This is a genomic window from Ruegeria sp. BB5, assembly GCF_056539405.1.
In genome coordinates, this window is sequence record NZ_JBQFUX010000002.1 from 170,526 (window position 1) to 224,715 (window position 54,190).

General features: G+C 58.6%; 57 protein-coding genes, 3 tRNA genes and 1 riboswitch (2 of these 61 only partly in view). Of the genes, 25 read left to right on the forward strand and 35 right to left on the reverse strand.

The features are described 5' to 3' along the window. Both ACR0DL_RS08815 and ACR0DL_RS08820 read left to right on the forward strand, forming a co-directional pair. A protein-coding gene (locus ACR0DL_RS08815; protein ID WP_170349618.1) for a carbonic anhydrase crosses the window boundary here: on the forward strand, positions 1 to 295 show its end. 356 nt of this gene lie to the left of the window's left edge; only the last 295 of its 651 coding nucleotides appear in the window; the start codon falls outside the window, past its left edge; its stop codon occupies positions 293 to 295. 105 nt (positions 296 to 400) lie between these two features. Then, positions 401 to 937 carry an SRPBCC family protein gene (locus ACR0DL_RS08820; RefSeq protein WP_425081263.1) on the forward strand — a complete coding sequence of 179 codons (537 nt, stop codon included), beginning with the start codon at positions 401 to 403 and terminating at the stop codon, positions 935 to 937. A gap of 60 nt (positions 938 to 997) precedes the next feature. On the opposite strand, the gene ACR0DL_RS08825 is transcribed toward ACR0DL_RS08820, so the two are convergent. The 4 genes from ACR0DL_RS08825 to ACR0DL_RS08840 form a co-directional block, all read right to left on the reverse strand. Beyond that, positions 998 to 1,915 (reverse strand): endonuclease/exonuclease/phosphatase family protein, encoded by a 918-nt coding sequence (locus ACR0DL_RS08825; protein WP_480688647.1) that lies wholly within the window; start codon positions 1,913 to 1,915, stop codon positions 998 to 1,000. A gap of 161 nt (positions 1,916 to 2,076) precedes the next feature. Then, a complete protein-coding gene (locus ACR0DL_RS08830; RefSeq protein WP_170349621.1) occupies positions 2,077 to 3,099 on the reverse strand; it encodes an aspartate-semialdehyde dehydrogenase in 1,023 nt (340 codons plus the stop codon). Between the two features lie 110 nt (positions 3,100 to 3,209). After that, positions 3,210 to 4,247 (reverse strand): glycosyltransferase family 4 protein, encoded by a 1,038-nt coding sequence (locus ACR0DL_RS08835; RefSeq protein WP_170360965.1) that lies wholly within the window; start codon positions 4,245 to 4,247, stop codon positions 3,210 to 3,212. Positions 4,248 to 4,280: 33 nt separating this feature from the next. Next, positions 4,281 to 5,453, reverse strand: coding sequence for an MFS transporter (locus ACR0DL_RS08840; RefSeq protein ID WP_480688649.1), 1,173 nt, complete (start codon positions 5,451 to 5,453; stop codon positions 4,281 to 4,283). Between the two features lie 142 nt (positions 5,454 to 5,595). Here ACR0DL_RS08840 and ACR0DL_RS08845 point away from each other — a divergent pair, with 142 nt between their 5' ends. Continuing rightward, a complete protein-coding gene (locus ACR0DL_RS08845) occupies positions 5,596 to 6,738 on the forward strand; it encodes a DUF3095 domain-containing protein (protein WP_480688651.1) in 1,143 nt (380 codons plus the stop codon). 4 nt (positions 6,739 to 6,742) lie between these two features. On the opposite strand, the gene ACR0DL_RS08850 is transcribed toward ACR0DL_RS08845, so the two are convergent. Both ACR0DL_RS08850 and ACR0DL_RS08855 read right to left on the reverse strand, forming a co-directional pair. Next, positions 6,743 to 7,513 carry an HpcH/HpaI aldolase family protein gene (locus tag ACR0DL_RS08850; RefSeq protein WP_480688653.1) on the reverse strand — a complete coding sequence of 257 codons (771 nt, stop codon included), beginning with the start codon at positions 7,511 to 7,513 and terminating at the stop codon, positions 6,743 to 6,745. Positions 7,514 to 7,523: 10 nt separating this feature from the next. Further along, positions 7,524 to 8,936, reverse strand: a complete 1,413-nt coding sequence (locus ACR0DL_RS08855; RefSeq protein ID WP_480688655.1) for a pyridoxal phosphate-dependent decarboxylase family protein — start codon at positions 8,934 to 8,936, stop codon at positions 7,524 to 7,526. 236 nt (positions 8,937 to 9,172) lie between these two features. Here ACR0DL_RS08855 and hpaR point away from each other — a divergent pair, with 236 nt between their 5' ends. Together hpaR and ACR0DL_RS08865 are read left to right on the forward strand one after the other, a co-directional pair. After that, positions 9,173 to 9,607: a homoprotocatechuate degradation operon regulator HpaR gene (gene hpaR, locus ACR0DL_RS08860; protein WP_170349627.1), complete on the forward strand. Its 435-nt coding sequence runs from the start codon at positions 9,173 to 9,175 to the stop codon at positions 9,605 to 9,607. A gap of 542 nt (positions 9,608 to 10,149) precedes the next feature. Beyond that, positions 10,150 to 10,848: a fumarylacetoacetate hydrolase family protein gene (locus ACR0DL_RS08865; protein ID WP_480688657.1), complete on the forward strand. Its 699-nt coding sequence runs from the start codon at positions 10,150 to 10,152 to the stop codon at positions 10,846 to 10,848. Between the two features lie 3 nt (positions 10,849 to 10,851). Here the strand turns inward: ACR0DL_RS08865 and ACR0DL_RS08870 are convergent, their stop codons facing one another. Then, positions 10,852 to 12,060, reverse strand: a complete 1,209-nt coding sequence (locus ACR0DL_RS08870; protein WP_480688659.1) for a winged helix-turn-helix domain-containing protein — start codon at positions 12,058 to 12,060, stop codon at positions 10,852 to 10,854. Between the two features lie 4 nt (positions 12,061 to 12,064). Next, a complete protein-coding gene (locus tag ACR0DL_RS08875; RefSeq protein ID WP_170360951.1) occupies positions 12,065 to 13,090 on the reverse strand; it encodes a LacI family DNA-binding transcriptional regulator in 1,026 nt (341 codons plus the stop codon). 115 nt (positions 13,091 to 13,205) lie between these two features. Between ACR0DL_RS08875 and ACR0DL_RS08880 the strand changes: the two genes are divergently transcribed. Next, positions 13,206 to 13,282: transfer RNA gene (locus ACR0DL_RS08880), tRNA-Arg, on the forward strand. A gap of 56 nt (positions 13,283 to 13,338) precedes the next feature. Here ACR0DL_RS08880 and arsJ read toward each other — a convergent pair. Genes arsJ through ACR0DL_RS08895 form a run of 3 tightly spaced genes read right to left on the reverse strand, consistent with a single transcriptional unit; the run spans position 13,339 to position 16,429 of the window. Beyond that, positions 13,339 to 14,604, reverse strand: coding sequence for an organoarsenical effux MFS transporter ArsJ (arsJ, locus tag ACR0DL_RS08885; protein ID WP_480688661.1), 1,266 nt, complete (start codon positions 14,602 to 14,604; stop codon positions 13,339 to 13,341). Then, on the reverse strand, positions 14,601 to 15,599 hold the full coding sequence (locus ACR0DL_RS08890) for an ArsJ-associated glyceraldehyde-3-phosphate dehydrogenase (RefSeq protein WP_480688663.1): 999 nt from the start codon (positions 15,597 to 15,599) through the stop codon (positions 14,601 to 14,603). Before ACR0DL_RS08890 ends, arsJ begins: the two co-directional genes overlap by 4 nt. Before the next feature lie 2 nt (positions 15,600 to 15,601). Next, the gene (locus ACR0DL_RS08895) at positions 15,602 to 16,429 is read right to left on the reverse strand and encodes an arsenate reductase/protein-tyrosine-phosphatase family protein (RefSeq protein ID WP_480688665.1); all 828 of its coding nucleotides are present in this window, start codon (positions 16,427 to 16,429) and stop codon (positions 15,602 to 15,604) included. Between the two features lie 206 nt (positions 16,430 to 16,635). Here ACR0DL_RS08895 and ACR0DL_RS08900 point away from each other — a divergent pair. After that, a tRNA-Thr gene (locus ACR0DL_RS08900) sits at positions 16,636 to 16,711 on the forward strand. A gap of 32 nt (positions 16,712 to 16,743) precedes the next feature. On the opposite strand, the gene dxs is transcribed toward ACR0DL_RS08900, so the two are convergent. The 6 genes from dxs to ACR0DL_RS08930 form a co-directional block, all read right to left on the reverse strand. Next, a complete protein-coding gene (dxs, locus tag ACR0DL_RS08905; protein WP_480688667.1) occupies positions 16,744 to 18,672 on the reverse strand; it encodes a 1-deoxy-D-xylulose-5-phosphate synthase in 1,929 nt (642 codons plus the stop codon). Between the two features lie 14 nt (positions 18,673 to 18,686). Next, positions 18,687 to 19,553, reverse strand: a complete 867-nt coding sequence (locus ACR0DL_RS08910; protein ID WP_480688669.1) for a polyprenyl synthetase family protein — start codon at positions 19,551 to 19,553, stop codon at positions 18,687 to 18,689. Then, a complete protein-coding gene (locus ACR0DL_RS08915) occupies positions 19,554 to 19,796 on the reverse strand; it encodes an exodeoxyribonuclease VII small subunit (protein WP_058282745.1) in 243 nt (80 codons plus the stop codon). Then, positions 19,793 to 20,719 carry a histone deacetylase family protein gene (locus ACR0DL_RS08920; RefSeq protein ID WP_480688671.1) on the reverse strand — a complete coding sequence of 309 codons (927 nt, stop codon included), beginning with the start codon at positions 20,717 to 20,719 and terminating at the stop codon, positions 19,793 to 19,795. Before ACR0DL_RS08920 ends, ACR0DL_RS08915 begins: the two co-directional genes overlap by 4 nt. Positions 20,720 to 20,788: 69 nt before the next feature. Further along, the gene (locus tag ACR0DL_RS08925) at positions 20,789 to 21,490 is read right to left on the reverse strand and encodes a response regulator (RefSeq protein WP_170349647.1); all 702 of its coding nucleotides are present in this window, start codon (positions 21,488 to 21,490) and stop codon (positions 20,789 to 20,791) included. Then, the gene (locus ACR0DL_RS08930; protein WP_170349648.1) at positions 21,487 to 21,999 is read right to left on the reverse strand and encodes a MarR family winged helix-turn-helix transcriptional regulator; all 513 of its coding nucleotides are present in this window, start codon (positions 21,997 to 21,999) and stop codon (positions 21,487 to 21,489) included. Before ACR0DL_RS08930 ends, ACR0DL_RS08925 begins: the two co-directional genes overlap by 4 nt. 160 nt (positions 22,000 to 22,159) lie before the next feature. Here ACR0DL_RS08930 and ACR0DL_RS08935 point away from each other — a divergent pair, with 160 nt between their 5' ends. The 4 genes from ACR0DL_RS08935 (at position 22,160) to ACR0DL_RS08950 (ending at position 25,039) form a co-directional block, all read left to right on the forward strand. Beyond that, entirely contained in the window at positions 22,160 to 23,026 is an 867-nt protein-coding gene (locus tag ACR0DL_RS08935; RefSeq protein ID WP_480688673.1) for a branched-chain amino acid aminotransferase, read from the forward strand. Between the two features lie 127 nt (positions 23,027 to 23,153). Continuing rightward, positions 23,154 to 24,104: an AraC family transcriptional regulator gene (locus tag ACR0DL_RS08940; protein WP_480688675.1), complete on the forward strand. Its 951-nt coding sequence runs from the start codon at positions 23,154 to 23,156 to the stop codon at positions 24,102 to 24,104. A 109-nt stretch (positions 24,105 to 24,213) separates the two neighbouring features. Next, entirely contained in the window at positions 24,214 to 24,579 is a 366-nt protein-coding gene (locus ACR0DL_RS08945) for an SPW repeat domain-containing protein (protein ID WP_170349651.1), read from the forward strand. Between the two features lie 262 nt (positions 24,580 to 24,841). Further along, positions 24,842 to 25,039 carry a hypothetical protein gene (locus ACR0DL_RS08950; protein WP_170349652.1) on the forward strand — a complete coding sequence of 66 codons (198 nt, stop codon included), beginning with the start codon at positions 24,842 to 24,844 and terminating at the stop codon, positions 25,037 to 25,039. Positions 25,040 to 25,072: 33 nt separating this feature from the next. Here the strand turns inward: ACR0DL_RS08950 and cobO are convergent, their stop codons facing one another. From cobO to ACR0DL_RS08975, 5 genes are all read right to left on the reverse strand, one after another. Beyond that, positions 25,073 to 25,672 carry a cob(I)yrinic acid a,c-diamide adenosyltransferase gene (gene cobO, locus ACR0DL_RS08955; protein ID WP_480638385.1) on the reverse strand — a complete coding sequence of 200 codons (600 nt, stop codon included), beginning with the start codon at positions 25,670 to 25,672 and terminating at the stop codon, positions 25,073 to 25,075. A 58-nt stretch (positions 25,673 to 25,730) separates the two neighbouring features. Continuing rightward, positions 25,731 to 26,666: a DMT family transporter gene (locus ACR0DL_RS08960; RefSeq protein ID WP_480688678.1), complete on the reverse strand. Its 936-nt coding sequence runs from the start codon at positions 26,664 to 26,666 to the stop codon at positions 25,731 to 25,733. Between the two features lie 45 nt (positions 26,667 to 26,711). Beyond that, positions 26,712 to 27,374, reverse strand: a complete 663-nt coding sequence (locus tag ACR0DL_RS08965; protein ID WP_480688680.1) for an HD domain-containing protein — start codon at positions 27,372 to 27,374, stop codon at positions 26,712 to 26,714. Then, positions 27,358 to 28,458 carry a chorismate synthase gene (gene aroC, locus ACR0DL_RS08970; RefSeq protein ID WP_480688682.1) on the reverse strand — a complete coding sequence of 367 codons (1,101 nt, stop codon included), beginning with the start codon at positions 28,456 to 28,458 and terminating at the stop codon, positions 27,358 to 27,360. Before aroC ends, ACR0DL_RS08965 begins: the two co-directional genes overlap by 17 nt. A 95-nt stretch (positions 28,459 to 28,553) precedes the next feature. Next, positions 28,554 to 28,994, reverse strand: a complete 441-nt coding sequence (locus ACR0DL_RS08975) for a 6,7-dimethyl-8-ribityllumazine synthase (RefSeq protein WP_170376366.1) — start codon at positions 28,992 to 28,994, stop codon at positions 28,554 to 28,556. A 74-nt stretch (positions 28,995 to 29,068) separates the two neighbouring features. Further along, a riboswitch (FMN riboswitch) is annotated at positions 29,069 to 29,216 on the reverse strand. 109 nt (positions 29,217 to 29,325) lie between these two features. Between ACR0DL_RS08975 and ACR0DL_RS08980 the strand changes: the two genes are divergently transcribed. Beyond that, positions 29,326 to 29,934: a glutathione S-transferase gene (locus ACR0DL_RS08980; protein WP_480688684.1), complete on the forward strand. Its 609-nt coding sequence runs from the start codon at positions 29,326 to 29,328 to the stop codon at positions 29,932 to 29,934. 41 nt (positions 29,935 to 29,975) lie between these two features. On the opposite strand, the gene ACR0DL_RS08985 is transcribed toward ACR0DL_RS08980, so the two are convergent. After that, the gene (locus ACR0DL_RS08985; protein ID WP_170349659.1) at positions 29,976 to 30,434 is read right to left on the reverse strand and encodes a c-type cytochrome; all 459 of its coding nucleotides are present in this window, start codon (positions 30,432 to 30,434) and stop codon (positions 29,976 to 29,978) included. Between the two features lie 485 nt (positions 30,435 to 30,919). On the opposite strand from ACR0DL_RS08985, the gene petA reads away from it, so the two are divergent. The 4 genes from petA to ACR0DL_RS09005 all read left to right on the forward strand — a co-directional run bounded on the left by petA (position 30,920) and on the right by ACR0DL_RS09005 (position 34,210). Beyond that, positions 30,920 to 31,504: a ubiquinol-cytochrome c reductase iron-sulfur subunit gene (gene petA / locus ACR0DL_RS08990; RefSeq protein ID WP_170349660.1), complete on the forward strand. Its 585-nt coding sequence runs from the start codon at positions 30,920 to 30,922 to the stop codon at positions 31,502 to 31,504. Between the two features lie 11 nt (positions 31,505 to 31,515). After that, positions 31,516 to 32,847: a cytochrome b gene (gene petB, locus ACR0DL_RS08995; protein ID WP_170349661.1), complete on the forward strand. Its 1,332-nt coding sequence runs from the start codon at positions 31,516 to 31,518 to the stop codon at positions 32,845 to 32,847. A gap of 17 nt (positions 32,848 to 32,864) precedes the next feature. Further along, entirely contained in the window at positions 32,865 to 33,650 is a 786-nt protein-coding gene (locus tag ACR0DL_RS09000; protein ID WP_226689057.1) for a cytochrome c1, read from the forward strand. Positions 33,651 to 33,796: 146 nt separating this feature from the next. Next, positions 33,797 to 34,210, forward strand: coding sequence for a nuclear transport factor 2 family protein (locus tag ACR0DL_RS09005; protein ID WP_480688686.1), 414 nt, complete (start codon positions 33,797 to 33,799; stop codon positions 34,208 to 34,210). 11 nt (positions 34,211 to 34,221) lie between these two features. On the opposite strand, the gene mtaB is transcribed toward ACR0DL_RS09005, so the two are convergent. Next, the gene (mtaB, locus tag ACR0DL_RS09010) at positions 34,222 to 35,478 is read right to left on the reverse strand and encodes a tRNA (N(6)-L-threonylcarbamoyladenosine(37)-C(2))-methylthiotransferase MtaB (protein ID WP_170349664.1); all 1,257 of its coding nucleotides are present in this window, start codon (positions 35,476 to 35,478) and stop codon (positions 34,222 to 34,224) included. Next, positions 35,475 to 36,308: a diaminopimelate epimerase gene (gene dapF / locus ACR0DL_RS09015; RefSeq protein ID WP_480688688.1), complete on the reverse strand. Its 834-nt coding sequence runs from the start codon at positions 36,306 to 36,308 to the stop codon at positions 35,475 to 35,477. Before dapF ends, mtaB begins: the two co-directional genes overlap by 4 nt. A 220-nt stretch (positions 36,309 to 36,528) precedes the next feature. On the opposite strand from dapF, the gene ACR0DL_RS09020 reads away from it, so the two are divergent. From ACR0DL_RS09020 to ACR0DL_RS09050, 7 genes are all read left to right on the forward strand, one after another. Continuing rightward, positions 36,529 to 36,604, forward strand: a tRNA-Lys gene (locus tag ACR0DL_RS09020). 397 nt (positions 36,605 to 37,001) lie between these two features. Further along, a complete protein-coding gene (locus ACR0DL_RS09025; protein WP_480688690.1) occupies positions 37,002 to 37,430 on the forward strand; it encodes a hypothetical protein in 429 nt (142 codons plus the stop codon). Further along, positions 37,427 to 38,092 carry a MotA/TolQ/ExbB proton channel family protein gene (locus ACR0DL_RS09030; protein ID WP_170410957.1) on the forward strand — a complete coding sequence of 222 codons (666 nt, stop codon included), beginning with the start codon at positions 37,427 to 37,429 and terminating at the stop codon, positions 38,090 to 38,092. The genes ACR0DL_RS09025 and ACR0DL_RS09030 overlap by 4 nt, the downstream gene beginning before the upstream one ends. A 31-nt stretch (positions 38,093 to 38,123) precedes the next feature. After that, on the forward strand, positions 38,124 to 38,450 hold the full coding sequence (locus ACR0DL_RS09035) for a biopolymer transporter ExbD (protein WP_170349680.1): 327 nt from the start codon (positions 38,124 to 38,126) through the stop codon (positions 38,448 to 38,450). Next, positions 38,447 to 38,824 carry an ExbD/TolR family protein gene (locus ACR0DL_RS09040; protein ID WP_170349681.1) on the forward strand — a complete coding sequence of 126 codons (378 nt, stop codon included), beginning with the start codon at positions 38,447 to 38,449 and terminating at the stop codon, positions 38,822 to 38,824. The genes ACR0DL_RS09035 and ACR0DL_RS09040 overlap by 4 nt, the downstream gene beginning before the upstream one ends. Further along, entirely contained in the window at positions 38,821 to 39,966 is a 1,146-nt protein-coding gene (locus ACR0DL_RS09045) for a TonB family protein (RefSeq protein WP_480688692.1), read from the forward strand. The genes ACR0DL_RS09040 and ACR0DL_RS09045 overlap by 4 nt, the downstream gene beginning before the upstream one ends. 373 nt (positions 39,967 to 40,339) lie before the next feature. Further along, the gene (locus ACR0DL_RS09050) at positions 40,340 to 41,362 is read left to right on the forward strand and encodes a porin (protein WP_480688694.1); all 1,023 of its coding nucleotides are present in this window, start codon (positions 40,340 to 40,342) and stop codon (positions 41,360 to 41,362) included. Between the two features lie 58 nt (positions 41,363 to 41,420). Here ACR0DL_RS09050 and ACR0DL_RS09055 read toward each other — a convergent pair whose 3' ends face one another. From ACR0DL_RS09055 to ACR0DL_RS09075, 5 genes are read right to left on the reverse strand one after another with little or no spacing between them, the layout of a single operon-like run. Then, positions 41,421 to 41,963: a DUF3833 domain-containing protein gene (locus ACR0DL_RS09055; protein ID WP_480688696.1), complete on the reverse strand. Its 543-nt coding sequence runs from the start codon at positions 41,961 to 41,963 to the stop codon at positions 41,421 to 41,423. Further along, on the reverse strand, positions 41,960 to 42,577 hold the full coding sequence (locus tag ACR0DL_RS09060) for a DUF3833 domain-containing protein (RefSeq protein ID WP_170360907.1): 618 nt from the start codon (positions 42,575 to 42,577) through the stop codon (positions 41,960 to 41,962). Before ACR0DL_RS09060 ends, ACR0DL_RS09055 begins: the two co-directional genes overlap by 4 nt. Next, positions 42,574 to 43,797 carry an MFS transporter gene (locus ACR0DL_RS09065; protein ID WP_425081400.1) on the reverse strand — a complete coding sequence of 408 codons (1,224 nt, stop codon included), beginning with the start codon at positions 43,795 to 43,797 and terminating at the stop codon, positions 42,574 to 42,576. Before ACR0DL_RS09065 ends, ACR0DL_RS09060 begins: the two co-directional genes overlap by 4 nt. After that, entirely contained in the window at positions 43,797 to 44,342 is a 546-nt protein-coding gene (locus ACR0DL_RS09070; protein WP_480688698.1) for a hypothetical protein, read from the reverse strand. The genes ACR0DL_RS09065 and ACR0DL_RS09070 overlap by 1 nt, the downstream gene beginning before the upstream one ends. After that, on the reverse strand, positions 44,293 to 45,627 hold the full coding sequence (locus tag ACR0DL_RS09075; protein ID WP_480688700.1) for an NAD(P)/FAD-dependent oxidoreductase: 1,335 nt from the start codon (positions 45,625 to 45,627) through the stop codon (positions 44,293 to 44,295). The genes ACR0DL_RS09070 and ACR0DL_RS09075 overlap by 50 nt, the downstream gene beginning before the upstream one ends. A 167-nt stretch (positions 45,628 to 45,794) precedes the next feature. On the opposite strand from ACR0DL_RS09075, the gene ACR0DL_RS09080 reads away from it, so the two are divergent. Further along, positions 45,795 to 46,520: an SDR family NAD(P)-dependent oxidoreductase gene (locus ACR0DL_RS09080; RefSeq protein WP_480688702.1), complete on the forward strand. Its 726-nt coding sequence runs from the start codon at positions 45,795 to 45,797 to the stop codon at positions 46,518 to 46,520. Positions 46,521 to 46,523: 3 nt separating this feature from the next. Here the strand turns inward: ACR0DL_RS09080 and ACR0DL_RS09085 are convergent, their stop codons facing one another. Together ACR0DL_RS09085 and ACR0DL_RS09090 are read right to left on the reverse strand one after the other, a co-directional pair. Continuing rightward, a complete protein-coding gene (locus tag ACR0DL_RS09085) occupies positions 46,524 to 48,176 on the reverse strand; it encodes a DUF6504 family protein (RefSeq protein WP_480688704.1) in 1,653 nt (550 codons plus the stop codon). A gap of 61 nt (positions 48,177 to 48,237) precedes the next feature. Beyond that, positions 48,238 to 48,528: an I78 family peptidase inhibitor gene (locus ACR0DL_RS09090; RefSeq protein WP_170376339.1), complete on the reverse strand. Its 291-nt coding sequence runs from the start codon at positions 48,526 to 48,528 to the stop codon at positions 48,238 to 48,240. A gap of 129 nt (positions 48,529 to 48,657) precedes the next feature. Between ACR0DL_RS09090 and ACR0DL_RS09095 the strand changes: the two genes are divergently transcribed. Next, complete coding sequence (locus ACR0DL_RS09095) at positions 48,658 to 49,770, forward strand: S-(hydroxymethyl)glutathione dehydrogenase/class III alcohol dehydrogenase (protein ID WP_170360895.1); 1,113 nt, start codon at positions 48,658 to 48,660, stop codon at positions 49,768 to 49,770. Positions 49,771 to 49,821: 51 nt separating this feature from the next. Here ACR0DL_RS09095 and ACR0DL_RS09100 read toward each other — a convergent pair whose 3' ends face one another. The 3 genes from ACR0DL_RS09100 to ACR0DL_RS09110 all read right to left on the reverse strand — a co-directional run. Then, entirely contained in the window at positions 49,822 to 50,757 is a 936-nt protein-coding gene (locus ACR0DL_RS09100) for a DMT family transporter (protein ID WP_480688707.1), read from the reverse strand. Between the two features lie 142 nt (positions 50,758 to 50,899). After that, a complete protein-coding gene (locus ACR0DL_RS09105) occupies positions 50,900 to 51,313 on the reverse strand; it encodes a group III truncated hemoglobin (protein WP_480688709.1) in 414 nt (137 codons plus the stop codon). Between the two features lie 51 nt (positions 51,314 to 51,364). Continuing rightward, positions 51,365 to 54,190, reverse strand: the 3' portion of a protein-coding gene (locus ACR0DL_RS09110; protein WP_170376336.1) for an error-prone DNA polymerase. The gene runs 93 nt beyond the window's last position; 2,826 of the gene's 2,919 nt are visible here — the last part of the coding sequence; the start codon falls outside the window, past its right edge — the gene reads right to left on this strand; it ends in the stop codon at positions 51,365 to 51,367.

Below are 54,190 nucleotides of genomic sequence, written 5' to 3' on the forward strand. Positions count from 1 at the left end.
CATGTGCAAGGGGCAGGCCCCGCAACTGGAAGCCAAAGAAAGCTTTGTGGGCCGCTGGATGGATATCCTCAAACCGAAATACGACTTGGTCGCCGATGTCGAGGACAGCGTTGAACAGGCGCGTCAGTTTGAACGGCAGGCGGTTGTGGCCTCGCTTGAGAATTTGATGACCTTTCCCTTCGTGTCCTCTGCGGTGCAGGATGGTTCGCTCAGCCTGCATGGGTTGTGGACCGATATCGGCGAAGGCGGGCTGCAAAGCTATGATCCGCAGGAAAAGAAATTCGTCGTCGTCTAAGCGGCGCTGAAATGTTGCGCAAATAGTGGGCGGAGGATCAGGTCTCTGATTCTGCGCCCTTTTTTGGTATAGTGGCCTGATCCAGGTTTGGGTCAGAGGCGCGATATGCGAGTCATCAAACGTATTTTCCTTTTTCTAATCTGTCTTGTTTTGCTATTGATCGGTGTCTCATACCTGCTGCCCGGCAAGGCGATCGTGTCGCGCAGCATCACCATCGATGCCCCGGCCAGCGCCATCTATCCTTATGTGAATTCCATGCAAGAGACCGAGAAATGGTCTCCCTGGCTGGCGCGGGACCCGGAAACGCAACTGTCCTATAGCGGACCCGAAGCTGGGGTGGGCAATACCCTGAGCTGGAGTTCCGAGCATCCACAGGTCGGCAGCGGCACGCAGGAAATCATCGAAAGTGTTCCGGATCAGACCGTCAGAACCGCGCTGGATTTTGGTCCGATGGGCACGGCATCGGCGTCGTTTGAGCTGGCGCCCGAAGGCGATCAGACGCAGGTAACTTGGGGATTTGAGTCCGATCTTGGGATGAACCCGATGGCACGCTGGATGGGTTTGATGATGGATAAGTGGGTCGGCGGCGATTACGAACAGGGGCTGAGCAATCTAAAGGCGCTGGTCGAAGGGCAGACCTAAGCCGATAGGTTTTGCGCCGCAGTTTTTGATCTATGCAGCTCGGCGCAACGGCCGGGCAGATTATTCAAATCGAATTCTGGCGAGCTTTCCAAGGTGGTCGGAGCCCATGAAGGGGCGCAGCTCAACCGTTCCCGTTGTTCCTTTCGGGAACAACAGGATGTCGATTGGCAAGGGTATCTGCCAGCTGCCAAGGTTATGAGTGTTCAAGATAGTTCCAAAGCTTTGATTGTCTGCTGCCGCTGCGATCCGCTGAACGCTTTGGCCCCAGGGCACCATATTGAAATCTCCGGCAATCAGAACCGGCCCGTCGAGTTCCTTAATGCGGTCAGCAATCACTTGGCTTTGTTTGGATTGGCCGTAAGGAAACGGCCAGTTCAGGTGTACGGATACAACCCAAACCAGACCGCCGCCGGGGGTTTTAACCTGCACCCCGACAAGCCCATAACCTTCCAGGCAAAACTCGGAACCTTCGACAATTGGCAATGTGGTCAGGATGGCGACGTTTTGTTCGGGGCGAAATTCACAGATCGATTTTGCCGGGTAATGTTCGAACATGTTTTTCATGAACTTGCGATTGTGACTGGACACTTCCTGCAAGGTCACGATCTCGGCGTTGGATTCTATTATGTCATCGGCCAAGGGATAGCGTGGCCAGGCCTGGCTCATGAGGTTCTTTTGATACAACGTCAGGCAAGCGCCATTGCAATCACCTGAGGGCGCGGCATAACTGGTTGCGATTGACCCAATCGCGAGGACAGCGACGGCTATCGCGCTCAATGCCACGTAGCGCGCGCGCATGCACAGCAAAATCACGGCGCATGGTAAAAGCAGAACGCCGGCCAGCGGGCGAAGCAGGGCGAACGAATCCCCAGCTGCAATGACGGGGCCTGTAAAGCCAATAATGACCAGACCCATCAGCATACTTGCGCAGCCTATGATCAGGTTTCGTACAATCCTGTGCTTGGTCAAAACTCGCATGCTCTGCCTCTGTCGCTTTGTGCGGGGCAATGCATGTGGTTTGCTGTGTCACATGTCCCGCTGTCAAAGCGCGTCATTTTGGTGACAAGCCAGCCTGTCTTTGTCAACAGGCAGAGGTGGAATGTGCCACGTCATCCAACATGGCACATTCGATATGTTTATCAGCCCTTTTTCAGGACTTCGCGACCCAGCAGTTCGGCAATCTGCACAGCGTTGAGCGCCGCGCCCTTGCGCAGGTTGTCGGACACGCACCACAGGTTCAGGCCGTTTTCGATCGTCGAATCCTGGCGGATGCGGCTGATGAAGGTGGCAAAATCGCCTGCGCATTCGATCGGCGAGACGTAGCCGCCGGGTTCGCGCTTGTCGATCACCATGATGCCCGGTGCCTCGCGCAGGATGTCGCGGGCTTCGTCTTCGTCCAGGAATTCTTCGAATTCGATGTTCACCGCCTCGGAATGGCCGACGAACACCGGAACACGAACGCAGGTAGCAGTAACCTTGATCGACGGATCGACGATCTTTTTGGTTTCGACAACCATCTTCCACTCTTCCTTGGTCGAGCCGTCTTCCATGAAGACATCGATCTGAGGAATGACGTTGAAGGCGATCTGTTTCTGGAACTTCTTCGGTTCAACCTCGGTGGTGGGGTTGTAGATGGCCTTGGTCTGATCCCACAGCTCATCCATCCCTTCTTTACCGGCACCCGAAACCGACTGATAAGTCGACACGACAACGCGCTTGATCTTGGCGCGATCATGCAGCGGTTTCAGCGCGACAACCATCTGCGCCGTCGAGCAGTTGGGGTTGGCGATGATGTTCTTGTTCTTATAGTCGTGAATCGCCTGCGGGTTACATTCCGGCACGATCAGCGGAATCTCCGGGTCATAGCGATAGAGCGACGAGTTATCGATCACCACGCAGCCAGCCGCGGCCGCCTTGGGGGCGTAAACCTTGGTGGCCTCGGACCCCACGGCAAACAGTGCCATGTCCCAGCCGGTGAAATCGAATGTGTCCAGGTCTTTGGTCGTGAGGGTCTTGTCGCCAAAAGTCACCTCAGTTCCCAGCGAACGACGGCTTGCCAGGGCGGCAAGTTCATCGACAGGGAACTGGCGTTCCGCCAGGATGTTCAGCATTTCGCGGCCCACGTTACCCGTGGCGCCGACGACTACGACGCGATAGCCCATTTTATGTCTCCAAAGTTAAGGACGCGCGTTCATAGCCGCGTTGCAGCAAAGAAAAAAGAGGAATCGCGCCATTATTCCGAGGATGACGGCGATTTGAGGCGTTTCCGGCCTCAGTCTTGCGCTAACAGGGATCGGTATACCTTGACGATCTCTTCTGCCTCGCCTTCGATTCGAAAATTCTGTTCGATATGCTGGCGGGCGGCGGTTCCGGCGGCGGCTATTTTGCCTGGATCGCTCAGCATGTCGTGCAAAACCTCGGCCAGCGCATCAACGTTGTCTTTTTCTACTAAACGACCGGTTACTCCGTCCTGAATCTGCGCACTAAAGGCGCCAACGCCATGGCAGGCAATGGCCGGAACGCCTGATGCCATCGCTTCAAGCGGGGTCAGGCCGAACCCTTCATGGCGGGCAGGGGCGACGAACAAATCCAGCGCGCGATAGGTTTCGACGATCTCCTCCCACGGGCGTTCGCCCAGAAACCGGACACGGTCGGCCAGCCCGGCCTGTTTCAGCTTGGTTTCCTGTTCACGCTGGAAGGCTTCGAATTCTTTCGTGGCATTGCCGGTAAAGACAATTTTGGCATCGGGAAAGGATGGCAGCACCTTGATCGCTGCATCAACCAACAGATCGACGCCTTTTTGGGGTCGAATACGCCCGAAACACCCGATCAACGTTCCCGTGGGCAATCCCAGCTTGGCGCGCAGTGCTTCCTTATCCTCGGCCGGGTGGAAGATCTGCGTATCAACGCCATGCATGATCACCTTCGACGGGTGTTGCAGGAATGAGGCCGCCTGTGGTGTGGTGGCAATCAACGCATCCATTTTCGAGATCAGTTTTTTGGTAAATCCCGAATGATCGCGCTGTGCGGCCGACGTGAACAGCATTTTATAGTTGCGGCGGAATACGGACCTTAGGAACAGCCCCATCAGCATTTCGGTGTTGCGACGCGCATGCCAGACGATGGGCGCACGATTGGGCAAAAACAGAGTCTTCCAAAGGGGAATATGCGGAATATTATCTGGCAACCCTGGGCCCGTGGCGCGGATGTTGATCATCTTTGCCTGGATGGGCAGCAGCCGGATAACAGTTGTGGTCACTCCCGAAAGACTATGTTTCAGGTTCGGCGCCAGAACTTCGATATCCTGCATTGAGCTCTCCATACCCGATGATCCGAGGCGGGATCAGTCTATGCTGTCGCGGCTGAATAGATAAATCACGCACCCGATAGCAAGCGCGACTGCGAAAAAGCCGAATATCGCTGTGTAGGGTGCGGTCGGGCTTATGTCCACCGTGGCCGCGTGAATGCGTCCGGTGATAAATTGGGCCAGCCCCACACCGCCGATGCCAAACAGGTTCAGCAAGGTCATGCCGCGCCCAACCAGATGCGGTGCAACGAAAGCGCGGCCATGCGCCATGATCACCGGAAAGCTGGCCCCCATGAACCCAATCACCGCCATCAGAACCACTGATACCCAGACGGCGTTGTCGATCCACAGACACAACAGCACCAGCGCCACGGTGCCCAACGCATTGCCGCCGAAAATCACCCATTTCCGCGTGCCTAGCATCCGGTCAAGCGGCCCGTAGGCAAAGGTGCCTGCAATCATCGCCGCGCCCATGATCAGGGTCGCCGTCCCGATCTGAGTGGTGCTTAGGTTGAATATATCGCTCAAGTACGGCCCGGCCCACAACCCTCGTGTGGCGCCCGAGGGTGCATAGGCGACCAGCATCAAAGGCAGGATCGTCCAAAGCGCGGGTTCCTTCAGCAGATCCAGCACGGACCCTCTGTGTTCGGTCTCGACCCGTTTTGGGTCATGCACGGTGAACCAGATACCCAGTGCGATAGCCCCCGAAAACAGCGCCAACACCCACATCGTTGCGCGCCATCCAACCAGTTCGACCGCCAGCGCAGTGGGGTATGAGGCCACCAGATTGCCGACCGATCCAACCCCCAACATCACCGCGGCCAATGTCGCAAAGCGGGCGGGCGGGTATTCCCGCGCGAAGATATAATAAGATGCCATCAAAACAGGCGAGCATCCGACCCCGATCAATCCCATGGCGATGGCGATGTGAAACGGCGTTTGGGCCACGGCAAACAGGGCCGCGCCACCTGCGCCGCCGACCAGCAATAGAACGGCCGAGGTCAGGCGCGGCCCGACTTGATCCAGCGCCCATCCTACCGGCAATTGCATCGCGGCAAAGATCAGAAACCAAAGACCCGAGGCAAAGGCCAGATCCTCGGGTGTGGCGCCGATATCGCGGCCCAGATCAACGCTGAGAACCGCCAGAAAGGCGCGAAAGAACTGGCTGAGCACATAGCCCAGGCACAAGACCACCAGACCTGCCTTCATTTTTCGTCCCTTCTACCCCCGCCTGCGCGGAAATGCTTCGCACGTCACGATGCGTCACACAAGCGCGTGTGCTATACTGTTTTCACCGGACAGCGTTCACATTCGGTCTATCTAACTAATTACCCATCACCCCGAGGTGCAGATGAAAGACGCCCAGGCCGCCTTTTATGACAGCCTTCCCCTGCAGCGGGACTTTACTCGACTGGCTCAGCCTGCGCGGTTTACCGCTGTGCCGGATGACTGGGCGCTGGGCGTGGCCGATATCGTTGATTCCACCGGTGAGATTGCCAAAGGGCGTTATAAAACCGTCAATATGGTCGGCGCGGCTGTGATCTCGGGCATGATCAACGGGTTGAAGGGGCAGGAGTTTCCCTATGTCTTCGGTGGCGACGGGGCCGGATTTGCCATACCCGCCAGCGCGGTTGACACGGGCCGAACGGTCCTGGCCCAGCTTCGGCGCTGGGCGGACGAGGAGTTTGGGATTACTCTGCGCGGGGCCTTGGTGCCTGTGTCCGAAATCCGCATGGCGGGCAAAGACCTGCGTGTGGCACGCTATGCGCCGTCAGACGGGGTGGATTACGCCATGTTCTCGGGGGGTGGGCTGGCCTGGGCTGAGGCGCAGATGAAGGAAGGCCAGTTCGAAGTGCCGCCCGCCGACCCCGGCGCGCAGCCCGACCTTACCGGCCTGTCCTGTCGCTGGTCCAACAGCAGGGCACGGCATGGAATGATCGTCTCGGTCGTGGTACAGCCGACTTCCAAAGCCACCGAAAGCGATTTTGCCGATCTGTCTCAATCCGTCCTATCCGCGGCCGATCGGTTGGAGCGCGCAGGTCACCCGGTGCCAGAAAACGGCCCACCAATCAGTTGGCCACCCCCCGATGTCGCGCTTGATGCGCGTGTGTCACGGGCCGGGCGCAACCTGTTTGCGCAGAAACTCATACTTTTGGGGCAGAACCTGCTGATTGCGCTGCTGTTCAAGACCGGTAAGCGATTGGGTCAGTTCGACCCTGAGCATTACAAACACATGGTCAGTCGCAATGCCGATTTCCGCAAATTCGATGATGGGTTGAAAATGACGCTGGATTGCGATCCGGCCACCTTATCGCAGATCCGCGTGATGCTGGAACAAGCGCGCGGGCAGGGCAAGGTACGCTACGGCCTACATGCACAGGATGAGGCGATGATGACCTGTTTCGTGCCCTCGGCCACGCGCGATGATCATGTGCATTTCGTTGATGGCGCGTCGGGCGGTTACGCGCAGGCCGCGGCAGGGATGCAGAGCTAAGGCGTCACTTCGCTTTCCACTTGGCCGCTAAGGCCCGCGCCGCCTGCGCCAATAGCATCACATCAATTCCCACAGCCAGAAACTGCGCGCCCATGTCCATATAGGCCTGGCTTGCCTCATCATTGGTGCCCAGAATGCCAGGTGCCTTGCCGGCTGCTTTGATACGGGTGATGGCGTCGGCGATGGTGGCCTGCACCTCAGGCGCGGCGCTGTTGCCTTGATAGCCCATGTCGGTGGACAGGTCCGCCGGGCCGATGAACACACCATCAATACCGTCAACCGTCAGAATATCGTCCAGTGCTGCCATCCCGGCGCGGTTTTCCACCTGAACCAGCAGGCAAATCTGCGCATCTGCCGTTTGAATGTAATCCGCGACTGATCCATAGCCAGTCGCGCGCGCTGCTCCTGCACCGACACCGCGTACACCTTCGGGTGGATAACGGCAGGCGCGAACCAATTCCCGCGCTTGCTTGGCGCTTTCTACAATCGGTACCAGAATAGTCTGCGCCCCCACGTCCAGCACCATCTTGATCTTCGCCGTTTCCCCCACGGGCACGCGTACCACCGGATGCGAGGGGCTGGCGGCCAGCGCCATAAGCTGATCGCGTATCGAACGGATGTCATTCGGCGCATGTTCACCGTCGATCACCAGCCAGTCGAATCCGGCGGTGCCCATGATCTCGGTTGCGATGGGTTCGGCAAAACTGCTCCAGCAACCGATTTGGCGATCTCCGTTGATCAGAGCCTGTTTGAAAGTATTTTTTGGTGCAGACATGGTGGAACCCTTAGGTTAGTGAGCGTGCGATTTCGGTGATGACATCATAGGCCATTCGCACGTCATCTTCAGTGCTTTCGAACTGACCCGCCTGAAAACGGATCGTCATATCACCGTCAACACAGGTTTGGGTCAGGTAAATGCGGCCATCATCGTTGATGGCATTAACCAGCCGCAGGTTCAGCGCGTCCAGATCGGGGTGCCCTTCAGGCGCATAGCGGAAGGTCCACAACGACCACATCGGTTGCGTGGTGATCTGGAAATCCGGCTCGGCCGCCAACTTGTCATGCAGGTCGACGGACCAGTTCACATGATTGCGCAGCCGCTCACGCAACCCCTCAAGCCCATAGGCGCGTATAACGAACCACAGTTTCAGCGCACGGAACCGACGGCCCAGAGGCACCGACCATTCCGAGTAGTTGATGATCCCGTCCTTACCATGCGTCTTCAGGAATTCCGGGCTAATCGCCAACGTCTGCACCAGGTCATCCGGGTTTTTCAGGAAATGCGCACAGCAATCAAATTGCACACCCAGCCATTTATGCGGGTTGAAGACGATGCTATCGGCCTGATCCACGCCGGGCCAAAAATGACGATATTCCGGACAGATCATCGCCGACCCGGCCCAGGCCGCATCCACATGCGTATAAAGCCCGTATTTCTGCGCCACCTTCAAGCATTCGTCGATCGGATCAGTGGCACCGGTTCCGGTGCCACCAACACACATAATGACACCAGCGGGCTGAAAACCAGAGTCTAAATCGGCCTGAATTGCCCCATCCAGTGCCGCAGGATCCATCCCGCGCCGATCTCCCTTGATCGGAACACGTACTAGATTATCCTGCCCAATTCCCGCAACCCAGATGGCGCGGTCCACCGATGTATGGACCTCGGCCGAGCAATAGACACGAAGCGGTTTCTGACCGAACAACCCCTGACGATTGCCCTGCCAGTTCAACACTTTTTCCCGCATAGTCAGCACAGCGGCCAGCGTTGCCGACGAAGCAGAATCCTGGATGACACCAGCAAACTCTTCGGGCAGGTCCAGCGCCTGCCGCAGCCAGTCCATCATCCGCGTTTCCATCTCGGTTGCGGCGGGCGAGGTCTGCCACAGCATGCATTGTGGCGCGATTGCGCTGGCCAGAAACTCGGCCAGAACCGAAGGGGCCGAGGCGTTCGAGTTGAAATAGGCAAAGAACCGGGGGTGCTGCCAATGGGTGATACCAGGCATCACGATATCTTCGAAATCGCGGAAAACGTCCTCGATCGCCTGCGCCTGTTCCGGCGGATGGGCGGGCAGGGCGTTGAATACTTCTCCGGGCTCGGTCTGGGCGCGCACCGGTTTGTCCCCCACGGTCAGGTGATAATCCTGTGCCCATTCGGATATTTTCTTGCCCCAGTCTGAGAATTCATCCCATTTCATCGCTATCCTCAGCATTGTTTGGTGGGGGTTACCCCCAGGCTGGTTTTGTCTTGCTGATAGTGATGGACAACGCGGGCAGAAGGTCAACGATCTTTCGATCCTTCACTTCATCACAAAATGACAACTCTGTGAAAATATCCCATCGCATAGAGTCTATTTATGGCCAAATAGGTAAGAACAGCCGAAAAAACCCTCTGTCCCGTTGCAGTGTCGGCGGAATTCGGCGAGAATTTCGTATGACCAATGATGTACCATTGACGTCACGTTCATTGCCCATTGCGTTGCTGCGGGCGCGGGAACGGGTCATGGGACCCATTCGCAAGATGCTGGTGGATGTTGGTGTGACCGAACAGCAATGGCGCGTGCTGCGTGTCCTGAACGAGGAAGGCCCGCAAGAGCCGACTCATATTGCGGACCGTGCTTGCCTGTTGTTGCCCAGCCTCACTCGCATTCTGCAAAAGCTTGAGGTCAAAGGCCTGATCCTGCGGAGCGCGCACCCTTGTGACAAGCGCCGCCAGATCGTCGACATCACAGCCAAAGGAAAGCAGATTATCCAGGACAATATTCAGATAACCATCCATCTGGCCGAGGATTTGCGCACCAAACTTGGGCCCGACCGGCATGAGGCCCTTTTGGACCTGCTGAACGAATTGCGCGAACTGGAAACGTGACACCCCAAATACGAACCCCGCCAGAGACAGGTGCTATCTCTGACGGGGCGGCCAGACGTGTACTGGATTATATGCCTGGCCCGAGGCCGGTTGCACCGGATAGTTCCCGACGGTCCGGCCCGCAATTCAGAGAACGCGCCAATCAAAAAAAGTAACCGGCTTTTTGCTCCAAAGACATTGGGGGTAACGCCTTTGACCATAGTTCTCTGAAATATTCGCACCCGATAATGCCGCGTGATGCGGGACACTATGGGGTGTCTTGACGTCGTGGCGGGTGCTTGGGTCCCCGCCATATCTGTGAGTGGCGGTCAGAGCGCGCGGCACCCCGATTTGCCAGCGCTCGTCACCCAGCCATCTTTCAACTTAGAGCTGTTTGAGCGTTTTCCAAGCCCGTCGACCAGATTGTGAACAGCTGTCGGCCAGGGCTTGCCGATTGGCAGGTAAAATTGCAGTGAATTCAGCCGATGTCGCGAGAAGCGGCGACTTGTTCCCGCGGTTCACCGCATTAAGATGCGCGCTGGCTGATAGAATAGGGGGCTGCCATGCCAGACAATTTGTTTTCTCTTCCCGATCCGGTTGTGATTCCGATGCAGGGGCAGGATGTGACCTATCCGGTGGGGCGAATTTTCTGTGTGGGCCGTAACTATGCCGCTCATGCCGCCGAAATGGGGCACGAGGTCGACCGCGAAGCCCCCTTTTATTTCACCAAATCAGCGCCAAACGCAGTTCTGACCGGTGCGTCTGTGCCATACCCGCCGGGGACCGAGAATTTTCATTACGAGATGGAGCTGGCTGTAGCCATCGGCAAGCCCGTTTTCCGCGCCACCAGTGCGCAGGCCTGGGACGCCGTCTATGCCTATGGCTGTGCCCTGGACATGACCCGTAGGGATCTGCAAATCCGAGAGCGCAACAAACAGCGACCCTGGGATCTGGGTAAGGACCTTGAGGCCGGGGCAGTGTTTGCGCCCCTGACATCGGCTGCGGGCTGGTCACCGCAAGACAACACACGCATTCATCTAAGCGTGAACGGCGACATTTGTCAGGATGCCACGCTGAGCGAACTGATCTGGAAGATCGACGAAATCATCAGCCATTTGTCCGGATATTACCATCTGCGTCCGGGTGACCTGATCCTGACGGGCACACCCGCCGGTGTTGGCCCAGTGCAGGCTGGGGATGTGATCGAAGGGGGGATTGACGGGTTGCAGCCGATCCAATTGACGCTGACGGATTCAGAATAGATCTTATTTAGGGTCTTTCAGCCAATCGGTTGCGAATTCAATACCGCCCAATCCAGCAAACCGGCGGACGCGGTCCATCTCGGCCTCCAGCCTGCGTGTCCGCGCGTCGGACCAGCGCACGGATCGCTCTGGCCATAACGCGTTAATCTGTAGAATGCTACGGTCGCGCTGGGCTTTCATATCAATCCGGCCAATCAATCGGTCCCCTTCCAGCAGCGGAAACACGTAATAGCCATAGGTCCGTTTGGCGGCGGGAACGAAGACCTCAATCCGATAATGGAACCCGAACAGACGTTCCGCGCGGTTGCGGTCGCGCAGCATCGGGTCAAAGGGGCTAAGCACGCGAATGCGGCTGGACGGCGAAGGCGGGTTTTTCTCGGCCAAATCCGGGCGCGCGAGCAGTTTGCGGATTCTTCCATCGGCACAGGTGACTTCAATCTCCTCCAGAATGCCCTGTGTTAGACCCTTATTACACCAGTTCTTGGCCTCGCTAACACTGACCGTATCCCAGAATGCCGCCAGCTCTCCGGGTGTTGCAAATCCCAGCCGGTCCAACGCTGCTTTGCACAACCAATCCACGGTTTCCTTGGTGTTGCAGGGCATGTTGCCAGGACACAGATGCGTCTCGATGACCCGTTCGGTCAGATCGTATTGCTTTTGAAATCCGTTGCGGCCAACCACGGTCAGCGCGCCCGACCGCCACAGGAACTCAAGCGCCGTTTTCGATGGGTGCCAATCCCACCAACCGCCCGAGCCCTTTTTCTCGTCCTTGCCCACATCCGAGGACGAGACCGGGCCATGATCGCGGATATGTTGCAGGACAGAGGCAAACTGCTGCTCAAACCCATCCCGGCGCCAGTTTTTCCACCGGGATTTCAACAATACCTCATCACGTTGAAACCGCAGATGCCAATGGGGGTAAAACTCGATCGGGATGACAGCAGCGTCATGAGTCCAGTGTTCAAACAGCGCCTTGTCACGTTCGTAAAGCTGTTTGAGGTTTTTGGCGCGATAGGATGGCCTGCGCGAATACAGGATCATGTCATGGGCGCGGGCCACGGTATTGATACTGTCCAGCTGAACAAAGCCCAGTCGGTGGATCAAATCCAATAAATCCGCACCTTTGGCCCCGCCCGAAGGCGGTTCGGCCAGCGCATGGTGATCCATAAACAACGCGCGGGCCGTTTTGTTGTCCAGCCGCCGCGGCGCCATGAGTTTAGCGCCGCTTCAGGGTGTCGCCGTAGCTGATCTTGGGGGTCAGTGTCAGACGCGTGTCGACCTCGGTATTCGGATCGGCCAATTGCGTGGCGATAATCTCGGCCGCCTTGCGCCCGATCTCAAGACGGCAGGCATCCATCGTGGCAAGCTTGCGTGGTAACCCCTGCAGCAGTTCCACATTGTTGAACCCGGCCAGACCGATCTGTCCCGGTATGTCGATGCCCTGTTCCAGCAGGTACAGCAACCCACCAGCACCAATCATATCATTGGAATAATACAGGAAATCCAGGTCGGGCGAACGATCCAGCATGGCCTGCGTCATCTCGCGCCCCTTGGCCAGGGCCGAGCCGCCGGAATAGAACTCACGATCTTCGATCTCGATCCCGTTCTTGCCCAGCACTTCGGTAAAACCTTCAAAGCGTTTCCGCGCGCGGTGGTCCAACGGCATCTTGGTGCCCATGAAACCGATATGTTGATAACCCGCTTTCAGGATCGCAGCAGCCATTTCACGCCCGGCACGACGGTGCGAGATGCCGACCATTGCGTCCACTGGTTTGCCATCTGTATCCATGATCTCGACCACTGGAATTCCGGCTGAATCCAGCATTGCGCGGGCGGCTTCGGTATGTTCCAGTCCCGCGATGATCACACCCGACGGCCGCCACGAGAGCATCTCGTAAAGGACTTTTTCTTCTTTCTCGGGCAGGTAATCGGTGACGCCGACCACGGGCTGCAATTCAGTGTCTTCCAACACCTGATTGATACCGGTCAGAACCTCGGGAAAGACCATATTGGACAGCGACGGGATAATCACCGCAACCAGATTTACGCGGCTGGAAGCCAGCGCGCCTGCAATCTTGTTAGGAACGTATCCCAACTCTTTCGCGGCAGCCAAAACGCGGGTGCGGGTGGCGTCGGACACGTCACCCCGGTTCCTCAGAACGCGGCTGACCGTCATTTCGGACACTCCTGACGCTTCCGAGACATCACGAAGGGTAAGCGGACGTTTTGTTTCTGTGGTCACGGAGGGCACCTGCACTGTTGTTTTGCCCGATGGTAGCGTGAACGGGACTTGATTTACAACTGTTGTGCAAAGGTCATGACAACCTGAAAAAACCGGGTTACAGAGAGCCTTGCGCGGCCCCGTGGCTCAACTGGATAGAGCAGCCCCCTCCTAAGGGGCAGGTTGCAGGTTCGAATCCTGCCGGGGTCGCCAAGTTTGCTGAAACACGGCTACAGGCGGCCGGGCGGTCAGGTAGTGTACGACAACATTCAAGAATAGGCGTCAACGGTTTGATCGGTCAGCTTGCCCGATGCCAGCGCTGCCAGTGCAACCATCGCGGCTGCGGTGCCCAGGACCAGGGAAAGACCTCCGATTTGATAGGTCAGCCCGGACAGGACGGTGCCCACAAGGCGGCCCGTCGCGTTGGCCATGTAGTAAAATCCGACATCCATCGTCACCCGTTCCGATTTTGTGAAGGCCAGAATCAAGTAGGAATGCAGCGATGAGTTGACTGCGAACACCGCGCCGAACAGCAGCAGGCCCAGAACCAGCGTGACGGTTAACCATGTTTCGGGGCCTGAAGAGAACAGCACCACAATCGTCAATGCGGCGGGTACGCAAAACAAAGCTGCGGCCCAGCTGCGGGCGGAGCGGATCAGGTCTGCTTCGCTGCGTTCACTGGCGCGCAGAATCTTGGGCGCGCTGGCTTGAACAGCGCCGTAAAGAATAACCCAGACCGCCATGAAAGAGCCGATCATGAAAAAGGCTGCGCGGTTTCCTTCTTGGGTGCCGTCGGACAGCACGGCGTAGAAATAGATCGGGATGCCGACCACGAACCACACGTCTCGGGCGCCAAAAAGAAAGACACGCGCCGCCGAAAGCCAGTTCACATTGGCGGACTTCGAGAACACCTCGGAGAATTTTGCCCCCTTGCGGCCCATGGGCAGACCTGCGGGCAGGAACAGTATTACTCCAATCAATATCAGCGCCAGAACTGCGGCCATAATCAGGATCGCCATCATGAATCCCGAGGTGGCCAACATCACCGCACCCAGTAGAAAACCCAGCCCTTTCACCGCATTCTTGGATCCGGTCAGCACCGCTACCCAACGAAAAAGCCCGCTCCCCTCGGTGGGTGCCAGCAGCTTCACAGAAGATTTCGAGGACATCTTGGCCAGGTCCTTGGCCACGCCGCTGGCCCCTTGCACCATCATCACAAAGGTCACCGATGCTGCGATGGTCCAATTCGGGTCCAGTTGCGTCATCGCCAGTAAGGCCAGAACCTGAAGTCCCAGACCGGCATAAAGCGTCGAGGTCAACCCGAAGCGTGCCGCAATCCAGCCCGCCGTCAGATTGGTCACGATCCCTGCGACCTCATACAAAACAAACAGATAGGCCAGCTGCACCGGTGAAAAGCCCAGCGAATGAAAATGCAACAGCACCAACATGCGCAACGCACCGTCGGTCAGCATAAACGCCCAATAGGCGGCTGTGACCGCGATATAGGCCGACAGACCCTCGGGCCGTTGGGTCACAGCCCCGACCCAACCATCAGGGCAACGTCCACCAGGCGGTGCGCATAACCCATTTCATTGTCGTACCAGGCATAGATCTTTACCTGCGTTCCGTTCACCACCATGGTCGAAGGCGCGTCCACGATCGAAGAGCGTGTATCATTGGTGTAGTCGGTCGACACCAAAGGCCGCGTTTCATAACCCAGAATACCTTTCAAGTCCCCTTCGGCAGCGGCTTTGAACAGGGCGTTGACCTCTTCAGCAGTTGTTTCCCGCTCGACTTCGAACACGCAATCGGTCAGCGAGGCGTTCAGCAACGGCACACGCACCGCATGGCCGTTCAGCCGCCCCGTGAGTTCGGGGTAGATCAGCGTGATTGCGGTGGCCGATCCTGTGGTGGTCGGGATCAGAGAATTCAACGCCGAGCGTGCGCGGCGCAGGTCCTTGGCCGGTCGGTCCACGATGGTTTGCGTATTGGTCACGTCGTGGATTGTGGTCATCGATCCGTGTCGAATGCCCAGGTCATCATGGATCACCTTGACCACCGGCGCCAGGCAGTTGGTGGTGCATGAGGCCGCAGTGATGATTAGGTGCTTGTTCGGGTCATAGGTGGCATCGTTGACGCCCACGACGATGTTTGCGGTGGGCCCATCTTTGACCGGGGCCGAGACGACAACCTTTTTGACGCCAGCCTTGAAATAAGGGGCCAACTTGGCCTCGGTCTTGAATACGCCTGTACAATCGATCACCACATCGACACCGTCCAGTGGAAGGGCATTCAGGTCCTTGGTGCCAATAAAAGGCAGGCGGGTGCCATTGATCGTGACACTCTCTGCGTCATGCTCGAAATTGGCATCCCAGCGGCCATGCACGGTGTCAAACTCCAGCAGATGCGCGTGCATTTCGGGGTCGCCCACTGCATCATTGATCCAGGCGATCTTGGCGCCTTTGTCCAGCAATGGTTTCAAGGCCAGCTTTCCCATCCGGCCCAAACCGTTCAGTGCGTAGGTCGTCATAACTATTCCTCGACAGGCGTTCTGCCGATGTCATCGACAGCAGATTGCAATGCGATCCGGTCAAGACTTTCGACCGGCAAAGAGGTGAAGGCTTCGATCCGGCGCTTGAGCGCGCCATAAGTGTTCTGGAAGGCCAGGCTTTTTTCGGCGTCCGTGCCTTCGGTCTGGACCGGATCGATCATACCCCAGTGGCCGCTGATCGGCTGACCTTCCCAGGCGGGGCATTCTTCGTTTGCGGCCTTGTTGCAGACAGTAAAAACGAAATCCAACTCGGGCGCGTCGGGGCCCGAGAATTCAGATATGCTTTTGGACCGTAGACCCGAGGTGTCATGACCCTTGTCCTCAAGCACTTGCATGGCCATCGGATTCAGCTCGGAAAACGATTTTGTGCCAGCTGAGTAGACGTTGAACCGGTTCCCGGCGATGTCTCGCAGCAGGGTCTCGGCAAAAATGGAACGCGCCGAGTTGCCTACGCAGATAAACAACACGTTGAATTTGCGGCCCGATATTGCGCCGTTTCCTTGCTCGGATGGCATGCAGATATCAGGGCGGCCACGGCAGCAATCGTTCAGCAGGAAGCCCAGCATGTTCTGCACGTTCTTCATTTCAACCGAATAAAGCAGGGAAGTCCCCGACCGTTTCTGCGTCACCAGCCCGGATCGTTGCAATGCGTTCAGATAGTTCGACAGAGTGCTGGGTTTGATACCCAGTTCTGTCGCCAATTCACCCGCCGGAACGGCGTCAGGAAAGCGTCGCATCAATATACGAAACACCGAAATACGTTGCGGGTGGCCAAGGACAGCGAGTTGGTTTGTTATTCGATTTATCATATTTCATGAAATATCGAAATAATATGCAAGCAACAATCCCTAACCTGCGCCGTTACAATAAATTCACATTCGTTGTCACTGAATGTTCGCATTGGAGTCGAGCGGCCAACAGCGCAGCTTGCCCAAACGCGTGGAAAAAGCACGAGGAAACCAAAAAGAAGTAGGCTTGCGCGTACCACCCCGACCGTTTAAACGAACCCTCGCTTGCCTCAATAGCTCAGCTGGTAGAGCAGGTCCTTCGTAAGGACAAGGTCGGGGGTTCGAGTCCCTCTTGAGGCACCACATGCATTCCCGAATCGTGTTCCGGTAACCGCTTAGGCGCGTTTTTCGCCTATTGTTGTGACGCCCAGAACCGACAGAACCTTGGCTTCGATCTGTTCGGCATTCATGCCCGCAACGGCATACATGTCCGCTGGGTTGGCCTGATCGATGAAGATATCCGGCAGCACCATCGAGCGGTATTTCAGCCCGTGATCGAACACACCCTCATCCGCCAATAGCTGTGCCACGTGGCTGCCAAATCCGCCAACGGCACCTTCTTCGATGGTGATCAGAGCCTCGTGGTTAGCGGCCAGATCAAGGATCAGATCACGGTCCAGCGGTTTGGCGAAACGGGCGTCGGCGATGGTGGGTGTGATCCCGCGGGCTGAAAGGGCCTCGGCGGCCTTCTGCACCTCGGCCAAGCGGGTGCCAAAGGACAAAAGCGCCACGCGCGCACCTTTTTGGATCATGCGGCCTTTGCCGATCTCAAGCACCTCGCCTCGTTCAGGCAGGTCGACGCCCACACCCTCGCCGCGCGGATAGCGGAACGCAATGGGACCGTCATCATGGGCCGCCGCCGTGGCAACCATATGCATCAGTTCGGCCTCATCCGCAGCGGCCATGACGGTCATGCCGGGCAGGTTGGCAAGATAGGCAATATCGAAGGATCCCGCATGGGTTGCGCCATCAGCACCCACCAGCCCAGCACGGTCGATGGCAAAACGCACCGGCAGGCGCTGAATGGCCACATCATGCACCACCTGATCATAGCCGCGCTGCAAAAAGGTCGAATACATCGCGCAGAACGGTTTCATACCGCCAGCCGCCAGCGCCGCCGCGAAGGTCACGCCGTGCTGTTCCGCAATTGCGACGTCGAAACAGCGCGACGGGTAGCGTTCGGCAAACAGGTTCAACCCGGTGCCATCCGGCATTGCGGCCGTGACCGCAACGATCTTGTCATCGCGCCCCGCCTCATCAACCAGCGCTTTGCCAAAGACCGACGTATATGACGGCGCGTTGGACGGGGCCTTTTTCTGCTCGCCCGTGACCACGTCAAATTTCGCGGTGGCGTGGCCTTTGTCGCGGGCCTGCTCGGCGGGCGCGTAGCCTTTGCCCTTTTTTGTCAGCACATGGATCAGGATCGGACCGGTTGCCCGTGCTTTGACCGTGCGCAAAACCGGCAGCAACTGATCCATGTCGTGACCGTCGAGTGGCCCGATATAGGAAAAGCCAAGCTCTTCGAACAGCGTGCCGCCCACCGCCATGCCTTTCAGCATTTCCTTGGCCCGTTTCGCACCTTCTCGGAACGGTTCAGGCAGAAGCGAGACCGCACCCTTGGCAGCGGCTTTCAATTCGTGGAACGGGGCTTCGGTGTAAATTCGCGACAGATAGTTGGACAGTGCACCGACGGGCGGGGCGATGCTCATCTCATTGTCATTAAGGATGACGATCAGGCGTTTGCCCAGATGACCGGCGTTGTTCATCGCCTCAAAGGCCATACCCGCCGACATCGACCCATCGCCGATCACGGCAATTGCGTCACCGAGCCCTTCGGGCGTGACGCCTCCCAGATCGCGAGCCACGGAAAACCCAAGCGCAGCGCTAATCGAGGTTGAACTGTGCGCTGCCCCAAACGGATCATACGGGCTTTCGCTACGCTTGGTGAACCCGCTCAGCCCGTCCTTCATGCGCAGGGTTCGGATACGGTCGCGCCGCTCGGTCAAGATCTTATGCGGATAACACTGATGCCCCACATCCCAAATGATCTTGTCGCGGGGCGTGTCGAACACCGAATGTAACGCGGTGGTCAGCTCGACTACACCTAGGCCCGCGCCCAAGTGCCCACCTGTGACGGACACGGCCGAAATCGTCTCGGTTCGCAATTCCTGCGCCACCTGATGCAGTTGCGCATCCGAGAACTGCTTGAGATCCGCAGGGCGGCTCACAAGGTCCAGCAAAGGCGTTTTCGGGCGGTCAGACATTTGGCGTTCCTGGCTTAGCTGTCCCGGGCAATAACGAAGCGGGCGGCGTCCTTCAAGGTTTCTGCCGATGCGCCATAGCCGTCCAGTGCGGCGCAGCCTTGATCCACCAGTTCCGCCGCACGGGCTTTGGCTGCTTCCAGACCCAACAGTGAAACAAATGTGGCCTTGCCGGCCTGGGCATCCTTTTGCAGGCGTTTTCCAGCCTTTTCGGCATCACCCTCGACATCCAGAATGTCGTCCGCGATCTGAAAAGCAAGCCCCAGTGCCCGGGCATATTGGCGCAACGGCCCGGGGTCGGCCTGCGCCAAACGTGCGCCTGCACATGCGGACCATTCAATAAGCGCACCGGTCTTACCCGCTTGAAGGCGCGTGATTTCGTCCAGGGTCAGCGGTGCTGCAGCCGTTTCCGCCGCGATATCCAGCGCCTGACCCAGCACCATACCTTGCGCTCCGCTGGCCTTGGCAAGGGTCAGAGCCAATTCTGCCCGAACCTCGGCCGTGCCGACCTCGGGGCGGGTGCAGAGTTCGAAGGCCAGCGTCTGCAACGCGTCCCCGGCCAGAACGGCGGTGCCTTCGTCCCATTTCACATGAACCGTGGGCCGCCCACGGCGCAGATCGTCGTCATCCATACAGGGCAGATCGTCATGGACTAGTGAGTACGCGTGCAGTGCTTCGATCCCGGTGGCGGGCAAAACGGCGCGAATTGCATCTACGCAGTGCAGGCGCGCGCTTTCCAGCACCAGAAACCCACGCAACCGTTTGCCACCTTTGATGGCATAGGCCATCGCACGGGTCACATTCAGATCGTCCAGCCCGCCCAGAACCAGATCGAACTGATCCTGAATCCGCGCCGCATCCTGCGCTAGTTTTTCACGAAACATTTACTGACCTTCGACAGGCGTCGTCCCGGTCGGCTGACCGTTGGCGTCCAGAGTAATAGCGGCCACTTTTTCTTCGGCCCGCTTCAACTCCTCCTCGCAGCGCTTTTTCAACGCCGCGCCGCGCTCATACAACGCGATGGACTGGTCCAGCGCCACATCGCCGCGCTCGAGCTGGCCAACAACGGCCTCAAGCTCTTTCATCGCCTGTTCGAATGTCATCTGGTCTACTGGGGTATCGGTCATCGGGCTGCCTTCATCAATTCATCCACATGGGCGCGTGTGGCCTGGGCCAGTGCGTTCAGATCATACCCGCCTTCCAGAGTCGAGACGATACGGCCCCCGCAAAGCTCATCGGCAATCTTGCAAAGCTTCGCGGTGACCCAGGCAAAGTCACCTGTGGACCAGTTCAGATTGGCCAATGGATCGTCCTGATGCGCGTCAAATCCAGCCGAGATGATGATCAGGTCCGGCTTGAAGGCGCGCAGGCGCGGGAAAGCCTGTGTTTCATAGGCCGCACGCATCTCGGCCCCGCCGGAACCGGGGGACAGGGGGATGTTGAGAATGGTCTCATACGCGCCGGTTTCATCCGGACGCCCCGATCCGGGCCACAACGGCATCTGCTGGCTGGTGATCACAAGTGAGCGTTTCTCATCCCACAGCAAATCCTGTGTGCCATTGCCGTGATGCACGTCAAAATCAACCACTGCGACGCGGTTCAGCCCGTGATGATCCAACGCATGCTTCGCCGCCAGCGCGGCATTGCCGAACAGGCAAAACCCCATGGCGGTGTCGGTTTCGGCGTGATGCCCCGGAGGCCGGATCGCACAAAACGCATTTTGCGCCTCACCGCCCAGCACCATATCCACCGCCCGCACCACAGCCCCCGCCGCGCGATAGGCCGCATCGACCGAGCCCGGAGACATGAACGTGTCCCCGTCGATCTGGGCAAAGCCCTCCGCGGGGCGCATTTTGCGCACATCCCGGATGTAGCTTTCCGGATGTATGCGCAGCAGATCGTCATCCGCCGCCAGTGGCGCAGTCACCCGGTTCAGGTCCAATGACTCCAACGCATGCAGGATATGCTCCAGCCGGGCCACCCGCTCAGGGTGCCCATCCGGGGTGACATGCTCCAGACAATCCGCATGTGTCAAAAGGGCGGTATTCATATCGATCCCCTGTTCATCTGGCTAAAAATACCTTCGCCGAAGGCCAATAGTCGCCGCGAAGCGGCCTGATCAATCCGGCGCCAGCATATACCCGGCGCCCCGGACCGTCTGCAGATAACGTGGCTGCTTTGGGTCTTGTTCGATCTTGCGCCGCAGCCGGGTGATCTGCACATCAACCGCGCGTTCCTGCGCCTGTCCCTTGTCGCGGCCCAGATCCTCGACCAGCTTAGCGCGGCTGATCGGCTCACCGGGTTGGGTCGAGAAGATCTTCATCAACTGGCTTTCCGTCGCAGTCAGACGCACCGGTTCTTCGCCCTGCCACATCTCACCACGTTCCACGTCATAGCGGATCGGGCCGAGGGTCAAAATCTTGGTCGCCGTATCTTGCGCTGGTGTTTCAGGCATCCGCCGCAGGATCGCGTTGATGCGCAGCAACAGCTCTTTTGGCTCGAACGGCTTGGCCAGGTAATCGTCCGCGCCAGCCTCAAGCCCGGCGATCCGGTGTTCGGTCTCACCACGCGCGGTCAACAGCAGGATCGGGGTTGAATGGGTTTCGCGCAGAGTTCTGGTCAGGCTTACGCCGTCTTCGCCCGGCATCATCACGTCCAGAACGATCATGTCGAAGTCCAGCCCCGACAGTACTCGCCGCGCATGGGCGGCATCGCGGGCGGCGGTCACCAGAAACCCGCTGCGCATCAGGAATTTCTTGAGCAGATCACGAATACGCTCATCGTCGTCGACGATCAGCAGATGGGCATCCAAATCGCTCATGAGGTCGTATCCCGCAGTTTCGTGTAAGCATGACGCATATCAGCATCCATCATTGCTTCAAGTACTTTACGAAATCCTGATACCGCCTCGGGGCCCGCATCCTTGTAGGCGGCGCGCATTCGCACCCGCTGAGCCTCAGAGAGTTTGGCCTCAAGCGCCTTGCCTTTTTCGGTCAGAAACAGATGGCGTTCGCGCTTGTCCACTGTGCCCACGCGGCTTTCGACCAGCCCGTCATCGATCAAGGTCCGCAGCACCCGGTTCAGCGACTGTTTCGTCACGCCCAGGATTGCCAGCAAGTTGTTCACGGTTGTGCCCGGCGCGCGGTTGATGAAATGAACGGCGCGGTGATGGGCTCGACCATAGGCGAGTTGCGCCAGAATGCGATCAGGATCAGCGGTAAAGCCTCGGTAAGCGAAAAACATCGCTTCGATCCCTTGTCGCAACTGTTCGTCGGTCAAAAACAAAAGGCTTTCACCGCCAAACACTTGGGCGGGGCGCGTATCCGACATCGTTTGCCTCATTCGTTACTCAGGATCGACTTTATGTCAGCGTTATTGACATTCCAAGAGTGGACAGGTATCGAACCGCAGTTTCTGCGCAACTTTATGTCCGCATCGGACTTAAATGGCGCAACAAGCGAAAAATTCAACCCAGTTCAGGAGGTTTCGCATGGCGGGGTATGATGATCGTGACGGCGTGATCTGGATAGACGGTGAACTGGTGCCTTGGCGCGATGCCAATGTACACATCCTGTCTCATGCGATGCACTATGCGTCCTCGGTGTTCGAAGGTGAGCGCGCATATAACGGCAAGATATTCAAAAGCCGCGAACATTCCGAGCGTCTGATCGCATCTGCCGACGCGCTGGACATGCCGATGCCTTATACGATCGATCAGATCGAAGCCGCCAAGGAAGAAACCCTGAAAGCCAGCGGTCTGCAGGACGCCTATGTGCGGGTGCTGGTCTGGCGCGGTTCGGGCGAAGATATGGGCGTGGCCTCGGCCCGAAACCCGGTACGTATGGCCGTCGCGGTTTGGCCTTGGGGCGCCTATTATGGCGACGCTAAGATGCAAGGCGCCAAGCTGGACATCGCCGAATGGAAACGCCCCAGCCCCGAAACCATCCCGGTTCACGCTAAGGCGGCGGGTCTCTACATGATCTGCACCATTTCCAAGCACAAGGCCGAGGCCAAGGGCTGCTCGGACGCGCTGTTCATGGATTACAACGGCTATGTGGCCGAGGCGACCGGTGCCAACGTGTTTTTCGTCAAGGATGGCGAGGTACATACTCCGTTGGCCGATTGCTTCCTGAACGGCATCACCCGTCAGACCGTGATCCAGATGCTGAAAGACAAGGGCATCAACGTGATCGAACGTCGTATCAAGCCCGAAGAAATGGCTGATTTCGAGCAATGCTGGCTGACCGGCACAGCGGCCGAGGTCACTCCGGTGGGGCAAATCGGCGACTACACTTTCGAAGTCGGAGATCTGACCCGCGAGATCGCCGCAGATTATGAGTCGCTGGTACGCGCCTGATCTGACCAGAAACGCACAGTTAGGAACCCCCGCGTTTCGTGGGGGTTTTTCTTTGCCCGCCGTTCAAGTTCTTGTGCAGATCGTTCAACGGGCTGGACGGCAGCGCAGGCAGCGATAGGTTACGCCCATGTTGGACCTGCTCAGCGATATCCTCACCCGCCTGTCCTTGCGGGGGACATTCTATTTCCGCACGTCATTCACGCCGCCTTACGGTATCCAGGTCCCTGCCTATCAAAATGTCGCCCGGTTCCACTTTGTTCAGCGCGGCGAATTGAAGGTTTACGTCTCTAACACAGGGGAAACGCTGCGGCTCAAGCAAGGCGATTTGATCCTGATCCCGCACGGGGCCGCGCACGCGCTGCTGTGCAATGAGATCAAGCCACTGGACGCGTTGCCATTAGAGCAGGTTCTGGAGGAGGCCGGTTATCAGGGCGATGGCGTCCTGATTTACGGGGGCGAGGATAAAAGCCGCGATACTCAGCTGGTGTGCGGCCATTTCTCATTCACTGGTCCGCCGGGACGAAGGGGCGCAGGTCATATGCTGATCGACCGCTTGCCGTCGTACATTCTGATCGAAAACTACGGCGAAGAGGCCGGTGCCTGGATCGAAGCGACCCTGCGCATGATCGGGTCCGAGATCAACGGTGCCCGTATCGGGGGCGACCTGATCGCCCTGAAACTGTCCGAAGTGCTATTTGCGCAAGCCATACGCGCCCATCTGGAATACCAAAGCCCCAGCGATACCGCCTTGGCCGGGTTCGCTGATCCGCGCATCTCGCGGGCGCTGACCGCCTTTCATCAGGCCCCCGCACAGGAATGGAGTGTCGAGTCACTGGCGCGTGAGGCCGGGATGTCACGTACCGCCTTCGCGCAGTTGTTTGCCGAGAAGATGAACGCGACCCCCATGCAATATCTGACGGATTGGCGTATGCAGATCGCCTGTCACGGCCTGACTGAGAATCGCTGGAACGTGGCGGATGCGGCGGCCGAGGTTGGCTATGCGTCAGAAGCGGCCTTTTCCCGCGTGTTCAAGAAACAGATTGGCCTGTCTCCGGCAGCTTACCGATCCATGCACTGATCCGCTGGATCTTCGAACGATCTGCAATGTTTCGCGAACGATCCAGAATTAAACGTCCGACTATCCAATCTTAACTTGGTGCCATGCCAAATTAGGAAAGGAAAAAACAATGTCTGTCCGTTTTGTTACCCGCACTGTGCATGCTTATCTTGATTATCCGGTTGCTCTGGCGCTGATGGTGTTGCCTTTTGTTTTAGGGTTGGGGCAATCCAACCCAATGGCGTTGTGGCTGTCGGTAGTCACCGGTGTCGCGGCGCTTGTTCTGACCGTGCTGACCGACCACCATCTCGGCGTCTGGCGGGTTCTGCCCTATAAATTCCACCTGGCGGTTGATTTGCTTGTCGGCGTCACGTTCCTGGCCGCACCTAGCCTGTTTGGTTTTACGGGGCTGGACGCAATTTACTACTGGCTGAATGGTGCGGCGGTGGTTGCTGTGATCTCGCTTAGCGCGTCGGAACAGGGCGCAACCGCCTGAGTGTGAAATACGCCCACTTTTATGTCTGTGAGTCGCTTGTTTTAAGAACAGGCGGCTCATCCGCTCATCAAACGCATCACACCTGATCACACGGCGCTTTTGCTCTTGCAATTCCCGACTAAAATAATCAGATAAATAGCAAGGCTGGGTATGATACTATCCGGCACCGAATTTCGAGACGGTTTGCGGGCTTAGCGCGTGACTTGGTGAGAGCCCGCCGCCGCCTCGGAAACGAAACAGACTGGCATGGAAAGAGTTTGGTATGGGCGATCCGCTGGACGAAATCATGGCACGGTATGAGGCCGCAACCGCGTGCGGCTGCTGTTGTGACGACGATTTTTGCGCCTATGTCGACAAGAAAAAACCTGCCACAGATGCCAATTCATCCGACCGTTTACCTGACAGCGCCGCCAGCCAACGCGGGTCTGTCCGTTTTCTCAATGAAAATCGGGCGGTGTAACAGCCCCGGTTTGGGGCTGTTTAGACTCTGTTTTCAGAAATCCACGCCGCGCTGGGCTTTGATACCGGCTTGGAACGGGTGCTTTTCTTCGGTCATTTCGGTAACCAGATCGGCATAGTCGCGCAGCGCTTGCGGAGCGTCCCGCCCGGTCAGGAACACGCTGGTCTTTTCCGATCGTTCGTTCAGACCGCCAATCACCTGATCAACCGACAGGTATTCATAGCGCAGGGCGATGTTGATCTCATCCAGAACCACCAGATCATAATCCCCGCTGGCCATTAGCGCGCGGGCCTTGTCAAAGGCGGCATTAGCGGCAGCGATGTCACGCTCGCGGTCTTGGGTGTCCCAGGTAAAGCCCTCGCCCATCGTGTGCCAGGTGACCAGATCACGTTCTTCGAAGAAACGCCGCTCGCCGGTTTTCCACTTGCCCTTGATGAACTGGACCACGGCGACCTTCTGCCCCCAACCCAAGGCGCGGATTACCACGCCAAAAGCGGCCGAGGATTTGCCCTTGCCCTTGCCGGTATTGATTAGCACCAGCCCGCGGCCCGGATCGACCGCCTCTGAGACTTTCTTGCGGTGCTGGGCCTGCACCTTTTGCATCTTTTCCTTGTGATCCTGCGCGTCGCTCATGGGGAACCCTCATTTTGTGTCGCGCCATACCCTAGGGGAAGTTTGGCAAAGGTAAAGGTTAGGCTTTTGGGTCTGTGACGGCTCGGGCGCGTCCGCGTTCCAGACCCAGCTGATGTTCGCGCCAGATCACCACGATATTGCCGGCGATCACCAGCGCCGCACCGATCAACATCACCAGTGTTGGCAGTTCGCTGAACCAGAAATAGCCGATGACAATGGCAAACAACATCGAAGTATAGTCGTAGGGCGCCAGCATCGACGCCTGACCAAAGCGATAGGACGAGGTCACCAGAATCTGCGCTACACCGCCGATCAGCCCGGCCAGAATCAACATGGCGGCTTGCTCCCACATGGGCAGGACCCAGCCCCAGAAAACGGTCAGACCGGACAGCAAGGTCGCGGTCATCGAGAAATAAAACACAATGGCCGCCGGGTGGTCGACCTGCACCAACTGCCGGATGTGAATCTGCACAAAGGCGCGTGCAACGGTCGCCCCTAGAATGCACAGCGCGCCGATGGTGGCGGCGGCCTCCATGTTGTTGCCGCCCAGTCGGGGCCAGATCATGATCAGAACACCCAAAAGGCCAATGGCCACGGCGGCGATCCGAATCTTGCGGATGCGCTCACCCAACATGATCGCGGCCAGAATCAGGGTAAAAATCGGGGTCGCGTAACCAATTGCCGTGGCCTCGGGCAGGGGGATCAGGCCAAGGCCAGTAAAGGTCAGCCCCATTGCTGTGGTCCCCAGTACGCCGCGCCAGAAGTGACCCATGGGTTTGCGCACGACAAAGCCTTGTGCCAATTCTCCGCGTGAGATCAGCCAGATGACGATCACTGGAATGGCGAACAGTGATCGGAAAAACACCATCTCTCCCGGCGGAAAGTGATCAGACTGCGACTTGATCAGACCGGCCATCACGGTGAACAAAAACACCGCGCTCGTTTTCAGAGCGACGGCCAGCAGCGGTCGATGCGATGTTAACGGTTTTGCCATCGGCGCGAACCTGCGCCTTTGTTCGACAAAGATCAACGCGTGGAATCAGGAATTCGTCCAGTCCGCAGGCAGAGACTGGCGGATCTCGTCCGCGAAGTCCTCCAGAAAGCGGATCATCAGCTCGATGCGTTGTCGTGCAAGGGTTTTTCCGCCCTCGGTCAGCATGTCACTGGGCAGGCCCAGCAGCTTTACCTTCCAGTGATCCATCGAATAGGTCAGATCGTCCAAGGACCGATTTGCGGCAAACGGATCAGCCGGATCGTACAGCGCCCGTCCCAAAGCGCCTGAAACCGAAAAGTTCCGCGCAATGCCAATCGCGCCCAGCGCGTCCAGCCGATCCGCATCGCGTAAGATGCAGGCCTCGGGTGAGACTGGCGTGATATTGGCAGAGAAGCTGTGTGCCTCAATCGCATGCTGAATTGCGCGAACTTGGTCTGGGCTATAGCCAAGTTTGCTCAGTATAGGCTCTGATTCCTGCGCGGACCGGCGGGATGCCAGATGGCGATCCGGGTCGTCTTTGGAGAGGTTCACCAGATCATGCAGATAGCTGGCGGCCAGCAACACGGGCATGTCGGTCTGATCGTCCGCAATGGCCTGCGCGTTCACCCAAACCCGGTCCAGATGTGCCAGATCATGCGCCGGGTCGGTCTCCATCCACTGCGCGACGATGGCGCGCAGGCGCGCGCGCAGATCAGCCGATCCGTCCACGGTTCTCTCCGATCTGGCCACGGTGCAGCAGCAAGTGGTCGAGGATCACGCAGGCCATCATTGCCTCGCCCACGGGCACAGCACGGATGCCGACGCAAGGATCGTGGCGCCCTTTTGTAATGATCTCGGTTTCCTCACCGGATATAGTGATGGTTTTGCGGGTGGTCAGGATCGACGAGGTCGGCTTCACCGCAAATCGCACCACAAGATCCTGCCCAGTCGAGATACCGCCCAGAATACCGCCCGCATGGTTGGAGCTGTATTGCGGACCGTCCTGCCCCATGAAAATTTCGTCTGCGTTGGCTTCGCCGGTCAGTTCGGCAGCGGCCATACCTTCACCGATCTCAACACCTTTGACAGCGTTGATCGACATCATCGCAGCGGCCAGATCAGTGTCTAACTTGGCATATACGGGGGCGCCGATGCCGGCAGGGACGCCTCGGGCTACCACTTCAACCACTGCGCCGACCGAATTGCCGGATTTGCGCAGGTCATCCAGATAGGTCGCCCAGTCTTCGGCTGCTGCCGCGTCAGGTGTCCAAAACGGGTTCTGTTCTATTTGCGACCAGTCAAAATTGGTGCGGTCAATCTTGCGCGGCCCCATTTGCACCATATAGCCGGTGATCTGCACATTGGGAGCGATCTGTTTGATTGCTTCTCGCGCCAGCCCCCCGGCGGCCACACGCGATGCGGTTTCCCGGGCCGAACTGCGCCCGCCACCGCGGTAATCCCTGATACCGTATTTCTGCCAATAGGTGATATCGGCGTGACCCGGCCGGAACTTGTCCATGATATCGCCGTAGTCTTTTGAGCGTTGATCGGTGTTCTCGATCATCAGTTGCACGGGCGTGCCGGTGGTCTGGCCTTCAAACACGCCGGACAGGATTTTAACCTGATCAGGCTCACGTCGCTGGGTGGTGAATTTGTTCTGCCCCGGTTTGCGCTTGTCCAACCAGTGCTGAATCATCGCCTCGTCAATCGCAACGCCCGGCGGGCAGCCATCGACGGTGGCACCCAAAGCGGGCCCGTGGCTTTCGCCCCAGGTGGTGACGCGGAAGAGGTGTCCAAAGCTGTTCATCGACATGGGGCATGCTCCTTTGCGCGTCGTGATTAGCGGGCAAGGCCCGCGGCCTCAAGCGGATTTGCGGTTGGGGCCGTTTGACCCCAACCTTGTTCACATCACGCAGCTGCCGCCAACCCGGCGCGGGTCTGGGTGATTTTCAGCGCCGCCTGTGCCGCTTCGCGGCCCTTTTGCACAAAGTGGTCGCGGTAGATGGCATTGTGGTGGTCGGTTTCCTGATACTGGTGCGGGGTCAGCGATACCGATAGGACCGGAATACCTGTGTCCATCCCAGCGCGCATCAGCCCGTCAACCACGGCTTGGGCAACGAAATCGTGCCGGTATATACCGCCATCCACGACGAATGCGGCGCAGGCGACCGCGGCATAGCGCCCGGTTTGGGCCAGGTCGCGGGCCAGCAGCGGCATCTCGAACGCGCCGGGGACGTCATAAACGTCGACCTGCTCGGCGGGAATGAGGTCCAGAAACCCATCCAGCGCGCGGTCAACGATATCGGAATGCCAGTTGGCTTTGATAAAAGCATAGCGGGTGTGTGTCATCATGATCTCCTTTCGTAACAGACACGTCACCCAAGGCGATCACGAGCAAACACGCCGTATCACCGGCGTTACTTGCACGTTCTCTTTCATCCGGACTGTAACCGTCGGCTCTGGCCTCTCACCAGATCTGCTGACACCCCGGTCAACGGGGCCGCTCGCGGGCTTACGGGTCTTGGCCCGCATACCGCCGGTGGGGAATTTCGCCCCGCCCTGAGAACGGGATCGACATTGCCAAGGCCCGCGCCGTTCCGCAAGGGTGAAGGTGCTGGCAATTGACGGGTTTTGTTTCAAACCAGCTGCTGTAGGGTTTCTGAAGCCAAGGAGAATGTGAATGAAACTCTATCACAGCCCGATGTCCCCCTATGTGCGTAAGGTTATGGTTTTGCTGCATGAAACCAACCAACTTGACGATGTCGAGGTGATGACCATTGCCAATACGCCGTTGGATCCGTCCGATTCCCTGCTGGGCAAAGTGCCGTTGACCAGAATCCCCGCGTTGGAGCGGCCCGATGGCCCGACATTGTTCGACAGTCGGGTGATCTGCGACTTTCTGGATGCACGCGCCAAGGCCGGGATGTACCCCGAGGGTTCCGGGCGCTGGGACGTGCTGACACTGGAAGCGCTGGCAGACGGTATTATGGATTCAGCTTTGGCGGTCACCTATGAAGAACGTTTCCGCCCCGAGGATAAGCAGTGGGACCTTTGGAAGGATGCGCAATGGGGCAAGATCGAACGCGCCTGCGCTGCGCTGAACCAACGGTGGATGGCCCATTTGGCGGGTCCACTGGATATGGGCCAGATCGCTGTGGCCTGTGCACTGGGTTATCTGGACCTGCGGCATGATGCGCGTGGCTGGCGTAAGGGCAATGATGCCTTGGCCGCGTGGTACGCGGATTTCAGCGAACGGCCAAGCATGGTTGCCACCCGCCCGCCAGCCTAGGAAACAGGCCCCGCGCCGAGGATGGGGCGGAGCCTTTTGCATTACTGACTGCTGAAGGTGGCCAGATAGGCAGCAATGTCTTCGGCCCCTTTCTTCAGCTTCACGCTCATGTTCGGGCGTGCGGTTTCGTCATTTAGGTAATCCTGAATAAACCCAATCGGGTCTTGCGAGTAAGCGATGATATTTTCCTCGGTCCACACAAGCCCTTCGTTGCCCGCACGGATCATGTCATCAGTGAACATTCCGATGGGCAGGCGTTCGCTTCCGTAAAGATAATCAGTCTCAGATCCGGCAACACGACCTACCACACCATACAGATTCGGCCCGGTGATGCCGCCTTTGACCAAAATTTCTCCATCTTTGATGATCGCGTGGCAAGAAGAGCAGCGGTTATATAGTTTTTCACCCTTTGCCGGATCGCCAACGGCCACGGCCTGAGACGCGATGGCCAGAAAAAGGGTCAGCGTTGGTGCAAAAAGTTGTGACACGGGGTTTGACATTGAAAACGTCCTGCAGAGGTTGGAATTTCCTTGCCTTTCGTGGATTCCCGTTAAAAGTGCAATCGAATTCAGGCGTTTATAACCCGTTATAAAATATACATTTTTAACTCAGTTTTTAATTGGTCACACATTCCGGAAAAGTGGAAAATAGGGTGGCAGAATCTGGTCTGAATCTTGCCCGATGCCCGCTTTCTTGCGGGGCAAAACCCAGTTCTGCATGCCGGTTTCGCCCTCAGTATGCCTCACCCGAATCACATGGGCAGCAGGTTTGGACAGGCGGTGGGTTCCCCCGCTTAAATCTGTCCCCATCTTGAAAAAATACCCCGTCGTTGTGACATGAATGCCCTGTTGAGGCGTCCTGCGCGCCTATGACCGCTGGACGAACCGATTTCTCCCGGCTAGATAGCCGCGATGAGACGCCGCTTTGATGCGGTGCTGATGCATGTTTGCCCGCAATCGCGGGCGCCGGAATCGGAGAAAACCTCGTGTCCCACGCAGAAGACCACGAAGGCACCCGCAGAGATTTCCTCTACTACGTCGCAGGCGGCGCAGGTGTCGTTGCGACGGGTGCAGCCGTATGGCCCCTGATCAACCAAATGAACCCATCGGCAGACGTTCAGGCGCTGTCCTCGATTCGCCAGGACGTCAGCGGTGTCGAGCCGGGCACGCAGCTGACCGTCAAATGGCTGGGCAAGCCTGTATTTATCCGTCACCGTACCGGTGCTGAGATCCAAGAGGCTCAGGAACAGGACGCCGAAGGCGTAGATGCACTGCCTGATCCGCTGGCGCGCAACTTCAACCTGCCCGCCGATGCGCCCGCAACGGATGCCAACCGCGTGATGCCGTCGCCCGAAGGCGAAGCGCCCGGCGCATGGATTGTTCAGATGGGCGTTTGCACCCACCTGGGCTGTGTCCCTCTGGGCGATGCGGGTGATTTCGGTGGCTGGTTCTGCCCCTGCCACGGCTCGCACTATGACCTTGCCGGTCGTATCCGCAAAGGCCCCGCGCCTGAAAACCTGCCCGTTCCGCCCGTTGAATGGGTGGATGCGACAACCATCAAGCTCGGCTAAGGGAGACCCAGATGTCCGGAATTCCCCACGATCATTACGAGCCGAAGACAAATGGCGAGAAGTGGCTGAACAGCCGTCTGCCGATCGTCGGCCTGCTGTATGACACCCTTATGATCCCAACGCCCAAGAACCTGAACTGGTGGTGGATCTGGGGCATCGTCCTGGCGTTCTGCCTGGCGCTGCAAATTGTCACCGGTATCGTTCTGGTGATGCACTACACCCCGCATGTCGATCTGGCCTTTGCCAGCATCGAACACATCATGCGCAATGTGAATGGCGGCTACATGCTGCGCTACCTACACATGAATGGCGCATCGCTGTTCTTTGTTGCGGTATACATCCACATCTTCCGTGGCCTGTTCTACGGCTCGTACAAAGCCCCGCGTGAGATCACGTGGATCATTGGGATGCTGATTTACCTGATGATGATGGGCACCGCCTTCATGGGCTACGTTCTGCCTTGGGGTCAGATGTCCTTCTGGGGTGCGACCGTGATCACTGGCCTGTTTGGCGCGATCCCGTTCGTGGGTGATGCGATCCAGACCTGGCTGCTGGGCGGACCCGCGGTGGACAATGCCACGCTGAACCGCTTCTTCTCGCTGCACTACCTGCTGCCGTTCGTGATTGCAGCGCTGGTCATCGTGCACATCTGGGCCTTCCACACCACCGGCAACAACAACCCCACAGGTGTTGAGGTTCGTCGCGGTTCGAAAGCCGAAGCCGAGAAAGACACGCTGCCGTTCTGGCCGTACTTCGTGATCAAAGATCTGTTCGCACTGGCTGTGATCCTGGTTGTGTTCTGGGCGGTCGTCGGTTTCATGCCGAACTATCTGGGCCACCCGGACAACTATATCGAAGCCAACCCGCTGGTGACGCCTGCGCACATCGTGCCCGAATGGTACTTCCTGCCGTTCTACGCGATCCTGCGTGCCTTCACTGGTGAGGTCTGGGTCGTGCAGTTCGCCAGCTTCATCACCGGCGGCATTGTTGACGCCAAATTCTTTGGTGTGATCGCGATGTTCGGTGCGATTCTGGCCATGGCGCTGGCGCCCTGGCTGGACACGTCGACTGTGCGTTCGGGCAAATACCGCCCGCTGTTCAAATGGTGGTTCTACCTGCTGATCATCGATTTCTTTGCCCTGATGTGGCTGGGTGCGATGCCCGCGGAAGAGCCCTATGCGACCTTCTCGCTGATCGCGTCCGCCTACTGGTTCGCCTATTTCTTCGTGATCCTGCCGATCCTTGGCGTGATCGAGAAACCTCTGGCCCAGCCCGAGACCATCGAAGAAGACTTCAACGCGCATTATGGCAAGGCTGACGCCGACGCCACGCCGGCCGAGTAAGAAGAGGGACCGGAAACATGTTCAAGAAACTTGCAATCGGTGCCGCGTTTGCTCTCGCCCTTGCTCCTGCTGCGTCCTACGCGGCAGGCGGCGGCGAACAGCATATCGAGGACTTCCACTTCTCGTTCGAGGGGCCGTTTGGCACCTGGGATCAGAACCAGCTGCAGCGCGGTCTTCAAGTCTATACCGAGGTTTGCGCGGCTTGCCACGGCCTGAGATACGTGCCCCTGCGCGACCTTGAAGCGCTGGGCTATTCGGAAGAAGAAGTCATCGCCTATGCGGCGGGCAACTTCGAAGTGTTCGACCCCGAGCTGGACGATTTCCGTCCGGCCATTCCGACCGATCACTTCCCGGCAAATGACGGCGTTGGCGCACCGGACCTGAGCCTGATGGCCAAGGCCCGTGCGGGCTTCCACGGTCCTTACGGTCTGGGCATCAACCAGTTCTTCAAAGGCATGGGTGGCGCGGAATACATCGCCTCGCTGCTGGATGGCTATACCGGCCATGAAAAAGAAGAGGCCGGCACGATCCTGTACGAAAACACCGCTTTCCCAGGCGGCTGGATTTCGATGGCACCGCCCCTGGCCGAAGATCAGGTGGAATTCGCTGATGGTCACCCGGCCACGGTCGAAGCCTTGTCCGAAGACATCGCGGCCTTCCTGATGTGGACAGCCGAGCCGAAGATGATGGAGCGTAAGTACTCCGGCTTCGTCGGTGTGATCTTCCTGTCGCTGTTGTCGGTGCTGTTGTACCTGGTCAACAAACGCCTGTGGGCAGGCGTGAAAGGCAAGAAGTCCGTCTGATCGGATTTTGCTTCTGAATGTTACGAGGCCCGGTGTTCGACACCGGGCCTTTTTTGTTCGGCAGGCTGCCGGTGTTATACTCGCCTCGTCCTTTGTTGTTTCTGGGGCAGCACATTTTCAGCGCATTACATTTGGGAGAACGAATTATGGACACGCAGAGCAATGTCGAAAAGATGCGGAAAGCCTTTGCAGAATGGAACGATTGCAAGGCGTCAGATATCGGTATGTGGGAAAAATACACGACCGAGGATCTGTGCATGCGTTCGCTGGGCCGGGGCCAATACGGGCTGGATTTTAGCTGTGGGCGCGATGGTCGGGCCGAGATGCAGGAATATCTGGAAGATCTGACTGCCGCATTCGAGATGCAGCATTGGACCCTGAAAGACACCATTGAACAGGATGACCGTGTTGTCGGCATCGGCGCCTGTGCCTGGACGCATAAAGGCACTGGCAAGACGGTAGAGACGCCGATTTTGATCATTTGCCGGTTTCGCGACGGGCTGGTCTGTGAATACGAGGAATTCTATGACACCGCAGCGGTGTCTGCGGTCACCACCTAAGCAGCTTTACCTCAGGCAGTCAGCTGTGTGTCTGAGCGCCCTAGCACTTTGGCCGTCACGATCTGTCCTTCGGTATGCGGGGTGTTGAACGCGACCTCGGTGAACTGCTCGGTGCGGCCCATATGCGGGTTTTCCATCAGGATGTGATGGGTCTTGCCGATCTGTTCGTTCAGGTGCTTTGCGACCTGTGCTTCACCCGCCGCGCGCAGCCGGGCGGCACGGTCCTTGATGATGTTGCCGTTGATCTGCTGCGGTATCCGAGCCGCTGGGGTGCCGTCGCGCTTGGAATAGGGAAAGACGTGCAGCCAAGTCAGATCACAGTCAGTGACCAGTTTCAGAGAATTCTCGAAATGCGCCTCGGTCTCAGTCGGGAAGCCAGCGATGATGTCGGCACCAAAGGTCATCTCAGGCCGCAGCTTGCGGGCCTCTTCAGTAAAGCGGATGGCATCGTCACGCAAATGGCGGCGCTTCATCCGTTTCAGGATCAGGTCATCCCCGTGCTGTAGCGACAGGTGCAGATGCGGCATCAGGCGTGGTTCGGTTGCGATGGCCTGCATCAGGTTCTCGTCCACTTCGATCGAGTCGATGGAACTGATCCTCAGCCGCGGCAGGTCAGGCACCAGTTTCAGGATGCGCATGACCAAATCGCCCAGCTTGGGCTCTGCGGGCAGGTCAGCGCCCCAAGAGGTCAGGTCAACGCCGGTCAGTACAACCTCGTTATAGCCCCGGTCCACCAGCCGCTTGATCTGATCCACCACCACGCCCGCAGGGACGCTGCGCGAGTTGCCGCGGCCATAAGGAATGATGCAGAAGGTGCAGCGATGGTCACAGCCATTCTGGACCTGCACATAAGCGCGCGAGCGGGTGCCGAACCCATCAATCAGATGTCCCGCCGTCTCAGTCACCGACATGATGTCATCGACCTGCACAGCCTCAGTCTCACCGATGAAATCCGCGGCCATGCCTTTCCAGGTGTCGGGCTGCATCTTTTCGGTGTTGCCAATCACCGCATCGACCTCCTCCATCCGGGAAAAGGTCTCGGGTTCGGTTTGCGCAGCACATCCAGTCACGATCAGCCGTGCGTCGGGGTTCTCCCGCCGCAGTTTGCGAATCTCTTGCCGGGCCTTGCGCACGGCCTCGGCAGTTACAGCGCAGGTATTCACCACCACCGCGTCGGTCAGACCGGCTTGCTGCGACAGTTCTTTCATCGCCTCAGTCTCATAGGCGTTCAGGCGACAGCCTAGCGTGGTGAATTTGGGAGCGCTCATTCCAGAGATTCCAGAAATTCCGGGGTCAGAGTGCCCGAGAGCACATGGCAGGTGGGGCCGGTCATCCAGACGCCATCTTCGCGCCAGTCGACCCAAATGGTGCCACCGTCCAGATCAATCTGCACCTTGCGACCAGTCAGGCCAAGACGGGCAGCAGCCACAGCCGTCGCGCAGGAGGACGAGCCAGAAGCCAACGTGATTCCCACGCCCCGCTCCCAAACACGCATGCGGATGTGGTCCGGTTCTATGACTTGCGCCACCTGCACGTTGGTGCGCTCAGGGTACAGCGGGTGATACTCGTACCGCGCGCCAAATTCTTCTAGGGGAATCGCCTCGGCGTTTTCGACAAAGAACGTGCAATGGGGATTACCCATGCCGGTCGCGGTCGGAGTGCCCTCGATCGGTAACTCCAGGGTATCGACCTCTTCGGCCAGCGGAATCTCGTGCCAGTCCAGCTGCGGTTGCCCCATGTTCACCGAGGTCATGCCGTCCCCGGCATCGCAGGCAAAAAGCGTGCCGCGTTCGGTGGTCAGCGTCAGTTCCGATTTGCCGCTTTCTTCCATCAGGAAACGGGCGATACAGCGCGTGGCGTTCCCGCATGCCGCTGAGGTCGACCCGTCGGCGTTATAAAACACCAGATGCGCATCTGCGTTACCGTTTTCTATCACGGCCAGCTGGTCGAAACCCACGCCGAACTGTCGGTGCCCGATTCCCCTAGCAAGCGCAGGCGAAATCTCAACACCTTGCGCGCGCGCATCTACAATGACAAAGTCATTGCCAAGCCCGTGCATCTTCATGAAGGGCAAACCAGAGGTCATCATTCGTTGCATGGCGCGCATATAACCACGCGTTTGAAAGGAATCCACCCTGCGATGCAGATTCCTGAAAAAAGGGGTTGACCCCCCCGCGTCACCTCCCTAATTAGGCCGCCTATCGGGACGCCGGAAACAAGTTAAGTGACGGTGAAACGAGGTGCAAAATAAGGGCTTGAACCCAGTCGGGAAAATACCTTAGAGAGCGCCACGGATCGAACAGATCCAACAAAAGAGTGGGCCGTTAGCTCAGTTGGTAGAGCAACTGACTTTTAATCAGTGGGTCGCAGGTTCGAATCCTGCACGGCTCACCACTTTTTTAATAAAAGCAAGATTTGTCGTGGAGCAGAAGCTGACGTTACCACGAGGTTTGTTTGCACCCCTTCCCCGATAGCTATTCACGTGTGAGTGTGCTTGCGAACAAGAAATTTAAGCCGATCAGACCTGAAGTGGGCGCAGGTCCGACATGTAAGTCTGTTCGTGCCAGTGAGTGGACTGCGCGATGACAAATAGGACTGCCTGCAACTGCCCCAGTGACATCAACTAGAGCAGCACGCTGTTGCCCTTGACCCGGCAATAGGGTTGAACGGGTCGAAAATCGCACTTTATCACAAAGATGTCCGCAACCCTTTCGCGCCCCAGCGGTCTTGGATAAGACGGACATAGCGCTGTCAGAACCTCTGCCTGCGTGAAACAATTGGGAGCGTATTCATGAAGTTTCGCCCTTTGGCCCTTGCTGCCATCGTTAGCACGCTGCCCTTTGCGGCTCAGGCCCAAACGGCGAAGGATGCGCCGGGGTTGGTGGTCGAGCTGAACGCGACTGAAGATGTCGAAGGCGCCTGCCGTTTGACCTTTCTGGTCGAAAACGAAACTGCAACGGCGATCGACACTGCCAATTATCAGGTGGTGATTTTCGATGCCGCTGGTGTGTTCGAACGCTTTACCCTTTTTGGATTTCGGGACCTGCCAGCGGAACGCCCCCGCGTGCGTCAGTTTGATGTACGCGACATCGCCTGTGAAAAACTTGGGCGGGTTCTGATCAATGGGCTAAGCGGCTGTACCGTCGACGGTGCTGACAGCGAAATCTGCGACAAGACACCAACCTTGCGCAGCCGTACTGAAGTGGAGCTTTTGGGATGAGTATTCTTGACGCCCTGCGCGAAATTCTGGCCCTGGGCGGGCCGGTTGTGGCCATCCTGATCGCCATGTCGGTGGTGACGCTGGCGGTGACGCTTTACAAGCTTTGGCAATTCGCCGCGTCGGGCGTTGGTCGGCACCGGGTGCTGTCGCAGGCGCTGGACGCTTGGGATGCCGGTGACAAGCAAGCCGCCCGCGCGCGACTGGCCAAAAGCAACAGCTATCTTGCGCCGCTGGTCGGCGTGGCGATGGATGCGCCGGACGCACCCGGTCTGGATCAACGGTTGGATGCCGAGGCGGGGCTGGCGCTGGCCGGGCTTGAACGTGGTTTCCGTCTTCTGGACACGGTGGCGCAGCTGGCGCCGCTGTTGGGTCTGTTTGGTACGGTTCTGGGCATGATCGAAGCGTTCCGCAGTCTGCAAACCGCCGGGTCCTCGGTTGATCCGTCGCTGTTGGCGGGTGGTATCTGGGTGGCGCTGGTGACCACTGCGGTGGGCCTGGCGGTGGCGATGCCGACCTCGATGGTGCTGTCGTGGTTCGAAAGCCGCACCGCACGGGAACGGGTGTTCGCCGATAAGGCGCTGCGCACCGTACTGGTGCCGGGGCAGGCCATCCCGCTGGCCGAGGACGCACAGAGCATGGCGTCCACGCCCGGACATGCGTAACCTCGCACCCTTTGTCAGGCGACCACTGGCGATGACACCGCTCATCGACGTGATCTTTCTGTTGCTGCTGTTTTTCATGCTGACCTCGACCTTTTCCAAATATGGCGAGATCGAGCTGAGCGCCGCCACAGCGGGCAACCCGACCGCGGACACACCTCAAGATCGCGCCTTTGTGCAGCTGGGAGAAGAAAGGCTGGTTCTGAACGGTACTCCGGTCACGCTTGCGGACCTGACCACACAGGTGACGACCGGGCAGGTGCTGGTCAGTTTGGACCCTGACACGACGGCGCAGCGGCTGGTGGACCTGCTGGTTTTGCTACGCGGGCGCGAGGGCCTCAGCGTTCTGGTGCTGGAATGATCCGTCCTGGCCGCCCCCGCCGCAAACGCGACTCGACCATTGCGCTGATCAATGTCGTGTTCCTGATGCTGATCTTCTTTCTGATCGCGGGAACGGTGGCCACGCCGCTGGATCCTGATCTGAATCTGGTCGACACGTCCGAGTTGGAAGGCCGCGAACCGCCCGATGCGCTGGTGTTGCACCGGGACGGAACGCTCAGCTTTCGCGGCGCGCCGATGGACCCCGAAACCTATATGACAGGGCGCGACCCCGGACCGGTACGTATCGTCCCGGATCGCGAGGCGCCGGGCGCTCGGCTGATGGAAGTGACGGCTGAACTGCGGCGACTGGGCGCCGTATCCGTGTTTGTCGTGACCGAAAAGGCTCTGGAATGATCCGGGGGTCGGTGGTCATTGCGGTTCTGGCCGCGCTTCTGTCGCTGCTGCTGCATCTGACGGGGCTAAGCCTGACCGCACCCAGACTGACCGGACAATCAGGTGACACTGATACACCCGACAGGGTCGAACTGGGCAACAGTTTCGAAGATCTGGTTGAAGCCGTCGCTGAACCTGTGGAGCCCGAACCGGAGGAAACGCCTGAACCTCCGGTCGAAGACCCGCCCGAAACTGCCGAGATTCCAACCAGCGAAGTGCATGTGGCCTCGGACGATCCCCAACAAACCTTTGCGCCCGATACGGGCACCTCAGAAGTGTTGCAGCCCGTTTCCCCCGAACCGGTCGAGTCGGAAGCCCCCGAACCCCAAGAGACCACGAATGGCGACCAGAGCGCCAGTGACGAGGTGGAAGAAACTCCGGACGTAGAAACTGCCGAGGTTGTCGAAGCCCCAGAAAGCAACCCCGAGGTGACCGAGCCGATTACTGAGGCCGCGGCACCTGAACCGATTGAGGCCGAGCAGCTTGCCGCGCTGCCGGACCCGTCGGAAGACGTATTGCCATCAGTCGCGCCGGATATCCCCACCGAAAGCGAGGCGGTCGAGCCCGATATTCCCGCAGCCCAAGCCGAATCCGCACCGCAGGCAGAGGAAAGCAGCGAAGGATCAGAGCTGGCTGTGGCCTCTTCGATCCGCCCACAACTGCCGGATCGTCGCCCACAGTCTGAACCGCGGGACGTGTTGCGTAGCGTGCGGGATTTCAGCAACCTCCGGTATCCATCGCGCGAAATTGAATCCCCCCTGACCACATACGCTCGCCGGGGTGTCGACAGGTTTACTTCGGGCAATAGCGGCAGGCGCTCAGGCGGGCGAGGGCCCGGAAATTCTGACCGGACGAATTATGCCGGAGAGGTTCTGGTTCACCTGAACCGCGCGCCGATCGTCTATACAGCAGCGCGGGGCTTTGCGAGGGTGTTTTTCGTGATCAAGCCGGACGGAACCCTGGATTATGTCGAAGTGGTGGATACCAACGGCACACCGGATCTTGAACGGGCAGCCAAGGCACAGGTGGCAGCGGCCTCACCCTTTCCGAAACCGCCCGGAGGTGTCAGCCGGTCGCTGTCTTTTGTCTATTACGGCAACTGATCTGCCAAAGAGCTTGGCAGGCTGAGCAGGTATATTCGAAAGCGTTGGATTTTGCCGATCAGCGTGGCCGTAAGGCGTTGGCATGAGTATCGAAAACACCATTTACGGCTATTGGGTCAGTCTCTTTAAATTAAAGAGGTCGCGGCCTTTTTCTGCGATCAACTTTTTGTAACGGCTTCTGGAAGCTATGCTAATTATCTAAAAATAAACAATAAAAAAAGTTTATCTGATTTCACCTGTGCAAAGTTGCAACGCAAGCCGAGGGCAAGACGTTCGAATGTCCGCGGGCCCTGTTGAGCATGCCCGCGATTTGTTCGACTAGGCGCTCAGCCACACTTTGTAGCCAAACTCCTCTCACTCTCGTGGACTTATCATGAAACAACTTCTTTTTGCGTCGACCGCAACAATTGCAACCGCAGGCATCGCAGCGGCCGAATCCGGCATCAACCTCAGCGGCTATGGCCGTTTTGGTATTGGTTACCTTGAGGACCGTCAGAACACGACACTGACCACCACCACAGCCAATGGTACGGTAAACCAATTCACGGCAGATTCTGACGAGGCCATCCTGATCTCACGTTTCCGTCTGAATATTGACGGTTTCACGGAAACTGACGGTGGCGTTCGGTTTGAAGGTCGTGTTCGTCTGCAGGCCGACGAAGACTCCGACACTGGTGAAGCCAACAACGCCGGTCTGAACGGCGCGCGGTTCTCTGTTATCTATGGTGGCTTACGTGTTGACGCCGGCAACGTGGCCGGTTCATTCGACAACCTGGATGACTATTTTGGCACCGAGCCCGGCCTGGAAGAGTTTCTGGGTCAGTATTCGGGCGTGAACTACTCGTTCCTCGAGTATGAATCGACCGGTTCGGGCGACAATGCCGTGTTCTTCCAGTACACCGTTGGTGATTTTGCTGTTTCGGCGTCCTACGACCAGAACACCATCTTTGCAAACAATGGCACTGGCGCAACCACGGACCGTGACCGCTGGGACGTAAGTGCGGCTTATACTTTCAACAACATCACCGCCTCGCTTGTTTATGGTGAAACCGATGAAGGTGATGGTGTCGAAAAGGAAAGCCTGACCGTCTTCACTTTGGGTGCCGAATTCAATGACTTCTACGGAACGCTGTTCCTGGCGGACGACGATGTGGCCGATGATGATGAAAACGGCGCTGCTTACGGTTTCTCGGTCGCCTATAACCTGGGTGCAGCGACCACGTTGCAGCTGGTCTATGGTGACGGATCGGCCGATAATGACACGCGCAACATCGGTGTGGGCGCCATCTATGATCTGGGTGCGGGCGCTACACTGCGTGGTGCCGTTGGCGAAGTTAAAGACGGTGACGACGACGGCCGGATTCAGGCCGACTTTGGTGTCTGGTTCAACTTCTAAAGTGACCTGATTGACCTAAGTTCAAGGGCGGGCCTTTGGGTTCGCCCTTTTGGGTGGCTTACTGTTTTTCAAAGAACAGGATGACCTCGCCCAGCCGTACGCCATATCGCGAAACATAGGCGCGGTTCAGCAGACGATCATCACTTAGCAGCCACATCCAGTCGTCAAAATTGACCCGCATGGTGCCGTCCTTGACCGGCAGATCGATCTTGTATGTCCAGTTGAAGGTATCACCACGCTCGACCCCGCTGGCAGCGCCCAGAACGCCAGGCGCAGTTCCGGTCCAGGTGTCCTGACCGGTTTTGATCAGGGTCCAGATGCGTTGTTCGGTGGCGCCGTCGTCATAGACGAAATCCTCGATCAGGGTCAGGGTTTCACCATCCCAGGTGCCTTGGATATCCACCGTAAATCGGCGGGGGACATTGCCCAGAACATCCTGAAACTGACCATAGGCTACGGTTTTGCCTTCAAAGAACTCCTCAAGGTTCAACTGCCGGTCGGACAGAAAGCTTTTAGGTAGGCGCGGCTTGGCGGAACAGGCGGTCAGCGCGGCAAGCCCCGCGATGGCAAGGGCCGCGATCAGGATGCGGCGGGGCGTCATTGCAAGGTCCTCGTTTCTACCGCGGTGTCATAGCCATTTGAACCGCTGACATGCGCAGCTTTAGCTTCGGGCGCGGGGCGCATGGTGGCGACCAGTTCAGCGACCTTGATGCCGAATTTGCGCATCTCGGACCGGTTCATGATCACACCGTTCTCGGTCAGGTACATCCAATCGGTAACGTCCAGTGTGTGCCCGCCCGCGTCTTGGGGTAGGATGATCCGATAAGTCAGCTTCACGGTCGATCCCGAAATTGTGCCGTGACCCTCACCGACGATATCTTCTGCCGTCGCGGTAAACGTGTCGCCCGTGCCCAGCGTCAGATGCCATTTGCGGGTCATCTTCTTGCCGTTGGAATAGGTGAAATACTCGGTCAGCGTGCCGGTGTTGCCATCCCATTTCCCCACCATACGGGCGACAAAGCTGTTCGACATCTTCCCATTGGGGCCATAAATCAGCCCTTCGGACAGGATTTCGCCGTTCAGGACTTCTTTCATTTTAAAGGCAGGCCCGGTGCCGCTGTAATCGGCAGGGGATTGCGAGCGAAAGCTTAGGAACCGGCGCTGAGCTGCGACTAGAACAAGGATGGCAAGCAGTAGGATAGCTACGATAGTCATTTGGCTGAGACCTCAGAAGGCAACGTCAGGACCAGCCCAAACGCGCCGAGTTTCAGGATGCAGGGCAGCACGGCATAGGCGAGGGTGAGCGTCCGCAACGCCTCGGCCGAGTTTGCCTGTCCTGGGGTGAACCCGCTGCGTTCCAGCAGCGGCAGAGTGAAAAAGGCAGCGAGCGCGAGGCCCAGCTTGCCAGCGAATGACCAGATGCCAAATGCGGCGGATGCGTTCAGCCCCGCCCGCGTCAGCGCGACTGAGAACATCGCGGGCAGCACCACCATATCCGCCCCCAGTGCCGCGCCCGAAGCCAGGCAGATTGCGGCGAACCCGGTCAGATTACCGGCGGACAACAAAGCTGCGCCAATAAACCCCGCGATCGACAGGGGCATGGCGATGATCAGTGTTCGTTTCGGGCCAATCCGGTTAGCCAGCTTTGCCCAAAGCGGAACGCTGGCCCCGGCGCTGAGGAAGAACAGGATCAGCAGTGGTCCGGCTTTTCCCGGCAATTGCAGGCGATCTTCGACAAAGAACAAAAACAGGGTCGAAGTGATGGCCACTGGTAGGCTGTTGACCAGCGCCAGCAGCAGCAATCGCAGCGCACCAGCTTGTGCGAGCCCATTGAACGACAGGCCGTCGCCAGTAATCGGGGGTCGGCGCCAGATTGGGATCGTCAGGGTCAGGGTGAAGATCGCGATCAGGCCCAGAAACAGGCCAAAGGCGGGATAGCCCTGCGCGCTGGCTCCGAATCCTACGAACAAGGCTGGGGCGCTGGCTGCAAGGATGACGCCTGTCAACTGCCCGCCTTCGCGCCATGCGGCCATTCTTATTAACTCTTTCGGCTCTGGCTGTATGGCAAGCGTCGCGCTGCGACCGTAAAGCAGGATGGTGCCCAAGCTGTAGGCTGAGAACAGTAAGATTAAAACAGAGACTAATAAGGCAATATTTGTTCCCGGCGGCAGTCCAAACAGCATTGGAAACCCGATCGCCAAACCAATCGCAGCGGTCGCAGCAAACAGCAGTTGCGCGTTTGGCCAGCGGTCTATGGCCCAACCAATCAGCGGATCCTGCACCAGATCGATTAACCGGATCACCAGCAGAACGGTGCCGATCACACCCAACCCGATACCAAGATTGACGGCAGCAAATCGCGGCAGATGGATATATAGCGGTATCCCCGCCGCAGCGAGCATCAGCGCATACAGACTGACACGCGGGTACAGCATCATCCGCCCTTCAATTGTCGGGTGAAACTGCCCGATCGGGTGTTGTCGCCCAGAAAAATGGACATAAAGGCGCTTTTGGCGCCGGGATAGGACAGGGTACAGGTCTTTTGGCCGTTTCGCCAAAATCCAACTTTGTTCGGGCCTTCCGAAATTGCAATATAGTTGTCGCCCTTGCTAACCGCCTGAAAACACTTCTGTAACTGGGCCTGCGTCGGGGCAGGGTTTCCTTGTCGAGCCATCTCATCCAACGTCGATTCAACCAGTGCTTTCTGTTTCAGGGATTTGCGATAGGTCAGCTGCAATGCAAAGTCCTGCGTCCAATTGAGCGTGCTGCCTTGCGGCGTATACAGCTTGGCTTCGTAGATCGGCATGCCCAAAAACCGGAAGGTTGCGCTGCCTCTGAGTTGCGCATCAGTCAGCGTCTGGGTGATCGGTGACGCGGCCAACCCGCCCGGGGCCAGCACGATCACAGAAAACAGTGCAGCGCGGCAGGTATCAGAGATCAGCCGAGGCAGGGATGACCGGGTCTTGTGCAGGAATGCCATTGTCAGCTCCGAGTTTGTGCGGGGTGCCGTTAAGGCGCTCAACAAAATGCATCGCGCTGGCAATCCCGTCTTCGTGAAAGCCATGCCGGTTGTAAGCCCCGGCAAACCAGGTTCGGTTCTGTCCCTGCATCTCGCGGATTTGCCCCTGAGCTTTCAGGGCCGCTTTGTCGAACACCGGATGGGCAAACTCGACCTTGTCATAGATTTTACCCGCGGGAATTTCCGAAGATGCGTTCAGCGTCACAAACAGCGGATCGCTGTCTGGAATATTCTGCAGTCGGTTCATCCAGTAAGTCACGCCGACATTCCCCGCTTGCGAACGGTAGGTCCAGCTGGACCAGCACGCGCGGCGGCGCGGCATCTGGCTTGGGTCACAGTGCAGGATAGCCGTGTTCGGTTGGTAACGAATAGAGCCTAAAGCAGCTCTTTCCGCATCTGTTGCGGTCTCGCCCAGAATGGCAAGGGACTGATCGGAATGGGTGGCCAATATGATTTCGTCGAACAGATCAACCTGACCCTGGCTGTGGACAGTCACACCGGCATCGCCGCGTTGAATATGCTCAACCGGGCAGGCCAGACGGATTTCACACCCGCGCTCACGTAACGCGGCATCGATGCGGCGGACATATTCGATGCTGCCGCCCTTGACAGTGTACCATTGATGCTGATTGGCGCGACCACTGGCCAGCAGGGCATGGTTGCGGAAGAATTGTACCAGCGAACGGGCTGGGAACTGATCCACAAACTCCACCGGAGTGGACCAGATCGCGCCGCACATCGGCATCAGGTAATTGTGGCGGAACCAATGGCCTAGGCGCAGTTGATCGACCAGCTCTCCGATCGTGGTGTCATCGTCACGTGCGGCTTCGGGGGCTTCTTTGCCAAAGCGCAGGATGTCCGCGATCATCTTATAATAGGCAGGCCGCGCGAGGTTGCGTTTCTGCGCCGTCAGGGTGCGCAGGTTGTTCAGACCGTATTCAATGCGGCCGTTGTCGATGGTGGCACCAAAGCTCATCTCGGATTTGATGACGGGCACGTTCAGCTCATCGAACAGGCGCGTCAGATAGGGGTAGGTGGCATAATTGAAGACGATGAAACCGGTATCGACAGGTTGGTCGCCGTTTTTGCCTGCCATGACGGTTCGGGCATGGCCGCCCAGCCGGGGTTCGGCCTCGAACACGGTCACGTCGTTGTTTTTTGACAAATAGTAAGCGGCCGACAGACCTGAGATACCTGCACCTACTACCGCGATTTTCTTGCGTACGCCTCGGGTTTCGTCGAACATGCCATCCTCTTTGTGCGACATTTTACAATAGGATACGCAGGAAATGCCGGGGTGGATCAATCGGATTAGAAGTTTTTCGCAAAAGCACTATGTTGTCACGTCTGGAGTTTTGATCCAGTGCGTCGCTCTGGCCGTAAAGTCAAAGACGCAACTGTATTGGCCAAGGCATGAGCAGCTTTGAAGGAAAAACCTATTGGATCGTTGGCGCCAGCGAAGGGCTGGGCCGGGCTTTGGCCGAGGCGCTGAGCCGTCAGGGCGCACATCTGATCCTGTCTGCCCGCAATACCGAGCGTCTAACCGAGATTTGTTCTGCCCTGCCAAATGCGCAAGCTGTTCCGTGCGACGTGACAGATTTGGACGCTGTACGTCGTGCCGCGGTCGAGGCCGGAGAGGTGGACGGGTTGGTCTATAACGCCGGATCCTATGAACCGATGCGCTCTGCCGATTGGAATTCCGAGGCCGTGCTGGCGATGACGGATGTTAATTATACGGGTGCCCTGCGGGTTCTGGGTGAGGTTGTACGCAGGTTCGTACGTAGGGGGCGCGGGGATATCACGCTGATTGGGTCTTTGTCGGGGTATCGGGGTTTACCCGCGGCGGTGGGGTACGCGGCCAGCAAGGCAGCACTTGTTTCGTTGGCCGAGACCATGCGGTTCGACCTGGCGGGCACAGGGGTGACGGTGCGCATCGTCAATCCGGGCTTTATCAAGACCCGCCTGACCGAGAAGAACACTTTCAAGATGCCGATGCTGATGACGCCCGAGGATGCAGCGGACCGGGTGGTCAAAGCGATGTCACGTCGCCGATTCCGTACTGATTTTCCAGCACCATTTTCCTGGCTGGTGCGTCTGATCGACTATTTGCCTGATTGGCTGGTTTATCGTGGAAAATAGACTCTAACAAAACTGTCCCTGGCAAAACCAGCCTGCCGACATGGTGCCGCCGTGGCCGTAAAACAGCCATAGCCGTTCCCCTTGCTCGGTCACCACCACCCAGTAATCGCGCACGCCGCTGCGCCAGTTGGGATCGTCCAGCCACCATTCCGGCGCAATGCGTTCCGGGCCCGTGGCTTGTGCCAGTTGCCAGTCGCGCCCACGCCAGCGAAAGGCGCTGGGCACGTCCGGGGTTTCCGGCGCCATCACCGGTTCGGGTTGCCATATCTGCAAGGGGCGGGGACGCGGAGGGGCAGGCCAGTCATGCGCCGGTTCCGACCAGGCTGCGGCCAGCGTCTGCGCCGTCTTCTCGGGGATATGTGAGGCCGCCGGGTGCCGCCGCGTGATCGCCTCCAGCCCCACGCGTGCGCCCAGCTTACCGATCAGGTCGTCGACGGCGGTGTTGCCCTCAAGCCGATCCCGCACGGCGCGGCGGGCCTCGGCATGGCCCGCCATGGTGCGGGCGTGGATAGGCTCGGTCTGGACCGCCACAAGCCGCAGCATGTCGATGCCATAACCCGCATCAATCTTGTCGACTTTCATCTCTAACAAAGGGCGAATACGATATTTGTCAAAGGTCGGACGGGCGAGACCGACTTCGACAATCTCAGCGGCCTGATCGGCGCGATGTGCCTCAAGCCGCAGGGTGCGAACGCCGCGGCCTTTCTCCTCCAGTTTTGCACAAAGCGTGGGCAGTATCCGATCAATGGCGGCCATGACGTCTTCGATCAGACCGATTGGGTTGGGCAGGGTCATCCGCACCGCAAAGCGATGCGGCGGACGGGCGGGCGAGACCGGTTCGGGCGCGCTGCCCATCGCCTGATCCAGCCGCAGCACCAGACCCCGCCCGAACCGTCGCGCCAAACTGGCACGCGGCTGGCCCAACAGATCGCCGATCCGGCGCAGGCCCAGCCGGTTCAACTGCGCCACGGTCTGATCCTCCAACCGCAGCGCCGCGATGGGCAGGGGGCTGAGCGCGCCATAGGATTGTCCCGGCGCTGCAATCCGCGCGCCACCACCCAAGGCCATCACCTGCGGCGCGGCGCCACCTTTGGTCCAGTGCCGCCGTTTGGTGGCGCGGGCACGGGTGGCACGGGCCTCTTGGCTGATGGCGTCGCCGTTGCGGTCGGACGTGGCTTCTTGCCCGGCGTATCGCGCCAACGCCCAGGCCGCGCCCAGCGTGTCGGCGATGCCCATCTGTACGCTCAGGCCCATATCGGCGCAGTCGACCTCAAGTACGCTCAGCAACGCCTCTTCGCCGCCGAACAGATGGGCGCAGCCCGACAGGTCGACAATCAGCCCGTCCGGTGATTCTTCGGCTACCCAGGGGCTGAATTTGCCTGCCCAGCGGCGCAAAGCGGTTAGAAACGCGGTCTCGGCGGGGGTATTGCGAGGGCGCGTCACAAGATTCGCGCACATGGCATGGGCATCGCGCACCGGCTGACCCACGCGCAACCCGGCGGCCTGAGCCTGTGCATTCAGCGAGGTGACAACCTGCATGTTCGCCTGCTCGGCCACCACGGCCAAAGGCCCATCCTGCAGGCCCCGCGCAGCGCGGACGAGCCGTTCAGCCCCCAGACGGGGAAACCAGAGTGAGAGTATTCGTCGTTTGGGCATCGGCAGACATCAAAATGTTCCCATTTTGTTCTTATCGTAGAATCATGCCCCGAGTCCACGCCTACCCGCAGGTCAGACGCTGAATGATCCCGGCGTCATTGACGAACACGTTCAACCGGTCGATGCGGTAATCCTGCGTGGCCAAATCATCCGGCCCTAACACACGCGCGCGTTCAGGCAGCCGGCCCTGAATGGTCGAAACCGGCTGACCAATGGAATCGCCAAAGGGTTCACCCTCGCAAAAGGCCAGATCGACCGGTGCGGCTTCGGGTGCAAGGCGGGCGTCTTCCGGTGCGGGTGGCGTTTCGGCGCAAGCGGCCAGCAAGATCAAAATCGGAATAAATCGGCGCATTGGCGTTCCTCTTTGCGGCAATGTCGTTTCTGCAATATCAAATCATTAGCCGATCTGTCACCAAAGCGCAGTTGAAAACCCTCTGCGATTGACGCAGGGTCGGGGCAAAGAAGACAGGGAGACAACGATATGCGTACCCGTGCCGCCGTCGCCGTTCAGGCCGGCAAACCCTTGGAAGTGATGGAGGTAAACCTCGAAGGTCCCAAAGCGGGCGAGGTTCTGGTGGAAATCAAGGCCACCGGCATTTGCCACACCGATGAATTCACCCTGTCGGGTGCTGACCCCGAAGGGCTGTTCCCCGCCATTCTGGGCCACGAAGGCGCGGGCGTGGTGGTCGAGGTCGGCCCGGGAGTGACCAGCCTGAAGCCGGGCGATCACGTGATCCCGCTCTACACCCCGGAATGTCGCGAATGCGAATACTGTCTGCACCCCAAGACTAACCTGTGTCAGGCGATCCGCGAAACCCAAGGTAAGGGCCTCATGCCCGATGGCACCTCGCGCTTTTCGACGCTGGATGGCGATCCGATCCTGCACTACATGGGTTGCTCGACCTTCGCTAACCACACGGTCCTGCCCGAGATTGCGCTGGCCAAGGTGCGTGAGGACGCTCCGTTCGACAAGATCTGTTACATCGGCTGCGGCGTGACGACCGGTATTGGCGCGGTGATCAACACCGCCAAGGTCGAGATTGGCAGCCGCGCCATCGTGTTCGGTCTGGGCGGTATCGGCCTGAACGTGATCCAGGGCCTGCGCCTGGCCGGAGCGGATCAGATCGTCGGCGTTGACCTGAACCCGTCTAAGGTGGAAATGGCCACGAAATTTGGCATGACCGATTTCGTCAACCCGTCCGAAGTTGAGGGCGATCTGGTCCCCTATCTGGTCAACCTGACCAAGGGCGGCGCGGACTATACTTTTGACGCCACCGGCAATGTCGGCGTAATGCGCGCGGCGCTGGAATCGGCGCATAAGGGCTGGGGAGAATCGATCATCATCGGCGTGGCACCTGCCGGGGCCGAGATCTCGACCCGCCCCTTCCAGCTGGTCACAGGCCGGTCGTGGCGTGGCACCGCCTTTGGCGGCGCGCGGGGCCGGACCGATGTACCCAAGATCGTTGATTGGTACATGGACGGGAAGATCGAGATTGACCCGATGATCACCCACACCATGGGCCTGGACGACATCAACCACGGGTTTGACCTGATGCATAAGGGCGAAAGCATCCGCTCGGTTGTGGTTTACTAAGCCTCTAGCTCCGAGAAATTTGCCTGCGGCGCGCTGATTGGCGCGCCGTATTCATTCACCCGGACGCGACGCACCCGTATCCGACCGCGGTGATCGCACCCGCAGAACCGGAGTGTTGGCGGATGCATTTGCCCGGCTCTCACGCCAAACCACAAACACGCCGGATGCAATGATGATGCTGGCTCCGACGGCGACCCAAGCGTCGGGTTTTTCGCCGAAGAAGATCATGCCAAACAGCGTGGCCCAGATGATCTGGCTGTATTGGCTGGGCGCAATGACACCGGCGGGCGCGGCGCGGTGGGCAAGGATGATCAGGTGCTGGGCGATGACCGAGAACACGCCGACCAGCGCCATCATTGCCAGATGCAGCAGCGAGGGCGGCAGATACACGGCGGGTTGGGCAAGGCTCATCGCCACAATGGCCAGCAGCATCGGGTATAAGATCAATACGGCCGAGCGTTCCTCATTCCCGATCTTGCGCACCAGAACGGATGCAAAGGCGCTGCAGAACGCGGCCGTCAGGGCGGCGAGGTGGCCCAATGTGATATCGGTCGCGCCAGGACGCAGGACGATCAGCACGCCGATCAGGCCGATGCCGACAGCAGCCCAGCGTTGGGCGCGCACGACCTCTCCCAATATCGGAATCGACAGGACGGTGACGATCAGCGGGAAGGAAAACAGCAGCGAGTAGACCTCAGCCAGTGGCAGAACCGAAAAGGAATAGAAAGCACAGACCATGGACGAAACCATCAAGGCCGAGCGAAGCAGTACCAGCCAAGGGTGATGGGGCAGGAAGTTCCCGGTTGTCCGGTCGGTCAGGATTGTCACCGCCATCGGCACGAAGGAAAACAGCGTGGCGAAAAAGATGATCTGCATCACCGAATAGGTCCCGCCCAGCACTTTGATCAGTGCGTCATGACTCGCAAAAACTGCAAAGCCTGCAAACGCATAGCCAAGACCCCGGAGGGTAGTGTTTTGAGTGCTCATGAGTCTGGCCTCGGGTGATGTGCGGTGTTTAGGACGGCACGGAGTGATCTCGGGCTGTCTATTCGCGCTGCATAAACCCATTTTGCAGAGTCTGATAGCCCCTATTTTACCGCTAACATGTCAAAGCCGGTATGATATCCGATTATCGCAGGATCGGCGGCGCGCCCTTAGGCTGACGGGCAGACTGAACACCCGCTTTCATCCCCACACCGATACGACGCGCCAAGGCGATCCAGGGAATGGCGGTTTCCGGTGGCAGCATCCGGGTGGCGACCTCTTCGAACAGATCCAGCCAATGGGCGAAGAATTCGGGTTTTACATCTGACCGCTCGATATGAACCCGCTGTGGATTGCCGTCATAGCTACGCTCGAACAGGATGGCGTTGCGCCAGAAGGCGGCAATTTTTTTCTCATGCGCGGGCCAGTCATCGACATGTCGGTTGAAGATTGGCCCCAGCACTTTGTCTTCCCGGACGCGAGCATAGAAGGCGCTGACCTGCGCGTTGATTTGCTCGGGCTTCGCGGGGAATCGCGGGGGCAGGGTTGGTCTGGACATGCGTGATCTCGGGGTTTCGATTCTGTTCGCGGTCAATAGCTGGTTCAGGGGTTACGCTACAGGGGTGGTTTTGTCGCGCTGGTCCGGTGTCAGAATATGCCGCAGCAGGGCCACCGGATGCGCCTTGAGGCTGAGACGGGTGGCCACATAATCCTCGACCACCTGTTCGCCCAGCGTCATCTGGGGCAGATAGGCTTCGGGCTCGTCCAGCGCCTCGCCTTCCAGATCCTGTGAGAACAGCGGCAGAGGTTTGGCGGTGGCAATCGCCTTGGCTTGCCACAGCGCCTCGCGCCGGGTCAGATCGCAGGCGGCGAAGGCATCGGCTTCGGCCAGTCGTTCGATCACCGACGGTCCAAGGCCCGCGCGACGCCAAACATCGTCGACCTGATGGTAGCCGTTGCCACGCGCGGCGGTCAGCCAGCTGGCGTCTTCCTCGCTAAGGCCTTTGATCTGGCGAAACCCCAGCCGCAGGGCCAGCCCGCCATGACCGTCGGGTTCCATCACATTGTCCCAGAAACTGGCATTGATGCAGACCGGGCGCACCTGAACCCCATGTTCGCGTGCATCCCGTACGATCTGGGCGGGGGCATAGAACCCCATCGGTTGCGAGTTCAGCAGCGCGCAGGCGAAGATACCCGGGTGATGGCATTTGATCCAGGCCGAGGCATAGACCAGCAGCGCAAAGCTGGCCGCGTGGCTTTCCGGAAAACCGTAAGAGCCGAAGCCTTCGATCTGCGAAAAACAACGCTCGGCAAAGTCATCGTCATAGCCATTGCGCTTCATGCCGCGCAGGAACAGCGCGCGGAATTCGCTGACATTGCCATGTTTCTTGAAGGTTGCCAGCGACCGGCGCAGGCGGTCGGCCTGTTCCGGGGTAAACCCGGCACCGACAATGGCGATCTGCATTGCCTGTTCCTGAAACAACGGAACGCCCAGCGTTTTCCCCAGCACCTCGCCCAACGCGTCCGAGGGGAAGCTGACCTCCTCTTCTCCGTTGCGGCGGCGGATATAGGGGTGGACCATGTCGCCTTGGATGGGGCCGGGGCGGATGATGGCGACCTCGATCACCAGATCATAGAAATTGCGGGGCCGCATCCGGGGCAGAAAGTTCATCTGCGCACGTGATTCTACCTGAAACACGCCGATACTGTCTGCCTTGCACAGCATGTCATAAACCATTGGGTCCTCGGGCGGCAGGGTGGCCAGCGTATAGCTGGTCTGGTGGTGTTGGCCGATCAGGTCGAACGCCTTGCGGATGCAGGTGAGCATTCCGAGGCTGAGGACATCGACCTTGAGGATACCCAGAGAGTCGATGTCGTCCTTATCCCAGCAGATGACCGTGCGGTCCTCCATCGTGGCGTTTTCGATGGGGACCAGCTCGTCCAAACGCCCCTCGGTGATGATGAAACCGCCGACATGTTGCGAAAGGTGGCGGGGAAAGCCGTTGATCTCATAGACCAGCATTAGAGTCTGTTTTAGGCGGCGATCCTCGGGGTCGAGACCGATTTCGCGCATGCGTTCAGCCTCAAGCCCGGCGGCAGAGAAAAAGCCCCAGAGTTGTGAGGATAAGGCTGAAATGGTGTCTTCGGTCAGGCCCATCGCCCGCCCGACCTCACGAATGGCGCGTTTGCCGCGATAGTGGATCACGGTGGCGCAGAGACCCGCACGGTGGCGGCCATAGCGGTCGTAGATGTGCTGGATCACCTCTTCACGCCGTTCATGTTCGAAATCGACGTCGATATCGGGGGGCTCATCGCGGGCCTCGGACACGAAGCGTTCAAAGACCATGGTGCCCATCTCGGGGCTGACTTCGGTGATGCCAAGGCAGAAGCAGACCACCGAGTTGGCCGCCGAGCCCCGCCCCTGGCACAGGATACCGCGTGAGCGGGCGAAATGGACGATGTCGCGCACGGTCAGGAAGTAGGGTTCGTATTTCAGCTTGCCGATCAGGGTCAGTTCATGCGCCAGCATCTTTTGCGCCTTTTCCGACGCGCCCGCCGGATAGCGCCATTTTAAACCCTCATGCGCCAGGCGGTGCAGGCGTTGAGTCGGGGTTTCCTGTTCGCTACCTTCGCTGGGATATTCATAGCGCAGCTCGTCCAGAGAAAAGGTTAGTTGTTCGCTGAGTTGATGGGCGCGGGTGACCGCGCCTTCGTGGCCTTTGAATATCCGCAGCATCTCGGCCTCAGACCGCAGGCGCTGTTCCCCGTTGGCCAGCGCTTCGCGACCGAGCTCATCGACTTTGCGGCGTAGGCGGATGGCGGTCACCACATCGGCCAGCTTGCGACGGGTGCCGTGATGCATCAGCGGTGTGCCACTGGCTAGGGTGGGAATGCCGAGTTGCTTTGATTCAGTCTCTAATAAAGAGAAATAGACAGTATCTGCACCATCATACCGGGGATGCATCAGCAGATGCATCCGCCCGGCAAAGCGGCGCGTTAGCTGTTGCGCCTGTGTCCGCCATCCGTTCGCGCCGCCCGGAGACGGTGTCGCCTGTGGCCAGAGCAGCAGGTGGAGACCGTCGGAGAATTCCAACAGGTCGGACAGCTGTAGAATGCAGTCGCCCTTTTCGGCGCGCAGGCGGCCTTTGGACAGGATACGGCACAGGTTGGCCCAGCCCTGCCGGTTCAGGGGTAGGGCGGTGACGGTGGGCGCGTCGGTAAAGATCAGCCGCGCCGCTGGGATCAGGCGCGGCACCGCGTGGATGGGGTAAGAGAGCGGTTTGGGGATGTGATCGGGGCAAGGTGGGCCGATAGAGGTGTTCTGCGCTTCCCACTCCAGCCGTTCACGTACCTTGCGGGCGATTTCGCGCGCTTGGGTATGGGCACGGACGATTCCGGCGACCGAATTGTCATCGGCAATCGCGATGGCCGGTAG

Bases quoted from the DNA above. Each gene is read 5' to 3' on its own strand.
- ACR0DL_RS08855 (WP_480688655.1), bottom strand. From the start codon at position 8,936: ATGAAATGGGATGAATTCTCAGACTGGGGCAAGAAAATATCCGAATGG.
- ACR0DL_RS09100 (WP_480688707.1), bottom strand. From the start codon at position 50,757: ATGAGCACTCAAAACACTACCCTCCGGGGTCTTGGCTATGCGTTTGCA.
- ACR0DL_RS09000 (WP_226689057.1), top strand. From the start codon at position 32,865: ATGTTCAAGAAACTTGCAATCGGTGCCGCGTTTGCTCTCGCCCTTGCT.
- ACR0DL_RS08895 (WP_480688665.1), bottom strand. From the start codon at position 16,429: ATGATAAATCGAATAACAAACCAACTCGCTGTCCTTGGCCACCCGCAA.
- ACR0DL_RS08910 (WP_480688669.1), bottom strand. From the start codon at position 19,553: ATGTTTCGTGAAAAACTAGCGCAGGATGCGGCGCGGATTCAGGATCAG.
- ACR0DL_RS09080 (WP_480688702.1), top strand. From the start codon at position 45,795: ATGAGCAGCTTTGAAGGAAAAACCTATTGGATCGTTGGCGCCAGCGAA.
- ACR0DL_RS08835 (WP_170360965.1), bottom strand. From the start codon at position 4,247: ATGCAGGATATCGAAGTTCTGGCGCCGAACCTGAAACATAGTCTTTCG.
- ACR0DL_RS08915 (WP_058282745.1), bottom strand. From the start codon at position 19,796: ATGACCGATACCCCAGTAGACCAGATGACATTCGAACAGGCGATGAAA.
- ACR0DL_RS08980 (WP_480688684.1), top strand. From the start codon at position 29,326: ATGAAACTCTATCACAGCCCGATGTCCCCCTATGTGCGTAAGGTTATG.
- ACR0DL_RS08935 (WP_480688673.1), top strand. From the start codon at position 22,160: ATGGCGGGGTATGATGATCGTGACGGCGTGATCTGGATAGACGGTGAA.
- ACR0DL_RS09030 (WP_170410957.1), top strand. From the start codon at position 37,427: ATGAGTATTCTTGACGCCCTGCGCGAAATTCTGGCCCTGGGCGGGCCG.
- ACR0DL_RS08920 (WP_480688671.1), bottom strand. From the start codon at position 20,719: ATGAATACCGCCCTTTTGACACATGCGGATTGTCTGGAGCATGTCACC.
- ACR0DL_RS09025 (WP_480688690.1), top strand. From the start codon at position 37,002: ATGAAGTTTCGCCCTTTGGCCCTTGCTGCCATCGTTAGCACGCTGCCC.
- ACR0DL_RS08825 (WP_480688647.1), bottom strand. From the start codon at position 1,915: ATGCGAGTTTTGACCAAGCACAGGATTGTACGAAACCTGATCATAGGC.
- ACR0DL_RS08830 (WP_170349621.1), bottom strand. From the start codon at position 3,099: ATGGGCTATCGCGTCGTAGTCGTCGGCGCCACGGGTAACGTGGGCCGC.
- ACR0DL_RS08870 (WP_480688659.1), bottom strand. From the start codon at position 12,060: ATGGCGCCGCGGCGGCTGGACAACAAAACGGCCCGCGCGTTGTTTATG.
- ACR0DL_RS09065 (WP_425081400.1), bottom strand. From the start codon at position 43,797: ATGCTGTACCCGCGTGTCAGTCTGTATGCGCTGATGCTCGCTGCGGCG.
- mtaB (WP_170349664.1), bottom strand. From the start codon at position 35,478: ATGAGCGCTCCCAAATTCACCACGCTAGGCTGTCGCCTGAACGCCTAT.
- cobO (WP_480638385.1), bottom strand. From the start codon at position 25,672: ATGAGCGACGCGCAGGATCACAAGGAAAAGATGCAAAAGGTGCAGGCC.
- aroC (WP_480688682.1), bottom strand. From the start codon at position 28,458: ATGTCGATGAACAGCTTTGGACACCTCTTCCGCGTCACCACCTGGGGC.
- ACR0DL_RS09045 (WP_480688692.1), top strand. From the start codon at position 38,821: ATGATCCGGGGGTCGGTGGTCATTGCGGTTCTGGCCGCGCTTCTGTCG.
- ACR0DL_RS08850 (WP_480688653.1), bottom strand. From the start codon at position 7,513: ATGTCTGCACCAAAAAATACTTTCAAACAGGCTCTGATCAACGGAGAT.
- ACR0DL_RS09060 (WP_170360907.1), bottom strand. From the start codon at position 42,577: ATGACTATCGTAGCTATCCTACTGCTTGCCATCCTTGTTCTAGTCGCA.
- ACR0DL_RS09040 (WP_170349681.1), top strand. From the start codon at position 38,447: ATGATCCGTCCTGGCCGCCCCCGCCGCAAACGCGACTCGACCATTGCG.
- ACR0DL_RS09075 (WP_480688700.1), bottom strand. From the start codon at position 45,627: ATGTTCGACGAAACCCGAGGCGTACGCAAGAAAATCGCGGTAGTAGGT.
- ACR0DL_RS08945 (WP_170349651.1), top strand. From the start codon at position 24,214: ATGTCTGTCCGTTTTGTTACCCGCACTGTGCATGCTTATCTTGATTAT.
- ACR0DL_RS08985 (WP_170349659.1), bottom strand. From the start codon at position 30,434: ATGTCAAACCCCGTGTCACAACTTTTTGCACCAACGCTGACCCTTTTT.
- ACR0DL_RS08950 (WP_170349652.1), top strand. From the start codon at position 24,842: ATGGGCGATCCGCTGGACGAAATCATGGCACGGTATGAGGCCGCAACC.
- petB (WP_170349661.1), top strand. From the start codon at position 31,516: ATGTCCGGAATTCCCCACGATCATTACGAGCCGAAGACAAATGGCGAG.
- hpaR (WP_170349627.1), top strand. From the start codon at position 9,173: ATGACCAATGATGTACCATTGACGTCACGTTCATTGCCCATTGCGTTG.
- ACR0DL_RS09105 (WP_480688709.1), bottom strand. From the start codon at position 51,313: ATGTCCAGACCAACCCTGCCCCCGCGATTCCCCGCGAAGCCCGAGCAA.
- ACR0DL_RS08960 (WP_480688678.1), bottom strand. From the start codon at position 26,666: ATGGCAAAACCGTTAACATCGCATCGACCGCTGCTGGCCGTCGCTCTG.
- ACR0DL_RS09005 (WP_480688686.1), top strand. From the start codon at position 33,797: ATGGACACGCAGAGCAATGTCGAAAAGATGCGGAAAGCCTTTGCAGAA.
- ACR0DL_RS08820 (WP_425081263.1), top strand. From the start codon at position 401: ATGCGAGTCATCAAACGTATTTTCCTTTTTCTAATCTGTCTTGTTTTG.
- ACR0DL_RS08890 (WP_480688663.1), bottom strand. From the start codon at position 15,599: ATGACGACCTACGCACTGAACGGTTTGGGCCGGATGGGAAAGCTGGCC.
- ACR0DL_RS08975 (WP_170376366.1), bottom strand. From the start codon at position 28,994: ATGACACACACCCGCTATGCTTTTATCAAAGCCAACTGGCATTCCGAT.
- ACR0DL_RS09085 (WP_480688704.1), bottom strand. From the start codon at position 48,176: ATGCCCAAACGACGAATACTCTCACTCTGGTTTCCCCGTCTGGGGGCT.
- ACR0DL_RS08940 (WP_480688675.1), top strand. From the start codon at position 23,154: ATGTTGGACCTGCTCAGCGATATCCTCACCCGCCTGTCCTTGCGGGGG.
- dxs (WP_480688667.1), bottom strand. From the start codon at position 18,672: ATGTCTGACCGCCCGAAAACGCCTTTGCTGGACCTTGTGAGCCGCCCT.
- ACR0DL_RS09055 (WP_480688696.1), bottom strand. From the start codon at position 41,963: ATGACGCCCCGCCGCATCCTGATCGCGGCCCTTGCCATCGCGGGGCTT.
- ACR0DL_RS08840 (WP_480688649.1), bottom strand. From the start codon at position 5,453: ATGAAGGCAGGTCTGGTGGTCTTGTGCCTGGGCTATGTGCTCAGCCAG.
- ACR0DL_RS09095 (WP_170360895.1), top strand. From the start codon at position 48,658: ATGCGTACCCGTGCCGCCGTCGCCGTTCAGGCCGGCAAACCCTTGGAA.
- ACR0DL_RS08930 (WP_170349648.1), bottom strand. From the start codon at position 21,999: ATGTCGGATACGCGCCCCGCCCAAGTGTTTGGCGGTGAAAGCCTTTTG.
- ACR0DL_RS08845 (WP_480688651.1), top strand. From the start codon at position 5,596: ATGAAAGACGCCCAGGCCGCCTTTTATGACAGCCTTCCCCTGCAGCGG.
- ACR0DL_RS09090 (WP_170376339.1), bottom strand. From the start codon at position 48,528: ATGCGCCGATTTATTCCGATTTTGATCTTGCTGGCCGCTTGCGCCGAA.
- ACR0DL_RS09035 (WP_170349680.1), top strand. From the start codon at position 38,124: ATGACACCGCTCATCGACGTGATCTTTCTGTTGCTGCTGTTTTTCATG.
- ACR0DL_RS09070 (WP_480688698.1), bottom strand. From the start codon at position 44,342: ATGGCATTCCTGCACAAGACCCGGTCATCCCTGCCTCGGCTGATCTCT.
- dapF (WP_480688688.1), bottom strand. From the start codon at position 36,308: ATGCAACGAATGATGACCTCTGGTTTGCCCTTCATGAAGATGCACGGG.
- ACR0DL_RS08865 (WP_480688657.1), top strand. From the start codon at position 10,150: ATGCCAGACAATTTGTTTTCTCTTCCCGATCCGGTTGTGATTCCGATG.
- ACR0DL_RS09050 (WP_480688694.1), top strand. From the start codon at position 40,340: ATGAAACAACTTCTTTTTGCGTCGACCGCAACAATTGCAACCGCAGGC.
- ACR0DL_RS08925 (WP_170349647.1), bottom strand. From the start codon at position 21,490: ATGAGCGATTTGGATGCCCATCTGCTGATCGTCGACGACGATGAGCGT.